Here is a 41,538-nt window from a genome sequence, read left to right as displayed (position 1 = left end):
CTGACCGAAATGGACGGCTTCGAGGGCAACACGGGCATTATCATCATTGCGGCAACGAACCGTCCCGATGTCCTGGACTCCGCGCTTCTGCGCCCCGGTCGCTTCGATCGCCAAGTGTCAGTCGATCTGCCGAGCTACAAGGGACGTTTAGGCATTCTGGAAGTCCATGCTCGCAACAAAAAGCTTGACGCAGATGTGTCGCTGGAAACGATCGCCCGCCGTACGCCCGGATTTTCAGGGGCAGAGCTGGCAAATATGCTCAACGAAGCGGCAATTCTGACGGCACGACGACGCAAAGATGCGATCACACTGCTGGAAGTTGACGACGCGATCGATCGCGTAACCACTGGAATGACGCTGACTCCCCTGCTCGACAGCAAGAAGAAGCGGCTCATTGCCTACCACGAAGCAGGACACGCACTGCTGATGACTTTGCTGAAGAACTCTGACCCGCTTAACAAGGTGACGATCATTCCGCGATCGGGGGGCATCGGCGGTTTTGCCCAGCAGACCTTTAACGAGGAAATGATTGACAGCGGCTTATACACTCGTTCCTGGCTGCTCGATCGCATTACGATCGCTCTGGGAGGACGGGCAGCTGAGCAGGAAGTCTTTGGCGATGCTGAAATCACGGTGGGCGCAAGCAATGACATTCAGGTTGTGGCAAATCTGGCGCGAGAAATGGTAACGCGCTACGGAATGTCTGACCTGGGACCCTTTGCTCTGGAAAGCCACAATCAGGAAGTCTTTCTGGGACGCGATCTGATGTCGCGATCGGAATACTCCGATGAAGTAGCAACCCGTGTGGATCATCAGGTGCGAGATATTGCAACGCGCTGTTATGCCGAAGCTTGCCGCATTCTGCGCGACCATCGCGAATTGCTCGATCGCATTGTGGATATGCTGCTAGAGCAAGAAACGATCGACGGGGAACAGTTCCGTAAGCTAGTTGCCCAGTACGTTGAGCTTCCTGAAAAGCAGCTTACTACGGCAACCACAAGCTAATCGCAACTCAAACTGCCCTGTAGCCGCCTCATTCTGGGGAACCTGCGTCCAATCCATGCTCATGCTCGAAATTCCCTAGCCCTGGGGATTTAGGGGCAAGGTAGGAGATAAACACTCCTCAAATCCCCTTTTGGGATCGCTGTGCAACCGCCAGCCTAGTTTGGAACACTACCAGCAAAATTATGAACACTAGGGATGAAATTGCTTATTTCAAGAGCAGCGTCATCCCTCTTTTGTTAGACTCTTTTCCCGTAAAACGCCGATCGGAGTCAATTTATCGATCGCTCCTTGAAGCTTTTGTAACTCTTATTTCTTCTTGTATCTGGAACTGGGAGGACCAGGAAAAATCAGGGTAACTTAGTGAAATCTAAAGCAAACCTTAAGAGGTTGACATGAGTCCAACGATGATGCGTCAGTTTTGGGCTTTCGTAGATGAGATTCGATCGACAATTCCTCTAGCCCTGGACGATCTGAGTTTAGTGCAGTGGTTGCTGCGCCAGGTGTGGTCTGAACAGCTGCTCGATCGCCAACAGCAAGACATTCTGAGCAACTATATTCATCTGCGAATTGCCCTGATTCGCGACATGGCGCAGGAATCGCAGTTTTTCTCTCACGTCTATTAACTCCTTTAATAATTCGCTAGAACCTATAGAACATCGGAGAATCCAACTTACGATAGACAACCTGTACACTAAGATACAAAACTGAAGCGCAAACCAGGAGAATGTAAAAAAGTGAGAAGAATCCAGGCGAGATTGATCCCATTCTGATTTGGATCTGAAACCCTGGATAAATGACTTCTCATTCCTCTGGCAAGGTTTAGGTAAATCGGGCAGTACTGGCTTATTGGTGCTGCTTTTGTTGAATCTCGCTTCTGTTTAGGGTCAGAGTGAATAGTTAGAGCTGTTCTTGTTTTCGATTCTCTAATGAATAAAGTGGGTGAAATAAATATGAGGAAGTGGGGTTCCCTTTTCCTGGCTGCAACCCTGACGGTTGCAACGCTGAGTGCCTGTGGATCGGGCGCAAGCAACACAGCGACGACGAACACTGGAGCAGGAGGTGGAGCTGCTGCTCCGGCAGCGAATACAGGCAGCCGTCTCGATACGATCAAGTCTCGTGGATCGCTTATTTGCGGCGTAGAAGGTACAATTCCTGGCTTCAGCTTTGTAGATTCCAGCGGTAACTACTCTGGACTGGATGTTGACATTTGTAAAGCAGTGGCAGCCGCCGTTCTTGGTGATCCGACCAAGGTAGAGTATCGCAACCTCGATTCTTCGGCTCGTTTCCCGGCACTGCAAAACGGCGAAGTCGATATGCTATCCCGAAACACGACCTGGACGAGTAGCCGGGATTCGACGGGTGGAAACGGTCTGGAATTTGCGCCGACTGTTTTCTATGACGGTCAGGGCTTGATGGTGAAAGAAGATTCCGGAATTCGAGCATTTAGGGATTTGAACGGTAAATCAGTTTGCGTTGAAACCGGAACGACGACTGAGCTAAACCTTGCTTCACGGGCAAGAGAAGCAGGGGTCACGATTAATGAAGTGAAGTTCCAGGACTCCAACGCCAACTTCGCGGCTTATCAGGAAGGACGCTGTGAAGCGGTGACCACTGACAGATCGCAGCTTGCAGCAAAACGGAGTGCCTTCCCGACGCCCGATGATCACGTTCTGCTGCCGGATGTGCTGTCAAAAGAGCCGCTAGCTCCTGTGACCGTTAACAACGACTCGCGCTGGTCTGACACCGTGAAATGGGTTGTCTACGGACTGTTCCAGGCAGAAGAGTTTGGCATCACGCAGGCAAATGTGCAGCAAAAGGTGCAAGACCAAAACCCTGATATCCAAAACTTCTTGGGTGCACAGGGCGAGCTGGGAACTCAGTTGGGTCTGTCGAATGACTTCATGGTGAAAGCGGTTCAGGCAGTCGGCAACTACGGCGAGGTGTTTGAGCGCAATGTAGGCACAAACTCTCAGCTCAAGATCGATCGCGGTCAAAATCGCCTCTGGACGAAGGGCGGTCTGATGTATTCGCCGCCATTCCGCTAGACTCTATCTGTCTGTGATAAAGACTTTCCACCTTGGAGAGTCTTTATCGCTTCAACGGGTCGCTTTTCATTCTCTCCGTGATTCTGCCGCCTTGATACCTTTCCCGCTATGACTTCTTCGACTGATCCTTCTTCTGAAAAAATTCCCATTTGGCGTGATGATCGCTTTGTCAGAATTGCAGTTCAAGCGATCGTGCTGCTGGCTGTCGTGACGGTCGGCGCGATCCTGATGGGCAATATGAGCCGTAACCTTCAGCAGCTTGGACGACAGTTTGACTTCAACTTTCTGCGAAATCAGTCTGGCTTCAATATCGGTGAAGGAATTCTTTCCTATAAGCCTACAGACACTTATTTCTGGGCACTTGTCGTTGGCTTTACTAATACGCTGCGGCTGATCTTGGTCGGGTTTGTTGCCGCAACGGTGTTAGGCATTCTTGCCGGAGTTGCCAGCTTTTCTAATAACTGGCTGGTCAAAAAAATTAGTCAGTTCTACGTCGAAATCGTTCGCAACACGCCGCTGCTGCTTCAGCTCTTTTTCTGGTACTTCGCCGTCTTTTTTGGAATGTCGCAGGGTGCGAACGTTACTCGTCTGCCTGGATCGGTGCTGGTGAGCAAGAAAGGAATTGTGATTCCGTGGCCCGCCAACCAACCGATCGCCTGGCTATCGCTGACTGCGTTGATTGGGCTAGCGATCGCGGCTTCGATCGTCTGGCGGCAGCGTATTAAAGTGATGGAAGAACAGGGCGCATCCGGCAAACCGCAGCGCTATATGCTTATCGGCATGGCTGTGGCGGCACTGGTTATCTTCCTGTTTGGCTTGGGCTGGCAGTTTCCACAGGTGGCTAATAACGATACTCAAGGCGGACTGCGAATGTCGCTGGAGTATGGCTCGATGCTAGCAGGTCTTGCCTTTTATACTGGGGCATTTATTGCAGAAATTGTCCGGGCAGGGATTCAGTCCGTTTCTAAGGGGCAGTGGGAAGCAGCAAGAGCCTTAGGGCTGCATTCTGGGTTAGCGATGCGGCTGGTCGTGTTTCCACAGGCGTTGCGCGTGATTATTCCCTCGCTAAACAGCCAGTACATTAACCTGGCAAAGAACTCTAGTTTGGCACTGGCGATCGGCTATCCCGATATTTTTGCCACCGCGCAAACCACGCTAAACCAAACTGGACGGGCAGTGGAAGTCGTTTTGCTGATCATGCTGACCTACCTGATCGCCGATCTGCTGATTTCTCTGTTTATGAACCAGCTCAATCGCCTAGTGCAAATTACAGAACGATAAAAACGTTTCTAGCCCTTCTTTTTAACCATTTCTCCGATTTCAGCTGCGCCTCTTATGACCACTCTGCATACTGCTCCGACTAGTGCCCCCGCGCAACCCGCATCCACACCGATCGCCTGGCTTCGCAAAAATTTGTTCAATAGCTGGTTTAACTCGCTGCTGACGATCGCGATTGTCTTTGTTCTGGGCAGAACGCTGTTTGGCTTTATCTGGTGGGCAACGACCACGGCGAAGTGGCAAGTCATTCCCGCAAACCTGCCGCTCTTCTTTGTGGGACGATTCCCGGCGAATCAGTACTGGCGGCTGGCTCTAATGCTGGCAATGATTGGTGGACTCGGCGGATTAACCTGGGGTGTGGTTGCCCGAAATCAGCCCAAGCTCCTGTCGCGGAACGTACTGATTGGGTTTGGTATTTTTGCCCTGGTGCTGCTGCTGCTGCCGACGCCGTTTGCCTATCGCTTAATTTTGCTGGCGATCGAGGCCCTGGTGCTGGGGACGATCGGGGCAGGTCAACAAATCGGCAGACGAGTTCCGGGCATTGCTAAATGGTTGCCCCTGGCATGGATTCTCTCGTTCTTTATCGCGCTCTGGCTGATGCGCGGCGGCTTCGGGCTACCCCTGGTGCAGACCACTGCCTGGGGCGGCTGGATGTTGACAGTGTTTATGTCAGTCGTGAGCATTGCCCTGTCGTTTCCGTTTGGGTTGCTGCTAGCATTGGGGCGGCAGAGTTCTTTACCCGTGATTCGTTGGCTTTGCACAATTTATATTGAAGTCATTCGCGGCATTCCCCTGATCTCGATTTTGTTTATCGGTCTGGTGATGGTTCCGCTGTTTCTGCCTGCTGGAAGCCGGCCAGATCTGGTACTGCGAGCAATTCTGGGTCTGACGCTGTTTGCGGCTGCCTACCAAGCCGAAACCATCCGGGGTGGACTCCAGGCAATTCCCAAAGGACAATCTGAGGCAGCCAGCGCACTGGGGCTAAACACACCGCTGACGCTGGGACTGATCGTGTTGCCCCAGGCACTCAAGATTTCGATTCCGGCAATCGTGGGACTGTTTATCAGCCTGCTGCAAGATACAACCCTGGTAGCGATCGTGGGACTTTCAGACCTGCTGGGGATTAGTCGATCGATTCTGGCAAACCCCCTGTTTATTGGCAGATACGCCGAAGTTTATTTATTTATCGGTGTGTTGTACTGGGCAGTGTGTTACACCATGGCCTGGGCAGCTCGACGGCTTGAAACCAGCTTGAATAGTGAGCACTAACGCAGATTCAATAATCCCAAATGACAATTCCAAACATCTCTAAAAAAATCTCATCTTTTAATGCCTGATAGGGAGAATAACCGATGACTCAACTCCAGCCCGAAGCCACCCTGAATGGTGGAACCTCAACCGAACCAATGATTGTCGCTCAACAGGTCGAAAAGTGGTACGACAACAACTTTCATGTGCTGCGCGGCGTTGACCTCACCGTCCGCAAAGGCGAAGTGGTGGTGGTCATGGGTCCGTCTGGCTCTGGGAAATCCACGTTTATTCGGACGTTTAACGCGCTGGAAACCTATCAAAAGGGCAGCATTACGATCGACGGCATTCACCTCAGCCATGACCTAAAAAATATCGAAGCAATTCGCCGCGAAGTCGGCATGGTGTTTCAGCAGTTCAACCTGTTTCCTCACCTGACTGTGCTGCAAAACGTCACCCTGGCTCCGATCTGGGTGCGCCGCTGGACGAGAGCTAGAGCCGAAGAAGTCGCAATGCAGCTTCTTGAACGGGTCGGCATCCTGAATCAGGCGCAAAAGTTTCCAGGTCAGCTTTCCGGCGGTCAGCAGCAGCGGGTGGCGATCGCCCGTGCCCTGGCAATGCAGCCCAAAATCATGCTGTTCGACGAACCCACCTCTGCCCTCGACCCGGAAATGGTGCGCGAAGTGCTAGACGTAATGCGAACCCTGGCAAGAAGCGGCATGACGATGGTGTGCGTTACTCACGAAGTCGGATTTGCCCGTGAAGTTGCCGATCGCGTCGTGCTAATGGATAGCGGTCTATTAGTGGAAGAAGCGGAGCCAAACGAGTTTTTTAACAATCCTAAAGAGGATCGCACGAAGAAGTTTCTATCGCAGATTCTTTAAGAGAAGGTTTGAGCCAGTCTTCGAGATCCCGCATCGCTCCCTCAATTCCCCACCCGTGAAGGACTTTGAATTTGAGCCAGTCCTCAAGATCCTGCATTGCCCCCTAAATTCCCCACTAGTGGGGGACTTTGAAACAGAGATCAGTCCTACTCGGTAATTCGGCCGCTTAGGGGCGAACTCGCACTGGCAAAAGCCTTGACCGGAATTCGTCCTGCCAGATACGCCATCCGTCCTGCTTCTGCGCCGAATCGCATTGCCTGTGCCATCAGGGGCGGATTTTCAGCCTGGGCGATCGCCGTATTGATCAGCAGTGCATCAGCTCCCATTTCCATTGCCTGCGCGGCTTCGCTGGGCGTACCGATTCCGGCATCCACGACGACGGGAATTTTGGCGTTCTCGATAATGATCTGAATATTTGCCGTGTTGCGAATGCCTTGTCCTGAGCCAATTGGGGAACCCAGGGGCATCACCGTCGCACAGCCAATTTCCTCCAGGCGTTTTGCTAAAAGCGGGTCGGCGTTGATGTAGGGCAGCACGGCAAATCCTTCTTTGACCAACTGTTCGGCGGCTTCGAGTGTACCGATCGGGTCAGGCAAAAGATATTTCGAGTCGGGAATCACTTCTAATTTGACAAAGTGATTGTCTTCCTGACCCAGCAGCTTTGCCATTTCGCGTCCAAGCCGCGCCACCCGAATCGCATCTTCTGCGGTTTGACAGCCTGCGGTGTTCGGCAGCATCCAGATTTTTTGCCAGTCGATCGCCTCAGCCAAACCCTCATGTCCGGGGGCGTTGTTTTGTACACGCCGAACTGCCACAGTGACAATTTCGCAGCCGCTAGAGACGATGCTGCCCTGCATTTCGGCAACATTTCGATACTTTCCAGTTCCAGTCATCAGGCGCGATCGAAACTCCCGTCCGGCAATAATCAGAGGCTCATCGGCAAAAGGGGCAGGAGCTGGGGAAGCGGGGATCTGAGGGGTCGAAAATTGCAGCATAGGAGGTTGGGTTGAGACGGGTGCGAGGGGGGATGGGGATTGGGTGGGACAGAGGAAACGTTGCCAGGAGAATTCGTTGAGCAATGGGTCGATCGTGCCATTCCAGACGCGATCGGCAATCAACCGGGCGGTAATAGGCGTGAGCAAAATACCGTTGCGGAAGTGTCCCGTTGCCAGGGTGAGATTATCACAGAGGCTATCACCGAGAATAGGCATTTCATCAGGCGTTGCAGGACGGAAGCCCCACCAGCATTCCTGAATCGGGAAGTCTTTCAGTGCCGGGTAAAGCTGGATTGCAGCATTCAGAAGGGTTTGTAGTCCTGCGGGGGTGTTGCCGGGCGTGAAGCCGATCGTCTCACTGGTTGCCCCGATCACAATCCGTCGATCTTGACGCGGCACGATATAAACGTTTTCGCCGTACAGTACCCGCTGAAGCGGTAGGGGTGAAATTTCTGACGGCACGCGAATCGCCAGCATTTGTCCTTTACAAGGCTGCACCGGAATTGGAATAATCGACTGCGACCAGGCTCCGGTTGCCAAGATGTAATGCCCCGCCGATCGATCGCCCCCAGTCGATCGCAACTTGACGACCTGCCCCTGCTGCTGCACAATTTCTGTGACCGTCACGCCTTCCTGGATTTCAACGCCGATCATTTCTGCCACCGATCGTAGCGTTTGCGCCAGGGCACGATTATCAACCTGTCCTTCTTCGGGATACCACCAGCCACCGATCACTTGTTCGCTTAATTCAGGCTGTACCAGATGAATTGCAGGGCGATCGAGCCAGTAAGCAGGCAGGGAATCCAGAACTGGAGGGTTTTGCGAATCAGCCACTTCAGTCACGGGGGCAAGAATGCCGCAAGCCCAGTAGCCTGTGGAGCGATCGGTCAGGGATTCGAGTTTGCTGATCCATTCTGGGTAGAGCCTGAGGCTTTGCAGACACAGTTCACGCATCGGCGCATCGGCAATTGCTTCGGCACTGGGAGCCAGCATTCCAGCAGCAGCATGGCTGGCAGCTTCCTGAAAATCTCGGCTTAAAACAGTGACAGAGGCTCCGCGCAGCTTTAGCTCGATCGCGATCGACAGCCCAATCACGCCGCCGCCAATAATCAAAACATCAGACGTTGAATTCATTGCAAGTAAGGACGGATCTCCAGAGTTTTTTAACCTACCACAGTCCTGTAACCGGGTTTCTGCCAAGCGGGGGAGGCGTGGTAGAAGGGTTAGAGGGAGAAGGAGTACTGTAAGGCGGCACGATCGGCGGAGGGGGAGCAACACCTCCATTCTGGTAGGGCTCTACTGTTTGCGGATAGTTTGCCGCAGAGCTGGTTCTGGGAGGACGAGTTGGGATCGGAACGGTGGGGGCAGGTCGCACGGGCGGCGGCTGATTCGACAAAAGATAAGGAAGATCCTGCCATCCGGGTTGTACAACTCCCACCGCAAAAGGATTCAAACGAAAATTTCGCAGATCTGGCAATCGATCGAAGGAAAACCCTTGCTGTTGAAACCAGGGAATTAGCCGATCGCTCATTAGCACCACCAGCACCGCCAGTAGCACCAGCGCGATCGTTCGACCCACATCCTTGAAAACATCGATCGTGTTAAAAACAAAGCCCAGCAGCACAATTCCCACCAGCGCAATCAGCAGGGTAATCGGTTCCGGCACGGTGGATACTCCCATTCTGATATTCCTATCATCGCCCAGGCAATCAGATTTGCGTTACCAAAGCCCGTTAATTGGGGGTTGGGCAGGAGGGGAAGCAGACGGAAAAACCGGAGGGGGAGGGGGATTATCAGTTCGCGGCGGACTCGGAGAAAGAGAAGGAGAAGGGGTCGGAGGGGGGAGCGGGCTGGGAGAAGGAAACAGAGTGGGAGCAGGAGTTGGAGCGGGGAACGGACTGGGGGAAGGCTGCACAAGCAGCGGATTCGCGATCGAGAGAATCTCGTTTAAACCTCGGCGTGCCTCACCAGAAGACGGACTGTCTAGATTAGGAGGCGGAGGCAGAGGGGTAAGCGTTACGGTTGGCGAGGGCAGCGGTTGGGAGTCGATCGGCGTAGGCTGAACGATAGGGCTAACGGTTGGGCTAGAGGCGGGTGGCGTTCGATCGAAAAAATTGCCTGTAAATCGATTAAATGTTTCTCCGGCGCGTCCTGAGCCAAAGAAAGCAACCAGTATCGTTGCCAGAGCAATCCAGGTTATCCACTGGGCAATGCCAATTCCCCTTCCTTGTTTTCCCGGCAGGAGCAACTGAAATAGGGCAAACAAGCCGCTCAGCAACAACAATCCTAAAAGAATATCCACATCGCTTTCCCCATGTTGCACTGCTAATTTTAGGCAGAAGCTCAAATTTTTCGACCTGAAGGTTACCAGACCACTTGATTTCCCTGTCCCCAAAATCCATCAAACTTTGTCACCTTCACATCTCCTAAAACGCAGGTTTGACAGGCAAGCCGCCGATCTTGTTCTAAGGAATGGGGCGGCAATGAGCGACGCGCAGTTTCCTTCCACTGAGGCGCAGACACTTCGCCTTCCACCTGAACCGCACAGGTTCCACAGGTTCCAATGCCTTTGCAGTTGATGATCTTAGACTGACCATTATGCAGCGCAACCCCATTTTTCAGGAGAACTTAACGTAAATTCGTCCCCCGATCGCACTCAAACGTCTTTCTCTGCGCCGTCATTCTGGGCATTCCAATCCTCCAGGTCTAAAAGTTCTACATCAAGCTTGTTCATAGTTTACGTTTCTTCATACCCTTCTTGACCCTGCCTGGTCTAGCATCGCGATCGAACCCTAATTTACTTCTCGATCTCCTCTCTCTCGATCGCCTCGCCCCCCATTCACTCTCACCCATCCACCGTCTACCCCTCATGCCCCCCCTCCACATTTACGACACCACCCTCCGAGACGGCGCCCAGCGCGAAGGACTTTCACTCTCCCTGGAAGACAAACTGCGAATTGCCCGTCAGCTCGATCGCCTGGGAATTCCTTTTATTGAAGGCGGCTGGCCCGGTGCAAATCCAAAAGATGCTCAGTTTTTCGCCCAGCTTCAGCAAGAGCCATTGAACCAGGCAGAAGTTGTCGCCTTTTGCTCAACCCGTCGCCCTGGCAAGTCCGCAGAAGCCGACCCGATGCTGCAAACGGTTCTTGCGGCTGGCACCGATTGGATCACGCTATTCGGCAAATCCTGGGATCTGCACGTCACGGAAGGACTGCAAACCAGCCTGGACGAAAACCTGGCAATGATTCGGGAAACGATCGCCTTTTTCCGCACTCAGGGACGACGGGTGATCTACGACGCAGAACACTGGTTCGACGGACACAAGCACAATCGCGACTACGCCCTTCAGACTCTCCAGGCGGCGATCGAGGGTGGTGCAGAATGGCTCGTGCTTTGTGATACGAACGGTGGAACCCTGCCCCACGAAATTTCTGCCAGCGTTCGGGAAGTGGTACAGTTTGTGCAAAATATTCGCGGAGAACAAACCCCGCCGCAGATTGGAATTCACCCGCACAACGATAGCGGCACGGCGGTGGCAAATGCGATCGTCGCAGTTCAGGAAGGGGCACGGATGGTGCAGGGCACAATGAACGGCTACGGCGAACGTTGCGGCAATGCCAACCTTTGTACATTAATTCCTAACCTGCAACTGAAGCTTGGATTTGACTGCATTCCGCCCGCTCAGCTTGCCCAGCTCACCGAATCGAGCCGCCTGATTAGCGAAGTGGTGAATCTGGCTCCCGATGATCATGCGCCGTTTGTCGGGCTGTCTGCCTTTGCCCACAAAGGTGGAATTCACGTTAGCGCAGTTGAGCGAAACCCGCTAACCTACGAACACATTCAACCTGAGCAGGTAGGCAATCAGCGGCGGATTGTCATCTCCGATCAGGCAGGCTTGAGCAATCTACTCGCAAAAGCACGATCGTTTGGGATTGAACTCAATCGCCACGATCCTCAAAGTCGCCAGATCCTTCAGCATCTCAAGACTTTAGAAAACGAAGGCTATCAGTTTGAAGCCGCCGAAGCCAGTTTTGAACTCTTGATGCGCGAAGCTCTCGGACAACGACAGCAGTTTTTCACGATCAAAGATTTCAACGTTCATTGCAATTTGCTTCGCGATCCAGAACAGTGGCGCAGCCAATCGATCGCCACCATCAAAGTCGCTGTTAACGAAGAAGACATTCTGGAAGCCGCCGAAGGCAATGGTCCCGTCTCTGCCCTCGATGCAGCCCTGCGAAAAGCCCTCACCAACTTCTACCCCGAAATCGCCTCCTTCTACCTCACCGACTACAAAGTCCGCATCCTCGACAGCCCCGCCGGAACTTCTGCCAAAACCCGAGTCCTGCTCGAAAGCAGCAATGGTTTACAACGCTGGTCAACCGTGGGTGTTTCCGGCAACATTATTGAAGCCTCTTATCAGGCAGTAGTCACCGGATTAGAGTACGGACTCATGCTGCAAAATCAGGTCAAAGCGGCGATCGCGAGTTCACGGATTGCCTAGCGTTAAACAAGCTGATCGCCCCACCCCCTCACCTCCTCATTCATCCATCCACCCCCCATCCCTTCTACGGTTATCCTCCCTGCCCCTAGCTCGGCTCGATCGATACAGTAGTAATAAGTAATACACACATCTTCATAGAGCGAGGTGCTGCGATGTCGATGCTATTCGCCCTTTCGTTTATGGGCTGTGTCAGCGCAGCTCTAGTTGTCGTCCAACATCACTTTCTGAAAGACCTCACCGACCCTGCCCCTGATCAGTCCTAGTGAGCACTGGGTCTTTGTATTCCCGGTTCTGACCTGTGGTACAGCCATTTGTTGATTCGATCGCGTTTCAATTCAGTTCAGAACCTGATGCACGTTGACACTTTAGTTTTATCACTTTATTTAGTTGCCATTTCCATTCAGGAACCACCTCAAGATGTTTGAGTATTTCACTGAGAAATCGATCGCCGTTGTCATGGCTGCCCAGGAAGAAGCGCGTCGGCTGGGTCATGCTCATGTCGGTACCGAGCAGCTTTTATTAGGCTTAATCCGCGTAGAAGGCACGGCAGCCTTTAAACTGCTGACCGAGCTAGGGATTACGCTGGAAGCCGCACGACGCGAAGTCACAAAAATTGTGGGACGCGGTTCTGGTTTCGTCCCAGTCAATATTCCCTTTACACCTAAATCAAAGCGCATTTTTGAGCTAGCTTTCGAGCAGGCACGGCAGCTTGATACGCCTTACATCGCGCCAGAGCACATTCTGCTGGCACTGATTCAGGACGGTGACAATGTTGCCAACAAAGTTCTGGAAGCAATGAACGTAGATGCCGTTTCCGCCAGAGTGCAGCTCCTTCAGGCAATGAATGAAGTCGAACCTGCTACGGCTGGGGCACGTCGTCGCTCGATGGAGGGCAGCTCCAAGGGGATAGGCAAGATGCTGAGCGAGTTTGGTCGCAATCTGACCGAGTTTGCCAAAGACGGTAAGCTTGACCCGATGGTGGGTCGATCGCCCGAATTAGAGCGTGTGATTCAAATCCTGGGTCGCCGTACTAAGAATAATCCGGTGCTGGTGGGTGAGCCTGGCGTCGGCAAGACTGCGATCGCCGAAGGTTTGGCACAGCGTATCGTAGATGGTCAGGTTCCCGACCTTCTGCTGGACAAGCAAATCATCTCGCTTGACATGGGCAGCCTCCTGGCAGGCACAAAGCTCCGGGGTGACTTTGAAGAGCGCATTACGGGGATTGTTCAGGAAGTCCGCGAGTCGCAGAATGTCATTCTTATGATTGATGAGATTCATACCCTTGTGGGTGCGGGCGGAACCGAAGGCGGTACAAATGCAGCGAATATGCTGAAGCCTGCCCTGGCAAGAGGTGAATTTCAGGTGATTGGCGCGACCACACTGGACGAATACCGCAAGCACATCGAGCGCGATGCTGCCTTGGAACGCCGCTTCCAGCCCGTGATGGTGGGTGAACCTTCTGTAGAAGAAACGATCGCCATTCTGCACGGACTGCGCGATCGCTATGAGCAGCACCACCGCCTGACGATTTCTGACGAGGCACTGGATGCGGCTGCCAAGCTCTCCGATCGCTACATCACCGATCGGTTCATGCCTGATAAGGCGATCGACTTGATTGACGAAGCCGGATCAATGGTGCGTTTTCGCAACAGCAAAGCCTCGCCCACTAAAGATCTTAAGCATGAGCTGAAGGAAGTCACTACCGCCAAACAAGCCGCTGTCACCGAGCAAGACTTCGACAAAGCCGGACAGTTGCGCGATCGCGAGCTGGAGTTAGAAAAGCAGATTCAGGCGCTCAAGAACGGAGATGTGACCGTTTCGCAGGCTGACCTACCCGTGGTGGTTGCCGAAGACATTGCTCAGGTGGTTGCTTCCTGGACAAGCATTCCGGTGAGCAAGCTGACCGAATCTGAATCGATGATGCTGCTGCACCTAGAGGACGTTCTGCATGAGCGGGTGATCGGTCAGGAAGATGCGGTGAAAGCTGTGTCGCGTGCCGTACGTCGCTCTCGGGTGGGCATCAGTGATCCCAATCGTCCGATCGCCAGTCTGCTGTTTTCGGGTCCGACGGGCGTGGGTAAAACTGAGCTTGCCAAAGCCCTCGCCGTTGCCGTGTTCGGTTCCGAAGAAGCGATGATCCGGCTCGATATGTCTGAGTTCATGGAGTCGCATACGGTTTCCAAGCTGATTGGTTCGCCTCCGGGCTATGTGGGCTACGACGAAGGCGGTCAGTTGACCGAGGCAGTTCGCCGCAAGCCGTACACCGTGATCCTGATGGACGAGATCGAGAAAGCGCATCCTGATGTCTTCAACATGCTGCTTCAGTTGCTCGAAGACGGTCGCTTGACCGATTCGCGGGGTCGCACGGTCAGCTTCAAGAATACGGTCGTGATCATGACCTCGAATATCGGCTCGAAGGCGATCGAAAAAGGTGGCAGCAGCCTTGGCTTCTCAACCGCAGAAGATACCGCAACCGCTCAGTATCACCAGATTAGATCGCGCGTGATGGACGACATGAAGGCTTACTTCCGCCCTGAAATGCTGAACCGCATTGACGAGATCATTGTCTTCCGTCAGCTCAACCGCGAAGAAGTCACTCAGATCGCCGACCTGATGATTCAAGAAGTCGCAGCTCGTCTGCAAGCGCAGAATCTTGGTCTGGAAGTCACGCCTGCCTTTAAGGAGCGTCTGGTCTCCGAGGGCTTTAACCCCGTCTATGGGGCACGCCCCTTGCGTCGAGCGATTGCCCGCTTACTCGAAGACAATCTTGCAGAAGCGATGCTGTCGGGTACTGTTCGGGACGGTGATACTGCTTTTGCCGATGTTGATGATGATGGTCAGATCCAGATTTGTCGTCAGGAAAAAGCAAGCTTTGCACCGATCGCCCCGTAGGGGCAACTGCGAAGCAATCGCGTAAGCCTGATTTGATCAAGCAAAGTTGATAGCACGAGTACATAATTCTGGGGGCTTTGCCCCCTTTTTTGTTGCTTTACACTAGCTCTCTAGTTCCCTTGGGGATCACGAGTTCCCCGGAGGCAAAGATTTTGCAGCTTTCAAGCTGATAAAAAAAGCAGGCATAAAGCCTGCAAAAGTGGAACTATTTTAATTGGGTTTAATAGGGAATCCAGGGATCAACTGGCAATCTGGCTTAGCAGTAAGGGCGAATATCTTCACCACATTCGTCTGCCAGATAGCAGAGGGCACGAAACCGCAGTCCGACTAGCTCTTCATAAAGAGGGTTGAGCTTGCAGAGGGGCGGAATGTGCAGCAGAGTTTTCCCGAACACCTTGATGTCGCGCTCAAACGGGCACTGCGGCGGGATCAGCTTAGCAATGCGGCGGGCAAAGGTGCGGTCTTGGACAGGAAGAGTATCTACCCAAAGACGGATAGGCTGGAGGGGATCACGTCTGGGAGAATGAATTGTATGAAGTGTCGATGAACTATTCATCATTTCACCTGTGGAATCATAGGAAACGATCGCGGTGGGACTAGCCAGAGTGAAGGTAAGCGATCGTTAAGTTAGCAAGTTGAAGCAGGCTTAAACAATTTAATGCGCTGGTTGAATCCAGCATAAGTGGTGAGGAAAGGGTTCAGGTGAAGGAATTGAAAACCTTAATTTGGGTTTCCTGAAGCCCCAGTAAACTTTCCAGGGTTACGTTCAGCTTCCAATTGGTCTAGAAAACGAACGGCGCAGTCCTGTAGGAATCTCCTGAAAATGATACTGTCTCAGGGCATGAGCCATATCAGCGCGAGTCATGACGCTCAAGGGATCGATTCGCTGATCCGATCGTATGTTGACGAATCCGCGATGCAGGGCCGCTGCAATCTGCTGGCGTGCCCAAGGCGGAACCTGATAGGAATCGGCATAGTTTGCCAAAATCCCAGTAGCGGTCGGGTCCGAATCCTGAACACTGCCCGATGCTTTGGCGATTACAGAAAACGCCTCAGCGCGAGAGACTCGATGATCGGGAAGAAATTTTCCTCCCGGCTGAACGGTCATGATACCGCTTTTTACAACCGTCTGAATATCTTTGTAAGCCCAGTGCGAGACCGACACATCTGCTAACGCAGGGGCAGCAGCGGTTTGTTTTGCCGGGTCAAGTTGAAAGGTGGTGACTAAGATATTTGCCAGTTCAGCGCGGCTCACTGCGGCATCTGCTTGAGCCAGGTCGCCCTTAAGCGCAGGCAGGATTTCCGCATTAATTAAGTTAGAGGTGGGAGTTTGAGAAGGCGAAACCTGAGCAACTGCTGCCAATCCAGACAGCAATAGGGTTAGTGAGAGAGCACCGACAAACCGTTCCATCGCATGAACCACTCCATAAACACACACCACTAGCAAACGACGATTCGACTGATCTGAATGTTGCGAAGGAAATGAAGTTTGCTTAATTCAGCTTTAGTCAAATTGCCATGAACAGCGCAAAGTTTCTCTGCTTCTGTTGTGACTTATTGAACTAAAAGTGAGGTAGTCGGTGTGACACTCTTTTGACTGCACCTTCAGGATTTGTAATATAAATCCCTATCTGTAGCCATAAACATCATGCCATAGGATGAGGACAATCGGGTTCACCCAATCGTATTACTTGATGGAATGAAAATGATATTTTTTAGCACAGTCGAGAAATCAACCAGGAATTACTTTCCGACGATTGTTTTAGAGCGATGAACAAATAAAAAAGACAGAGAATTTGTATCAGATTTACCGATTTGGACATTGCGGTTGAGATTATCCGCGACCCAAAATAAATAGCCCCAGCATGGTGATGCTATTCCATAGACTATGCATCAGCATTGGCGTCAGTAAACTGCGCGATCGAGAGTAAACAAAGCCCAGGATTGATCCCAGCACCGTCAGCGGTAGCACTTCCGACAGGCTTAAATGGGCGATGGCAAACAAAACACTGCTCAGGGCAATCGATCCCCAAACGGGAAAGTAGCGTGTCAGCGAGGGCAGCAGAAATCCGCGAAACAGCAGTTCCTCAAAGACCGGAGCCGCGACTGCCGCTGTAAACAGAAAAATTGCTAGGGCGACGCGATCGCCTTCTTCCAGCACAATCTGTAATAACGGATTGCTGCCTCCCTGGCCCTGCCAAAGCTGCTGATTTACCAGGGAAACTGCTAGCATCAGCGGCAATGCGACCAGATAGCCTCCAATTCCCCATAGAAACCAGTTACGTTTGCCCTTGAGCTGAAACCAGTCCTTTGGTAAAGGAAAGTACGCTCGAATCGATAAATAAAGAGTGAGCAGCGTTGCACTTGCCATCAGTAAGTAATAGCAAAGCGTATTGATCGCCTGGGCCCGTTGTCCAAAAGCAGCAAAATTAAGCGGCAGCAGATGCAGCACCCAGGGCACAAGCAGCTGACCTGAAAAGAAAAAGCCGCCGATCAAGACCTGCCAGACAGTTTCCCCAGTCCAGGGAACCTGCCATGCCAGACTGTTTGCTTCAGCAGGAGCTTGCTTTGCCCGAATGAGCCAGCGTCCAACCACAATCAGTAGCAGCACGATCCCCAAAGAGCCGCCGATCGCCGGAGCAACGCCCACAAGAGTTAGCTTCACCAGCGTTTGACGAGCCACCTGCTGTTGAGTTACTTCCAGGGCGGCCAGCGCATCGGGTCGCTGTTGTAGGGCATAGAGTCGCCGCAGTGCCCGATCGCGAAACCAACCATCCAGCGAGGCTTGAATTTGGGATTCGGCATCAGGAAGCAAACGGGGTGGCTCATTCCATAAGCCAATCAGAACGGGAGTAATTGCTCTAATCGAAGCGGTGGAATTTTTATCGGAAACCTTACCAGATGGACGCTGAGCGGTGGGCTGAAAGGAAGCAAGTCGATCTTTAAGGGATTGCCAGGATTCGATCGCCGCATCGGTGTGGTTTTGCTCTGCCTGAAGCAGCCCGATCCGCAGATCAAGCTGATCGATCAGGGTTTGCTGCTGCAGCACGGCGAGTCGAAGCTGTTTGTTTTGTTCTTCGATCGTGGCAGGCTCCGTGGGCGCAGGCGTAGTTCTCGTGTCGGGATCAGTGGGACGAGAAGACTGGACAGCTTCCTCGGGGAAAGGATTGTCCTGAGAAACGGTGAGGCGGGTCTGTAGCTGCTGAAGATTTTCGGCGGCGGAGTTTCGCACAGACTGATATTGCTCCAGCGCAGTTTTAACCGGGTCTTGACCGAGTAAGGTGTTTTTTACCCCAGCCAGATTGGCGGGATCTGACGCATTCGGTTTGAGTTCGCTGGCTCGCAGCAGCAGATCGGTCTGGTAAAGCTCCAGGCGATTGGTAATTTGGGGTTCGCTAAAGCTGGCAAACAGGGAACCACCTAAAAATAGAACCACCAGAAGCGTAATGCCGCTTAAAATTAGCCGTTTGATTTGACTCATCGATTCAGACCCGATCGCTGGACAGAAATTTACAGAATTTTTTTGAAATGATTTGACAAAATAATTCCATTGAATAATTGCATTGTAAGGGTGGCGATCGCAAAAGCCAGAGGGAGGAAGCAAGACAAATTCTTCCTGTCCCGATCACGGTAGAATTGCAAAGGACTTTTAACGTTCAGCGACTTTAGAGATTTTCAGCGCATGGGAGGATTGCCCCGGTGACTCGCGTTATTCTGGTTCGGCATGGAGAAAGCACCTATAACGTCGAGCGGCGGGTGCAGGGACACTGTGATTTGTCTGACTTAACAGAAAAAGGGCAGGCAGGAGCGCGGCAGGTCGGCGCAGTGTTGCAGGGTTTGAAGTTCGATGCGGCTTATTCCAGTCCGCTCAAACGCGCTAAGCAAACTGCGCAGCTTATCTTATCGAGCTTAAACAAGCAGGGCACGCCGATCCCTAGTCTGCGGTTGACAGACAACTTGAAGGAAATCAATTTGCTGCAATGGGAAGGACTCACCTTTGAAGAAGTCGAGCAGCAGTTTCCCGAAGGATTTTTGCTTTGGCGCGATCGCCCGAAGGATTTGAAAATGCCCATGAAAACCCCAGAAGGCACAACAGATTTCTATCCGGTCATAGCTCTTTATGAGCAAGCACGGCAGTTCTGGCAGGAAATTTTACCGCAGCATTTAGGTGAAACCATTCTGGTTGTGGCGCATAGCGGTATCAATCGCTGTTTGATCGGGGCAGCAGTCGGGCTGGACGCAGACAGCTATAAATCAATGCACCAGTCAAATTGCGGCATCAGCGTACTGAACTTCGCAGGCGGTCTAGGCGATCCAGTGCAACTTGAGTCTGTAAATTTGACGGCGCATCTGGGCGAACCGATCCCGAAGCCGCGCAAAGACACAAAAGGTGCAAGATTTTTGCTGGTGCGCCACGGCGAAACTAACTGGAATCGAGACAAGCGGTTTCAGGGACAGATCGATGTGCCGCTCAATGATCAAGGACGGGTACAGGCAGGTCAGGCAGCCGAATTTTTGCGGGATGTCGCGATCGATCGCGCCCTCAGCAGCCCGATGCTCCGCCCAAAAGAAACGGCAGAAATTATTCTGCAACATCACCCGCAAGTGACGCTAGAACTGGACGATCGCCTCTGCGAAATTAGCCACGGGCTCTGGGAAGGCAAGCTGGAAGCCGAAATCGAAGCAGAGTTTCCTGGGGAGCTAAAGCAGTGGCAGATCGCGCCCGAAACCGTGCAAATGCCTGAAGGCGAAAATCTTCAGCAGGTGTGGGATCGGGTTGTGCTTGCCTGGAAGGATCTGGTTGCCTCAACGCCAGAGTCTCAGGATGATAGACCGACAACCGTACTGGTGGTGGCTCACGATGCCGTGAATAAGGCAATTCTGGGTTATTTGATCGATCGCGGTCCTGAGACCTTCTGGACCTTTAAACAGGGCAACGGAGCCGTAACGGTGATCGACTATCCGCTCGGCAACCAGGGCAAACCGCTGATTCATGGCCTCAACATCACAAGCCATCTAGGAGGCGTTCTCGACAAGACGGCAGCCGGGGCACTGTAGCCACGGGACTGTAACCACGGGACTGGTAATCACAGGAACGAATTTATGACCGCTGAGCTAATCCGACAAGTTCGCCTGCTTGACCCTGTGACCCTGGGTGATTCCCCCTCTGGGGAACTGCGAGGCGATCGGGTTGCAGATGTCTTGATCGGGGATGGCGTGATTCAGTCGGTCGAAGCAGCGATTAATTCTTACCCGGATAATACTCAAATCCGGGATGGGTCAGGGCTAATTCTGGGCACGGGATTGGTGGACTTATACAGCCATTCGGGTGAGCCGGGATTTGAGGAACGGGAGACGATTGATTCTTTGGCAGCGGCGGCGGTTGCTGGAGGGTTTACCCGCTTAACCCTGCTCCCTGATACCCATCCTGCAGTCGATAATCCCGCGACTGTTGCCTGGTTTCAGTCTCAGTGCCAGAAATTTACCGTCCCCCAAATTCGCAACTGGGGAGCATTAACGCTGGATGCCAAAGGCGAACAAATGACGGAACTGGCAGAATTGGCAGAGTCGGGCATCGCGGGATTTGCAGACAGCAAGCCGATTCAAAACATGACTCTGCTGCGTCGCCTGCTAGAGTACAGCCAAGGTCTGAGTCAGCCAATCGCGTTATGGTGCTGCGATCGATCCTTGAGCGGCAATGGCGTGGTGCGCGAAGGCCAGGAATCCCTGCGGTTAGGACTGCCCGGAAGCCCAGACTACGCGGAGACTGCCCCTTTAGCGGCTCTGCTGGAATGCCTCGCGGCAATTGGAACTCCGGTGCATTTAATGCGAGTTTCAACCGCGCGAAGCGTTGATCTGATTCGGCAGGCAAAGGCAACCGGGCTACCGATCACAGCAAGCACCAGCTGGATGCACCTTTTGCTCAACATTGAAGCGGTGCAGAGCTACGATCCCAGCCTTCATGTCGAACCGCCCCTGGGCAATCCTGCGGATCAGGCAGCCTTAATCGAGGGCATTCGATCGGGGATCATCGATGCGATTGCGATTGATCATAGTCCGTACACTTACGAAGAAAAAACTGTCGCTTTTGCTGAATCTCCACCAGGGGCGATCGGACTGGAATTGGCTTTACCGCTGCTCTGGCAGGCGTTAGTCGTTTCTGAAAAGATCCCTGCTCTTACCCTCTGGCGGGCACTTAGCACCAATCCGGCACAGCTATTAAACCAATCTCCTGCAAGCATTCAGCCGGGTCAGCCCGCCGAGCTAATGCTGTTTGACCCCAATCATGCCTGGCAGGTGACTTCTCGCACGCTCAAATCGCGATCGACTAACACCCCCTGGCTCAATCAAACGCTTCGAGGACGGGTGTTGCAAGTCTGGGGAGGACGGTGACGCATGACGAGACGCTTGCAGCTAGAGCCGAGTAATCCTGCATTGTGTCAGATCATTGCCGATCGCATTGCCGCCAGTCCGCAGCAGCGCGTCACCTTTGCAGAGTTTATGGATCTGGCACTGTACGAACCACAGCACGGCTATTACGCTCGCTTTCAGTCAAAGATTGGCGCACAGGGAGACTTTGCCACCTCACCCCATCTCGGCGCAGACTTTGGAGAACTGCTTGCCGTTCAATTTGCCCAGATGTGGGAAAAGCTCGATCGCCCCAATCCCTTTACGCTGGTTGAGATGGGAGCCGGGCAAGGACTTCTGGCACAGGACATCGTGCGCTATCTGCATCGACATTATTTCGAGTGCTTTGCCGCGCTGCGCTATGTAATTGTCGAAAAATCACCTGCCTTTGCCGCCGAACAGCAAGCCCGTCTCCGCTCCCTAATCGACTCCTGGGGCGAAGTGGCATGGCACACCTGGGACGAGATTTCTTCAGATTCGATCGTTGGCTGCTGCTTTTCCAACGAATTAGTCGATGCTTTTCCCGTACATCGGGTGACAATTGCAAACGGTAAGCTTCAGGAAATTTACATCACCGTAAGCAGTGAACCGACACCCGATCCCGCCCTTGCCTCTGATGCCCATTTTGCTGATGCCCATTTTATAGAGACGATCGGCGAACTTTCAACCCCGCGCTTTGCCGAGTATTTTCAGCAGATCGGAGTAGATTTGACCCCCTACCCAGACGGCTACCGCACCGAAGTCAATCTGGCAGCGATCGACTGGCTGCATACCGTTGCCGATCGGCTCCATCAGGGCTATTTGCTGACGATCGACTATGGCTATCCTGCCCATCGCTACTACAGCCCAACCCGCAGTGCAGGGACGCTTCAGTGCTACTATCGCCACGCCCATCACGACAACCCCTATCGGGCGATCGGTCATCAAGATATTACCGCTCATGTCGATTTCACGGCTCTGGAGCAATACGGCACACCAGCAGGACTAGACCCGATCGGCTTCACGCAGCAGGGCTTGTTTCTGATGGCGTTGGGCTTGGGCGATCGACTTACCGCACTGTCTCAGCCCGATCCTGATCTGACGCTGCAAATTATTCTGCAACGGCGAGAAGCACTACATGGGCTCATAAATCCGATGGGGCTGGGCAATTTTGGGGTGCTGATTCAGGCAAAGGGATTGTCAGGCGACGCGCAGAGCCGATTACTAAAAGGACTGCAAATGGGCTGAGTCCCAATGTTGGGCTAGCGGGTAATTTTCGGCGATTTGTCGGGGAACCGTGTAGACTATCTGGATATTTAGGGCGCTCGTTGCAGTAGTTAATCAGAAGTTAATCAGAGAGGGGTACGCCCATTGCCGTTTGTGGAGGAGGGCTTTCGGATCACGATCGCGAACCCGGAAACATCCTTAGGGGGAACAGTACAAGCTTTGACAAGCTCTCAGCCCTGTTTCAACAATCTTCATCGAAGGCAAAACAGATTACGATTTGCTGAGCGCAGGGGAGTTACTGGTTAACAAATGGCAGCAACAAGTCCAATTCCCTTGTGGATCGTGTAATCTTTTCTTCCGTAGGCTCGGCTGAATCTGAAAGTTAGTTCGGACATCTCGAACATAAGGGACATAAGAGGATTGGACATGGCGTTCTGGGAATTTTTGCTGCAAAAGGATGGCGATCGCTCTTGGCTGCCACTGGAATCTCCTACGGTGGAAATTTTGGAGGGGCGATATCGCGTGGTCGGTCGCTCTAGCCGCATCAATACCCCGATCGAAATTCGGATTGCTCATGATGTCCTCACCGATGCTGTAACAGTCCGCCGTACCCAGAAGCGATCAGGCTGCACGAATCAGGATGGCCTGGTGGTGATTATGCCCTTTACCCAGCTTCAGCCGGGGGACTGGGAACTCTACTGCACAGGCGACCTGATGGCAGACATGATGGGCGAAGGCTGGCAGTATGGCGTGAAGCTGCAAGTCTTGCCGATCGTTGAGGAAGCGGAAGCTTGGGAACTTGACTCACAACCCGCTGCTCATCTCCCGACCCTTTCCGTTGGGTTTTCGAATGCGGCTGCCTTGTCATCACCCCCCCTTGCTATCCCATTTATCGCTGTCCCAGAAACGCCGGTCGAAACGCCAGTCGAAACGCCAATTCTCCAGCCTGCTGCATCGCTGGTTTTGGAGGATACGGAGCAGCCTGTTCTGGCTGAATCCCAGCTTAATTCTGCTGAGGGCGAAGGCTCCGAAATTCCTTCACCGGAAGTCATCCTGTCCGAAGCCCTGCCACTGCTCAGCCTGCATCTGGAACAGGAAATGTATGTCGTGCGGCGCAGCGAAGCTCTAATCCTGCGCGGCGAGATTGGTTCAGCTACCGTAGAGTCGCCAGAATTGCCGCTTCAGATACGGGTGCGGCTCTATGCGCCCCAAAATTCTCAGGTGCTGTTTGACCTGGTTTATCCGCTCAGTCCGGCTGCGCTGCCGATCCCGTTTACCTGCACGGTGCCGCTTCCCCATCACTACGAAACCTACCTGGTGCTGGGAGAAGCGATCGTCGAGCTAACTTCTGCAAGCGGCACAGAGAAAATCACCAGCCAGTCCTTCAAAGTTACAACCGACCTGCATGAGCTGCTGGAATCGTTTGCTTCGCAGTTCTCCGAAGGAGGCAACGGCAATAGCGTTACCGATTTGCCCGACGTACTACCGCCCCTGGAAGCCATTTCGCTGCCCTCAGAGCTGCCTGGTTTTGCTCAACCCACCGTGCCGCCAACAGTTCAGTTTCAGCCTGCCCAATCGATATTGCCGCCTCAACTGAGATCGATGTCTCCTGAACAGAAGGAAGCAACTAAAGAGCGACGGGCGATCGAGTTGCCAACCTTTGCTCAGGAACCTGCTGCTCAGGAAGCCATTCCTCAAGAAACCATTCCTCAAGAACCTGCCCCTCAGGAACCGCTGCAAGAATCCCAGTCAGTTCCAGCCAGCACCACAGAATCAGGGAAGTCCGCAAACACGCCTGCTCCGGTCATCGATAACCTTTCTATTACCGAGCTATTTCTAACTGAGGTATCAGGAACGGCAAATCATTCTCCTGAAATTAGCGTTGCCGAGAGAGGCATTGAGCCTGCTCAAAGGGATTCCGTCAGCAAAGCATCGCCAGATTCAACAACTGAAACCGCTCTGCCCCAAAATGCCCCTTCTGCCCGGCTGCCGCAGAATGGAACGGGCACCACATCGCCTCAGTCCAGTAAACCCATCATTGACGACACTGATCCAGCACTCGATTGGCAGCACGTTGACCTCCAGAAACCTCGCAAGTCTGCTTCAGAAGCTCCCCTCGCTCCCGAAGACATCGCCTTTCGATCGCTCAACTTGCAGCAGCGTTTTTTGTCGCGCTTACAGTCCCTTGCCAGCGACAGTCAACTTTCTGCCGCTCTCCAGACCGATCAGACAATTCCTGCTCAGCCCAATGAACCCAACGCCATTGAATCGCCAATCACCTCTGTGTTTGATCCCAAACCGTTGTCCCAGGAAAATCGCACTCAGCCGATCGGTGAAGACGCACACCTGGCGCACGATGAGTTTGTCATTGATGAAGGCTGGGAAGAAATGGAAACGATGCAGCAGTTAGCGCGAGGCGCAACTCCAAAGGAACCGCCCCTGGGGGGAACCGCAAAGCATTCGACCCCCTCAAAGTTCTGGCAAACTGCGTCCCAATCTCCCCCAACGTCCGGATTAACCCTCTCACCCGACGAGCCTTTGCCCGTTCCCGTGCTGCGTCTCCCCAGTGAAAACCTGATGAGCGGCAGTTCAACGCTGGTGCTGGTCAAGTTGCCCGACTGCCCGGCAAAGCTAGCGGTCAAGTTGTGGCTGATCGATCGCCAGAGCCGCCTCCTGCTAGACGGACCCCATTGGCTCACCGATTTTACCCCTGACGGCTTTGGACAATGGATGAACCGCATCGAGCTATTTCTGCCCCAGGGCTACCTAGAAGTACAGGTCGAAGCTATTAGCGTCGAAATCATGACCCAGCGCGAAAGCGAAAAAACAGTCGAAGCCCGATCGATCGAACCGCCCCTCTCCCAGTTCACCTACGACTCGATCGACGTTTAACCCCCCTCTTCATCTCCCTATGCCCTCACCCCTCCTCGTCTACCCATTCTCTCTAGATCACAAATTCCCGGTTGTTAAAATTTCTTAGCAGTCCGGCTTTTGCACTCAATTCACAGTACATTTGGCACAGGAATTCGTTGTGTAAACGAGGAGAGATCTTAAGCATGGCAGCTTCTTTCTTGCCTTCTATTCTGGTTCCGATCGTCGGTTGGGTGTTTCCGGCTGTGGCGATGGCATTTCTATTTATCTACATCGAGCGCGAAGATCCAAGCGGGATTTAATTTCCAATTGTGTTCTCAATTCCATTCATTCCATAGATAAAGCAGTTTCTGGAGACAAATCAACATGACAAGCGTTCCTTCAAAAGCCAATATGGAGGTCGTTAAGCCTGCGGATGATCCTCAGATTGGCAACCTGGCAACGCCGATCAATTCATCTGCGTTCACGAAGGCTTTGATTAACAATCTGCCTGCTTACCGGGCAGGTTTGTCGCCTCAGCGTCGTGGACTGGAAATCGGCATGGCACACGGCTACCTGCTGTTTGGACCGTTTGCGTTCACCAGCCAATTTCGTAATACTGGCGTTTCCGATATCGTCGGTTTGATCGAAGCCGTGGTTCTGGTTGTCATTCTGACCGTTTGCCTTTCCCTCTATGCAGGCGTAAATCCGCTAAAGCCAATTAGCACCGTTACCACACCAAAAACGCCCAGCAATCTGCAAGATTCAGAAGGCTGGAGCGAGTTTGCAGGAAGCTTCCTAGTGGGCGGGATCGGCGGCGCGGCGTTTGCCTACATTGTGTATGAGATCTTCAAGTCGGGCGTTCTGGAAACCTTCGGCAATCTGGTGCAATAAAGCTGTGCTTTAGATTGAGAAGGATTTTTACAGCAAGGGGTTTCTGCCCCTTGTTTTTGTTTTATGCCACGACAAAAATCCCTACCATTCCTCGCGCAGAATTGACATTAGCACGACGTCCTCAAACACGCCCCACTTGCGAACGCGCTGCCGCAAAACACCTTCCTGCACAAATCCCTTATTTCGCAGCATTCGCCCACAAGCTGAATTTCGTGCCATGTGATAGGCATAGAGCCGATTCAACCCCAGATCGAGAAAGCCATACTGCAAAATTGGCGGCAGCACTTCGCTCATATAGCCCTGATTCCAGGCACTTGCGACCAGCCAAAAACTCAGCTCCGCCTGAAGATGCTCTTGATCGATCTCACGAATCTCGATCGCCCCGATGAACTGCTGCTGTGCCGCCTGCTCAATTGCAAACACGACGGCTTCCCCAGCCTCAAACGCCGATTGCTGCCGACTGATATAGGCTGAGGCGGCTCCTGGTGGATAGGGATGCGGAATCGAAATCATCGTGTCACCAATGGCCCGATCGCTCAACGCTTGCTGAATTACGGCGGCATCGTTTTCTAAAAGCGGACGCAGAATCAGTCGATCGGTGGTCAGCACGGGCTGAGGTTGAAGAGAGACAGAGAGATGTTCGCCCATTATCGATCGCCACCTGCTGATTTTGCGATTTCTTGAAGCTGTAATCCGGGCGGAAATGCCCCTTCTTCTTTGATGCGATTAATCACGTCTTCGGGAAGGGCAATTTTGAGTTTTTCTGCCAGTGCCCGGACAATATCACCACGATCGATCACGCCTGCCACCGCACCTGCCGGAGAGAGTACCGTAATTCGGCGCAGGGTTTCAGTTTCCAGGCGATCGATTACTTGGATTAAAGAAGTATTTTCAGCAACAGCAGGAATCTCACTGAGCGGATCAACCAATTCCTGCACAGCTGCGCTGTCCCATGAACTGCGCTCGATCGTCTGCATTCGCTCTGGAGCTACCAGCCCGCGATAGCGTCCATCAGCGGCAGCGTAGTAAACAGTGGGTTTCATTTCGTTCAGCAGGTATTTGTCTGCAAACTCGCGCAGGGTCATCTCGGCTTCAACAACCCGAAATTCGCGTGTCATTGCCTGGGCTGCTGTGAGCTGAGCTAATGCTTCCTGCAAATCCGTCACCCGACTGTAGGTACTCGCGTTCTGCACCCCAAACCAACCAAGTAGTGCCAGCCACAGATAGCTCAGTTGCATGGTTGAGAAGAAGGAAAAGATGCCCACAATCACTGCTGTCCAGGCAAGGGTCTGCCCTGCACGAGCTGCCCAGCGAACGCCCTGTGCCCGGCTTCCGGTTGCCTTCCAGACGGCTGCTTTTAACACCTGTCCGCCATCCAGGGGCAAGCCTGGAATCATGTTAAACAGGGCTAATACAAAGTTGATTCCTGCCAAGTTGCCGATCACGGCTTCGGCAGGTTCGGGCAGGGGCAGTGCCAGGCGTAGCAGCGACAGCACAAGAAAAATGCTGAAACTCACGGCTGGACCCGCGATCGCCACCTGAAATGCCTGCCCTGGCGTTTTCGATTCCTGCTCGATCGAGGCAATGCCGCCAAACAGAAACAGCCGGATTGAGGTGACGTTGATGCCCTGCGATCGGGCAATTAAGCTATGCCCCAGCTCGTGCAGCAGCACAGAGCCAAACAGCAGCAACGCCATCGCAAATCCGGCAAACCAGGGCAGCAATCCTCCCCAACCTTCGCGCTGCCAAATCGTGCCGTACTGAAAAGAAATCAAAGCCAGAATCCAAAACCACGATTGATCAAGCAGCAAAGGAATGCCAAAAATCCGACCAACCTGCCAACCTGACCTCATGGCTGCCATCCTGCATTATGTCTACGATTCAATTTTACAAATATTTATCGTTAGACGGGGCGCAGCAACAGGCAAAACCCTGGCGTGAAAACCGTGCTCCAAACTCTGTTATAAAACGCCAGCGTTCGACTATAAAACACCAGCGTTCGACAAACCCAGGATCATCCCTGCCCCCAAAATATGACCAAAACTCGCGGTGGCAAGCAGCTCGGGCAACCCAAACCCAGTAAACATGGCAGGCATTTCACCGGGCAGCTTGGGTCCAACGCCGCGATATTGAATCGCGTAATAGCCGATCGCAATTGCAAACAAATTGCAGCCAATCATCACGATCGCCACGCTCGGCGACCACTGCACAGCGCGAGGTGCAACCTCGGCAAGAAGCATCTGATAAACCACAGTCTTTTCTCCTAGCTTTGGATAAGCGTTTGTCGAATCAGCGTTGAAACAATGTTGAATCAAGACAGACTATAAAGAGTGTCTGACAACGAACTAGCTTTTGTTTGAAGAGTTAACAATTTGATAATTTGCTTTTACAATTCTCTGTCTAAATTTCGCCGCAAAGGATCCTTTCGGGTGAAGTCAGAAGTTTTGCGATCGATATGATGGTTTGTATCGTGTTTTACTGACGTGCTTCATAACGATTTGCTTCAGCACGAACCCCCATCGATGCTAGAGAGTTTCAACAATGGTAAATACTTCAACGAATGCTTCAACAGGTAGATGGACAACCCCTTCCATTTCGCCTCAGCAGATTATTCAACAAATTCTTTATTCTGGTCGAATTACCACCACTGAGCGCCAGTGGCTTCTGCAAGCCGGAATTTCTGAACTGCGATTTTCTGAGACGGAACTGGCGCAGCTTCGGCTGATTCACGATCGGCTGCGGATGGGATTGATTAAAGTGATTGACATCTAAATCAGCAGCAGATCTACCACCAGTAGCAAAAAAGATTGAGCTGTGATCGGTCATCAGGCATTTGTAAGTCATTCAGCATAGATGACCAACGATCAGTGGCTAAAGGATAATCTGCCACAGCAGCACGGTCAAACCGCCGCTCGCGAAATGCTGCAACAACAAATTGGCAATCGGCTGGCGGGCAATTTTTTGCGTCAGCACAACGCTCAGCAGCGCAGCAGCGAATAGCGTTACGCCCTGAAGAAAGGCAATCACTGCCGAATCTGCCACCACTATGGGCAAAGGCACGGTGATTCGATCGCCTAAACCAAACGTGGCAACCGTAACGGGCAGAATTCGTCCGGCTTCGGTCAAGCCTAGGCGGAGATAGTGCGCCAAACTGCTGCCCAGTACGAGCGGCAAATAGCCATACGCCAATTCCAGAAAAGGTCGAGGTTTGAGCGATCGATCCCCCCAGCGCATGAAGCGATCGGCACACAAAACCACGATCGCTGGAAATAGCAGTGCTGCGACAGAAACAATGGTGTGAATGCCGAAGTTGCTGAGATTGAGGGGAAGATGAAAGCGATCGGCGATTTCAGGTAAACGATGCAAAAATACTGCACCAAACAAAAGCAGCAGCAGCGCAACTTCTGAGTAGCTCGGCTGATGGGTTGTCCATAGTTCGATGCCCGGCGGACGTAGATTTAGCTCGACCGATCGGTGGGGGCAGGCTTTGAGACAGGTCATACACAGCACGCAGTCTCTGTTGTCTTCAAGCTGCGCCGGATGCGAATAAACTGGACAGCCCCCTGTTTCCAGCCCTTCTCCCTCCGCAGGACCGCCTTTATAGCAGTGATACGTGTTACAGGTCGCTGCACAAATTCCTTGCTGCGCCCGCAGCTCAATTATTGCCAGTTTGCCAAATAGACCGTTCATGCCGCCGATCGGACAAAGGTAGCGACACCAGAAACGACGCTCAAACAGCAGCGAAAAAATCACCGCTCCGGCAGTAATGAGCAGCAGCAGACAGCTTGAGAGATAGGCAGTATTTTCTAAGTTCCACAGTTCCTCCCACAGCAGAATCAGGGCAAACAGCCCAAATAAAAACCAGCCGCCCCATCGCTCCGCAGGCTGTCTTGCCCAAGGCAGCAGTTTACGCGGAAACAGCTTCAGAGAAACCTTTTGCGCCAGTTCACCGTAAATCATAAACGGACAAACCGCACACCAAACCCGTCCCACAAATGGAAACAGAATCAGCATCAGGGGCCACCACCACGCCCAAAACAGATTCAGCACAAAATTTTGGTCGCGGCTTTGCGGACCCAGCCAGCCGATCGCCACAGCTGCCGCAAATGCCCAGAGTGTGAATCCGTAGTTAATGCGATCGGGCCACCACTCGCTTCTCAAAAACTGCCGCAGGCGCGGATAGGTGTTGAGCAAATTTAGCCGAAACCGTTTGCTCTTGCTGCTCACTGCCCAGAATACTTCTTCGGTTAAAACGAGCGCACCGTTCGACTGCACGATCGCCCTGGTCACTAAATTTTCTAGTTCAGTCAGGTTTCCGGGAAAGTCATATCCTTGCAGACGACGCAGAGCTTCGGGCGCGACCTCAGGTTGAGACAGTCCCCGTGCTCGACAGGAGAGGCTGATGTAGTATTTCACCTGCGCTTCGATATCGGCTTTACGAACCCGCAGTGGGGGCACTTTGATCGAATGCTTGATGCATCTTTGGCGATCGCTCCGCGCTGCGGCACTCCGCGTAGCGGCAAGCCGATCGAGTTCAGGCATTGCTTTCTCAGAGGTCATGATGATTCGCGCCTCTGATTTTTGCAGCGCAGGTTCCGGTTCCCCCTCACGAGGCATTGGCGTATATTCCCCGGAGGCAAGCAGGCGAATTAGCTTGGGCTTTAAGTGCGCGGGAAAATCCTGAATATTGTTCAGCATCAAAGTTCCCCGCCCCAGCCATGCCAGCAGTCCGGGTTTACCGCCTGCTCGCCCAAATAGATCTGTGCCGCTGACCTGAAGCGCATCGCAGTTTATTTTGATCAGCGGTTGCTTGCGATCGGCAGAGCCAAAGTGAATCAGCGCAGCAATATTATCTTTGCCCAGTCCGGGTTCGCCAAAAATCAGCGCGGGAGCACGATCAATCGTTGCCTTCTTAATATCCTGCCGCAGCCGCATAGCATACCGACTAGAGCCAATAATGCCCCGCCTCACTCTAGGAACAAGATAGGGACGCAGGGCAGTCTGTCGCTCTTGCTCAAACGCAAGCTGGGAAGTGACCTGAGCCAGTTCGGCGGCAAGCTGGCGCGTAAAAGTTAACTGAATCTCTGGATAGTCCTGCACGAGCTGCAAAAAATCCGATCGCGGGATTTGCCAAAGCTCACAGTCGTCGAGCGTGACAATGGTTTGCGTTACAGGCTGGTCGAGCAATAGCTCTTTCAGATGCAGAATCGACCCCGGCAGCAAACTGCTTGCCCGCGCCACACTATTAGAACTGGTGTGATAAGCCTCCAAATGTCCCGACTTAAGCAGATACAGCGCGGCGGGTGGCGTGTCCTCCAGCACCAGTCTCCGATTTGCCTGCACAAATTCCACCCGAAGCTGTGAGGCGATCGTGGTCAGGACTGCATCTGACAAAGCAGTCAGCGGAGTCTCCTGCCGCAACCACTGCACCCGCTGCGAAACCGTTTCGGGTGTGGGGGAGTCAGCCGCAGTTTTTAGTTCCGGGCGATCAAATTCCATATCCCTTGTCTCCCAACGATCGCTGATTAAAACCCTCTTCCCAGAATAATCAGTAAATTAAAAAATCCTGAATCTATCGCAGTTCCTCTTTCCCCGTCACCCTATTCTCGCAGGTTCAGCCAACGATGCAAAGCAGTTTCTCCTAATGTTAAACAGAATTAATTTCTGCCTCGGATCTGTTTATTCATCTTATTCATCTGCTGGTTGATTTATTTATTCATCTAAACTATTTTTGCATCTGTCAATGCCTTTATTTCGCATCACATTTCCCGTCCTAACCCAGTTGCGCTTAATGTGCGCTTTTCTATTATTATTTAATAGGGTGTAACAACCCAAATTTCAAGAGTAAATTACCAAAACCACTCGAAAAGAAACATTTTTCAAAATTGAACCCAGCTTGAACTGAAACAAGAAATCATAGGTTTGATTGCCCGCTATTCATCTAATTAAAAGCGGATTGAAAGCAATTCTTTGTGTTTAACAGTCAAGCTATCAATCAAGACGATAACCCTTTATTGCTGCACAGACATGAAGTTGGTCGCAGCAAGTTCGCGCCAGAGCATCTTGCATTTAACGCTAACGGACAGGGATTAGCTCAGTGCATTTCACTACTCTTTCGCGACTCTACAAGCTAAGAACAGATGGAAAATCTCGCCCAAAAGAATTTTGCCCAAAGTAACCTATCAACCGATTGGTGACCCACAGCACTCGCCCGATCGAAGCAAGCCTTGCTCGGTCACGATCGATCGCCCACACCAGAATTACTCCTGAAGTCAGGGAAGATACGGACAGAAGTTTCGTTAGAATTACGGGCTTCACCAGGAATTCACGCAAGTAAGAATCCCGATTAATCTTCAGTAAATCCGCCTAAAGCACACCTTGCATCGAGTAGGTTAGATGACAGGCTGTATTGAGACCAGCTTTGCTTCAGCAAATGCAGGAATTCCGTCAATTTCAAGTCAGCACTGGGAGAGTTTTTAATAAATCTTTCTCCAGTTTGGCGGTGTTAATTAAACCTGCATAGGGACCACGTCCTCTGGTGCAATGTCTACCACCAATGTTGTTTTGGCGTTAAGTATTGACTCCTATGGCTACGCAACCAATTAAACTTACAGATGCCGCTTTTAATCAGGCAGGTTTTGCACCATTTCGATCGGCAACTCCCGTTAGTTCTAGTCAGGGAATTTCTGTCACGTTTGACCTCTATGCTTATGGCGGCACAGGCGGCGATGGAATTGGCTTTTTCCTGGTAGATGGCAGTCAGACCACGATTATTCCGGGCGGAAATGGTGGCTCTCTGGGCTACGCACCCCGCGAAGATGCGGGAATTCCTGGATTGGTGGGGGGCTACCTGGGAATTGGGTTTGACTCGTTTGGCAACTTCTCCAACCCAACCGAAGGACGAGTCGAAGGTCCGGGCGCAATCCCTGATTCGATCGCCGTTCGGGGCAGCCAGGGAAATAATTACAGATATCTCACCGGACAACAACTGGTTGAAAGCCTCGATACTCCCTCGCCCAATCGAGAAGAAGCTCGCCGTAAGGCACAGGTTGAGCTAACCGCCGAGGGAATTCTCACGGTCAGAATTGACCTTAACCGAGATGACGATTTTAATGATGCCGGAGAAATTCCCATCAATAGCTTCAATGTTGCTGCTGTCAATGGGCGCGTTCCAGACCAGATTCGCTTTGGCTTCGCGGCTTCCACTGGCGCATTTTACAACATCCACGAGGTTGGCAACTTCCAGGTGACAACCCTGGCAGGTGTACCGATCGGGGGTGCTTTCTCTAATGACCTAACGTTCGTAGGCAGTAGCGGCGATGATGTTACTACAGGGGGCGGCGGAAACGATTCGCTGACAGGTGGCGACGGAAACGATTCGCTGACAGGCGGCGGCGGAAACGACACGATTACAGGCGGCACGGGAACTGACACAATCACGGGCGGCGACGGAGACGATACACTGACAGGCGGCACGGGAACTGACACAATCACGGGCGGCGTAGGCGGCGATCGGTTTCTGTTTACCGGAGCAACCAAGGCAGAAGCCCTCCGCTCCTCGGTGCTGCGTTCACGCGATGTTATTACTGACTTTAACCAGGCTCAAGGCGATCGGTTTGAGCTGGACTTTGACAATAATCGGCAAACGGCATCGCTGCCTAAGGGTGTGTTCAATGCTGGACGATTCAAGGGCAACCTGCAACGAGCAATCCAATCTGCTTATGCGGACAAAGATCAGCGAAAGCGCGGCAATCAGGGACTCAAGGCAGATGAGGCAGTATTCTTCCGGGTGGGCAGCCGCACGTATCTATCTGTGAATGATGGCAAAGCTCCTTTCTCAGCCCAAAATGATCTGGTCGCCGAAGTCACTGGAATTAGCTTTAGAACAGGAGACAATCGCTTGGGCAAACTGGCAGCCACGAACTATTTCATTTAATAGGTTTTTTGAAACGAACAGGGTTTTTGAAACGCATCAAAAGTGCCGTGCCCCCTCAATTCCTCCCCCATAGGGAACCTTGAGACTCTAAGGAAAGCGAAGTTTCTGCCGAAGTTGAGGAGTCAGGGGGCAGACAACTCTTCTGGTTCTTCAAATTCCCCGATTGGGTGGTCTCATTCAAGCAGCAAACTGCGAAAGCATGTTGCCTCAATGGCAGTCTCAGGGCTGCCTTTTTTAATTCTGTTTTTTGATTCGTTTTTGATTCGCGCTTTAGCCCCATTCCCGTTCAAGCAGAAATGCTTTGCATCAGTTCGCTTACATTTAACTGACGAGGATACAGCAACCAGCTTCGCTGCCAAGGGTGAGTCAGGGTTCGTACTAGGGGCGATCGTTCACTAATTTCTTGCAGTCCGGAGTCGGTGAGTAGATTAATTCCCTTTTGGTAAAGGGTGTAGCCCCGGCTCACCGTTTTGCAGATGCCTGCGTAATAATCGGGCACAAAGCCTAAGTGTTCTAGTTTCGAGTGGGCTTCCTCGAGCAGAGCTTTTTGCGTGGATTCATCAAACTGAGAAATATCCCAGGCTTTCAACAAATCGCGATCGACAAAGCGGCGGCACAAATCAGCCAAAAGCGGATCAGGCAGGTGCTGCCACTGTTGCAGGTGATAAAAAAACACGCCATCATCAGCGGCAAGATATTGCTCAAGCGTAATTTGGTTACAGTCCTGGCTTAACCAGGCAGTCATATTCGGGTCTGCCCACAGTTCATCTTGCGACAAGAGCTGCTTTGCCCGTCGGAAGGCTCCCGATAAAATCCAAGTGGCTGCCAGATTTTTAGAATGGTTATACACCTGAGCATACATAAAATAGCGCACCAGCAAATAATGCTCGATCGCTGCCATGCCCTTTTGAGCCACGACCATCTGCTGCGTCACCGGATCAAATCGCAGAGCCAACAAAATTCGATCGAGATCCAGAATGCCGTAGGACGCTCCGCTAAAATAGCTGTCGCGCATCAGGTAATCAATGCGATCGCAGTCAAGCTGACTCGTGACCAACTGCCACACTAGAGGAACGGGATGCTGTTTGCGGTGAACCTGATGAATCTGCGGCAGTAAATCGGGGTCAAAGCGATCGAGACATTCGCGAATTGGCTCCGACTCTGTAATGATCCGCTTTGTCCAGGACTCGTGATCGCTGCCAAAAATTTCCTCACAGGTATGGCTAAAGGGACCGTGCCCAATGTCATGCAGCAACGCAGCACACAACACCACAGCCCGGTAAGGCTGAAGCTGAGGATAGTCTTTCGACACGCGATCGAACACCCGACGCGCAACTTCAACAACTCCCAGGGAATGGGTAAACCGGGAAGTTTCTGCGCCGTGAAAGGTGAGGCTTGCCGGACCCAACTGGCGAATCCGCCGCAATCGCTGAAAAGCAGGTGTATCAATCAAATGGATCAGCAGCGCCTCAGATGGATCGCGTCCGTTGAGCACGATCGCCCCATGCAGCGGATCATGATAGATCCGTTCGCGATTACGCGGCTCCTGCCAAGACTGCATGATGAGTTAACAGATCAACAGCGGCTTGATACTGGCGATCGGCAGCGGTGGCAATCTGATCGCGATCGATCGGGTCGAGCGGCACAACAATATCGGGGATAATGCCCTGTTTATTAATGTCATGGTGATTTGGCGTTTCGTATTTGGCGATCGTCACTGCTAAGCCTGACCCATCGGACAAGCTAAAGAGCGACTGAATCAATCCTTTGCCAAAGGTGCGTTCTCCCACAAGCTGGGCGCGTCCGTTATCTTGCAATGCGCCTGCCAAAATCTCGCTCGCGCTGGCAGTTCCCTGATTTACCAGCACCACAAGCGGATCATCGGTCAGAGCAGATCCATCGTCGGTAAAGCTGTCCTGAATGCCGTTTCGGTTCACGGTGTAAACCACGGTTCCGCCATCTAGCCAGAGCTTGGCAATATCAATGCCAGACTGAAGCAGTCCGCCCGGATTGCTGCGAAGATCGAGAACATAGGCATTCGCGCCTTGCTGTTCCAGATTGCGAATGGCGTGAGCAAGTTCAGAACTAGCGTTCGCGTTAAACTGGCTCAGCCGAATATAGCCCACCTGGGTCTCCTCAGACTCTGCCTTAAGCGCAGCATAAACCGGATTGAGCGTGATTCGATCGCGCACCAGCAGCACATCTTTTGCCTGCGCCTCTTCCTGTCCGTCCTGAGCAATGGTAAGCGTGACGCGACTGCCGGCCGGACCCCGCATCCGTTCCGCTGCTTCATCCAGGCTCAGCTTCACCGTGGGATAGCCGTTGATTTTAATGATTCGATCGCGAGGCTTAATTCCTGCCTGCGCTGCTGGAGAACCTTCGATCGGGGCAATGACGCGCAGTTCCCCGGTCGAATTTTCCTGGGCGATCTGGAGTCCCACGCCCGTCAGCTCACCGGAGGTATTGGTTTGCAGGCTGCGGTACTGATCTGGCTTTAGCAAGCGGGTAAAGGGGTCGTCCAGCGACCCCAGCATTTTTTGAATAGCAGTATAAGTCTGCTCCCGATTCTGGAGCGGCTGCTGAAGCACTTTCTGCCGCACCTGCCACCAGTTCTGATGGTTAAAAGAATCATCGACATAGGCGCGATCGACCAGTCGCCAAACTTCGCTGACTAATCGCTGTTCTTCGGTAAAGGCATAGGCTGAGGGCATTCCACCCAGCACGGTTGCCAGCATGAAGGCAAATCCGATCGTGAATCCAATAACTAATCCAGCACACGCGATCTGTTTTCTCATGGGACAGATTTTAAACTGCGGACAAGGCGATCGACTACGACAGACAAGGGAATGACAAAAACTGAGAGAAGATATGAATTTTTGTAACGCTATCTAGCTTCACGATTTTCTAACGAGTGGGATGAACCAACGTTCCCGAAACCCTCTCTAATCGGGAAAGTCCTATGTTTTACATAGAACAATTATCGTATCAGAATTGCCTCGAAACCCGGATCTGTCAATGTTTTCGCCATGCAATATGCCTTCTAGCTATGTTACATTTATTGACGGTGGATAATATTCTTCGGAACTCTGGTTTCATGTTTACAAAGCAGGTAACTGACTCTAAAGTCTATCAGTGGTTTCAGGAGCGTCTGGAGATTCAAGCCCTTGCGGACGATATCAGCAGCAAGTATGTCCCGCCCCACGTCAATATCTTCTATTGCCTGGGTGGCATTACGCTGACCTGCTTCCTGATCCAATTTGCGACTGGTTTCGCAATGACCTTTTACTACAGGCCAACCGTTGCAGAAGCATTTACCTCGGTGCAGTATTTGATGACCGATGTGAACTTTGGTTGGCTAATTCGCTCCATTCACCGCTGGTCTGCCAGCATGATGGTGCTGATGATGATCCTGCACGTCTTCCGCGTTTATCTGACGGGCGGCTTTAAGAAACCCCGTGAGCTGACCTGGGTAACAGGCGTAATTCTGGCAGTGATCACCGTGTCTTTTGGCGTGACGGGCTATTCGCTTCCCTGGGACCAGGTAGGCTATTGGGCAGTTAAGATCGTGTCGGGTATTCCTGAAGCGATTCCGGTTGTCGGTACGACCATGGTGGAGCTGCTGCGCGGTAGCTCGAGCGTGGGTCAAGCCACCCTGACTCGTTTTTATAGCCTGCATACTTTTGTGCTGCCCTGGGCGATCGCAGTGTTTATGCTGCTGCACTTCCTGATGATTCGTAAGCAGGGAATTTCCGGTCCTTTATAAATTCTGAATTTAGGTCTAATTCGGTCTGATTCAGCTCCTGACAGGTATCGACTTGGGCTAAAGCCTAGCGAAAATCCTGTTATTCTTTGACCAAAACGTTTCTGAAAGATCCTCAAGGAGAGCATTCAGCATGGCAACTCTGAAAAAGCCGGATCTTGCCGATCCCGTACTTCGTGAGAAACTGAAGAAGGGCATGGGTCACAACTATTATGGTGAACCCGCTTGGCCCAACGACTTGCTTTACGTCTTTCCCGTTGTAATTCTGGGTACGCTTGCCTGCTGCACCGCACTAGCAGTGCTTGACCCGGCAATGGTAGGCGAACCGGCAAACCCCTTCGCTACGCCGCTCGAAATTCTGCCGGAGTGGTATCTGTACCCCGCATTCCAAATTCTGCGAATTCTGCCGAACAAGCTGCTTGGAATTGCGCTGCAAACAGCAATTCCGCTCGGCCTGATGCTGGTTCCGTTTATCGAGAGCGTTAACAAGTTTCAAAACCCCTTCCGTCGCCCCGTAGCAACCACCGTATTCCTCTTCGGTACGCTGGTCACACTGTGGCTTGGGATTGGCGCAACCTTCCCGATCGACAAATCCCTGACGCTGGGTTTGTTCTAGGTTTTTCCTTACAAACTAAATCATTCAAACGCCTGTGTTCTGGTCTGAGCGGTTTTACCCCGTTTTAACAAGAGCGCAGGTGTTTTGTATTAATTCGGAAAATGGATTAGGCAAATATCAAACTGCCACAAGGCGTGAGTTTCACAGGTAATCTGTCGATACTAAAGGCGAACAAAAAGCCTAAGTCGATCGCTTCTATGCGCCTCTCCCTCAAGCCACAAGCTTCTGACACCCGAAATCGGACTGCTGCACCGTATCTATTTGTCTTTCTGGAAGTGTTCTCACAGGAGGGGGGCATTCAGTCTTACGTTCAGGACATTTTGCAGAGCTATTCTGCCCAGACAGATTTGCCGCCTGCTCAAGTGCTGCTGCTGCGCGATCGTCCTACAGACTTACCCTTATCTCTGCCTCAGCTCTCGTTTCAGAGCTTTTACGACGAGTCTTCTCCGCGCGGACGGCTACGCTTCACGTTCGCCCTGCTCAAATCCTTGATTCAGCACAAACCCCAGCGGGTATTTTGCGGACATATCAAGCTTGCGCCGCTGGTAAAGCTGCTCTGTCAACCGCTAGGCATTCCCTACACAGTGCTGACTTACGGCAAAGAAGTTTGGAAACCCCTTGCTTCCAGGGAAAGAACTGCCCTTCAGCAAGCCGATCGGCTCTGGACGATTAGCCGCTATAGCCGCGATCGAGCCTGTGCTGCAAATGGCATTGATCCAGCGAAAGTGCAAATTTTGCCCTGTGCTGTGGATGACGAGCGATTTACACCCGGTGAGGCTGCCTCCACGCTGATCGAACGCTACCAGCTTGCAAACTCCACGGTCATCATGACGGTGGCGCGGCTTTGGTCGGGGGATATTTACAAAGGGGTGGATGTAACGCTGCGGGCACTGCCCACGATCGTACAAGCGATTCCCAACGTGAAATATCTGGTGATTGGGCGGGGGGACGATCAGCCGCGACTGGCACAGTTGGCGATCGATTTGGGGGTAAGCGATCGGGTGATTTTTGCCGGGTTTGTGCCGACAGCGGATCTAGTAGAGCATTACCGTTTAGCCGATGCCTATGTGATGCCTTCTCAGGAAGGGTTTGGCATTGTGTATCTGGAAGCGATGGCTTGTGGTGTGCCTGTAGTTTCAGGGGATGCGGATGGATCGGCTGACCCGTTGCAGGATGGAAAGCTGGGCTGGCGAGTGCCTCACCGAGATTCCAATGCAGTTGCAGATGCCTGTATTGCGCTGCTCCAGGGGAGTGGTTCCGCTGGGGAAACGGGTTTACATCGTCGCTGTGATGGAATGTGGCTACGTCAGCAAACTCTGGAGCAGTTCGGTCGCCGTGCCTTCGCTCGCCAGCTTTATGCGCTCGTACAGGAAGGTTAGATTCCCCCATCGCAATTCTGCGATCGCAACCAGGATGTTTTATTTTGGAAGAAGTTACCCCGGCTGAAAGATGCTGCCGCTTACTGAAACTGGCAAACTGGGGTGGGTTAAGCTGGGCAAGGGCAGGAGGTTAAGGTGAATCAAAACGGCATGAAAAGCCTGCAATTTAATTTTTCAGGATTTAGCTTCTGGCTAACCCTCCTGGCACTGATCTGGCTACTGGGTTCGATCGGGCTGGGATGGGTGGTCAAGTCTGTTATTGTTTTGGCTGGTTTAGTTGTCGTTACGCCCTTACTGGCGTTCATCGGATTTCGCTGGTGGATCAAGCGAAACCTTGTCGTCGATTGCTGTCCGGTATGTGATTACGAATCTGCCGCAATTAACGGCACTCAGCTCCGTTGTCCAAGCTGTAGCGAACCGCTTCAGGTTGAAAAACGGCATTTTCATCGGCTTACCCTGCCTGGAACGGTGGATGTGACGGCGATCGAAGTGCCTGTAAAGCAAATCGAAGACAATTAGCTCGAACTTTCTACCGATGGAACAAACACCTTTAACGCCTGTGGCACGACGCGAAAATGAGCGGGAGCCTGGGTTGTGATTTCCCCATCGGTATTAATCGGTAAACGTCGGCGGGTCTGCACTTTCACCTCGCGGCAGGAGAAACCATCGACAAACGACCAGCTTGTTTGATCGCCCGATCGCATAGCTGGCAAAATCGCAAAAAGCTGCCACCAATGTTTCAGGTTCAGACTGTAGACATCAAGCTGCTGATCGTCGATTGTTGCAGTGCTGGCAACGGTCATTCCGCCACCATAGTATCGTCCGTTGCCAACGGCAATCTGAATGGTTTTAACTCGTCGATGTTCTCCGGTATCCAGCACCAGTTCAGCCCAGAAGGGACGCGAATGCCTTAGAGCTTGGATTGCGGCGATCGGATAAGCGAAAACGCCCCATTTTTGCTTGGTGTCTTTGTTGAGTTTGCGCGTAATCTGCACACTCAAGCCAATGCTGGCAACGTTGAAGAAATATTTGCCGTTGACCCAACCCACATCGATCTGCTCGATCTTTCGTTCAGTAATTATCTGGCAGGCTTCGGCGAGCGTGGTGGGAATGTTGAGAGTCCGGGCCAGATCGTTTGCAGTTCCAAGCGGCAGAATTCCGAGGGGGAGCTGCGTCTCGACTAGACCGGGGATTGCAGCATTAAGCGTCCCGTCGCCGCCGCCAATAATCACACAGTCCACGCTGTCCTGATGCTGTCGAATCAGGTTGGCAATCATGCCCGGATTTTTGGGCGTCGCCTCAATCCATTCCAGCCCGCTCTCGCGCAGATAATCGATCGCCTCCTCTAGCTTGTCTTTTCCGTGGCGCGATTGACGGTTGACCAGCAGCAGTGCTTTCACAAGCCCACCTCACAAGCGACAGTAGACCATCACTATCGGATAAATGGGGTGAGTCTAGAATCCTTCAACTGAGAGATTAATTTCAGGCTGCGCTTTTTGCGATCGGGATTAGAACACCTTCCTCATACCGATTCAATTTTTATATGCTACAGATGGGAGGAGGAGAATTGAGGGCTAACGAGTATGGTTGGCGTTTGCAAAATCAACATTCAAGAGAGCAAAGACGACTTGAGATTACTTC

At 52.4% G+C, this 41,538-nt stretch carries 34 protein-coding genes and 1 pseudogene; 20 read left to right on the top strand and 15 right to left on the bottom strand.

Annotated features, from left to right (window positions below; genetic code table 11):
- The 6 genes from NDI45_RS25170 to NDI45_RS25145 form a co-directional block, all read left to right on the top strand.
- Window positions 1–1,005, top strand: a 1,005-nt coding sequence (locus NDI45_RS25170) for an AAA family ATPase (protein WP_348249305.1), incomplete at its 5' end; no start/stop codon positions are given.
- A gap of 392 nt (window positions 1,006–1,397) precedes the next feature.
- Complete coding sequence (locus NDI45_RS25165) at window positions 1,398–1,628, top strand: hypothetical protein (RefSeq protein ID WP_190793173.1); 231 nt, start codon at window positions 1,398–1,400, stop codon at window positions 1,626–1,628.
- Window positions 1,629–1,955: 327 nt separating this feature from the next.
- Window positions 1,956–3,050: an amino acid ABC transporter substrate-binding protein gene (locus NDI45_RS25160; RefSeq protein ID WP_190793174.1), complete on the top strand. Its 1,095-nt coding sequence runs from the start codon at window positions 1,956–1,958 to the stop codon at window positions 3,048–3,050.
- Window positions 3,051–3,158: 108 nt separating this feature from the next.
- The gene (locus NDI45_RS25155; protein ID WP_190793175.1) at window positions 3,159–4,331 is read left to right on the top strand and encodes an ABC transporter permease subunit; all 1,173 of its coding nucleotides are present in this window, start codon (window positions 3,159–3,161) and stop codon (window positions 4,329–4,331) included.
- Window positions 4,332–4,385: 54 nt separating this feature from the next.
- A complete protein-coding gene (locus NDI45_RS25150; protein WP_190793176.1) occupies window positions 4,386–5,597 on the top strand; it encodes an amino acid ABC transporter permease in 1,212 nt (403 codons plus the stop codon).
- 83 nt (window positions 5,598–5,680) lie between these two features.
- Complete coding sequence (locus tag NDI45_RS25145) at window positions 5,681–6,460, top strand: amino acid ABC transporter ATP-binding protein (RefSeq protein WP_277879219.1); 780 nt, start codon at window positions 5,681–5,683, stop codon at window positions 6,458–6,460.
- Window positions 6,461–6,606: 146 nt separating this feature from the next.
- On the opposite strand, the gene thiO is transcribed toward NDI45_RS25145, so the two are convergent.
- The 4 genes and pseudogenes from thiO to NDI45_RS25125 all read right to left on the bottom strand — a co-directional run bounded on the left by thiO (window position 6,607) and on the right by NDI45_RS25125 (window position 10,146).
- Window positions 6,607–8,589, bottom strand: a complete 1,983-nt coding sequence (thiO, locus tag NDI45_RS25140) for a glycine oxidase ThiO (protein WP_348249304.1) — start codon at window positions 8,587–8,589, stop codon at window positions 6,607–6,609.
- A 34-nt stretch (window positions 8,590–8,623) separates the two neighbouring features.
- Window positions 8,624–9,136 (bottom strand): PEP-CTERM sorting domain-containing protein, encoded by a 513-nt coding sequence (locus tag NDI45_RS25135; RefSeq protein WP_190793178.1) that lies wholly within the window; start codon window positions 9,134–9,136, stop codon window positions 8,624–8,626.
- Window positions 9,137–9,175: 39 nt separating this feature from the next.
- Window positions 9,176–9,757, bottom strand: coding sequence for a hypothetical protein (locus NDI45_RS25130; protein ID WP_206755095.1), 582 nt, complete (start codon window positions 9,755–9,757; stop codon window positions 9,176–9,178).
- Window positions 9,758–9,819: 62 nt separating this feature from the next.
- A pseudogene (locus tag NDI45_RS25125) lies at window positions 9,820–10,146 on the bottom strand (2Fe-2S iron-sulfur cluster-binding protein).
- 178 nt (window positions 10,147–10,324) lie between these two features.
- Here NDI45_RS25125 and cimA point away from each other — a divergent pair.
- The gene (gene cimA / locus NDI45_RS25120) at window positions 10,325–11,956 is read left to right on the top strand and encodes a citramalate synthase (RefSeq protein ID WP_348249307.1); all 1,632 of its coding nucleotides are present in this window, start codon (window positions 10,325–10,327) and stop codon (window positions 11,954–11,956) included.
- Window positions 11,957–12,373: 417 nt separating this feature from the next.
- Window positions 12,374–14,848 (top strand): ATP-dependent Clp protease ATP-binding subunit, encoded by a 2,475-nt coding sequence (locus tag NDI45_RS25115; RefSeq protein ID WP_190789762.1) that lies wholly within the window; start codon window positions 12,374–12,376, stop codon window positions 14,846–14,848.
- Between the two features lie 256 nt (window positions 14,849–15,104).
- On the opposite strand, the gene NDI45_RS25110 is transcribed toward NDI45_RS25115, so the two are convergent.
- The 3 genes from NDI45_RS25110 to NDI45_RS25100 form a co-directional block, all read right to left on the bottom strand.
- Window positions 15,105–15,404: a Mo-dependent nitrogenase C-terminal domain-containing protein gene (locus tag NDI45_RS25110; protein WP_199296295.1), complete on the bottom strand. Its 300-nt coding sequence runs from the start codon at window positions 15,402–15,404 to the stop codon at window positions 15,105–15,107.
- 210 nt (window positions 15,405–15,614) lie between these two features.
- Window positions 15,615–16,259 carry an S-layer homology domain-containing protein gene (locus tag NDI45_RS25105; RefSeq protein WP_190789764.1) on the bottom strand — a complete coding sequence of 215 codons (645 nt, stop codon included), beginning with the start codon at window positions 16,257–16,259 and terminating at the stop codon, window positions 15,615–15,617.
- 423 nt (window positions 16,260–16,682) lie between these two features.
- The gene (locus NDI45_RS25100) at window positions 16,683–18,329 is read right to left on the bottom strand and encodes a type II CAAX endopeptidase family protein (protein WP_348249303.1); all 1,647 of its coding nucleotides are present in this window, start codon (window positions 18,327–18,329) and stop codon (window positions 16,683–16,685) included.
- Between the two features lie 218 nt (window positions 18,330–18,547).
- On the opposite strand from NDI45_RS25100, the gene NDI45_RS25095 reads away from it, so the two are divergent.
- From NDI45_RS25095 to NDI45_RS25070, 6 genes are all read left to right on the top strand, one after another.
- Window positions 18,548–19,906: a histidine phosphatase family protein gene (locus NDI45_RS25095; RefSeq protein ID WP_348249302.1), complete on the top strand. Its 1,359-nt coding sequence runs from the start codon at window positions 18,548–18,550 to the stop codon at window positions 19,904–19,906.
- 45 nt (window positions 19,907–19,951) lie between these two features.
- Window positions 19,952–21,241 carry a dihydroorotase gene (locus tag NDI45_RS25090; RefSeq protein WP_190789767.1) on the top strand — a complete coding sequence of 430 codons (1,290 nt, stop codon included), beginning with the start codon at window positions 19,952–19,954 and terminating at the stop codon, window positions 21,239–21,241.
- Between the two features lie 3 nt (window positions 21,242–21,244).
- Window positions 21,245–22,483, top strand: coding sequence for a class I SAM-dependent methyltransferase (locus NDI45_RS25085; protein WP_348249301.1), 1,239 nt, complete (start codon window positions 21,245–21,247; stop codon window positions 22,481–22,483).
- 405 nt (window positions 22,484–22,888) lie between these two features.
- Entirely contained in the window at window positions 22,889–25,354 is a 2,466-nt protein-coding gene (locus tag NDI45_RS25080) for a hypothetical protein (protein ID WP_348249300.1), read from the top strand.
- Window positions 25,355–25,518: 164 nt separating this feature from the next.
- Complete coding sequence (psaI, locus tag NDI45_RS25075) at window positions 25,519–25,635, top strand: photosystem I reaction center subunit VIII (RefSeq protein WP_088891588.1); 117 nt, start codon at window positions 25,519–25,521, stop codon at window positions 25,633–25,635.
- Window positions 25,636–25,699: 64 nt separating this feature from the next.
- Window positions 25,700–26,206, top strand: coding sequence for a photosystem I reaction center subunit XI (locus NDI45_RS25070; RefSeq protein WP_242067582.1), 507 nt, complete (start codon window positions 25,700–25,702; stop codon window positions 26,204–26,206).
- An 81-nt stretch (window positions 26,207–26,287) separates the two neighbouring features.
- Here the strand turns inward: NDI45_RS25070 and NDI45_RS25065 are convergent, their stop codons facing one another.
- The 3 genes from NDI45_RS25065 to psaK form a co-directional block, all read right to left on the bottom strand.
- Window positions 26,288–26,854, bottom strand: a complete 567-nt coding sequence (locus tag NDI45_RS25065; protein ID WP_348249299.1) for a GNAT family protein — start codon at window positions 26,852–26,854, stop codon at window positions 26,288–26,290.
- Window positions 26,854–28,059: a site-2 protease family protein gene (locus tag NDI45_RS25060; protein WP_348249298.1), complete on the bottom strand. Its 1,206-nt coding sequence runs from the start codon at window positions 28,057–28,059 to the stop codon at window positions 26,854–26,856. Before NDI45_RS25060 ends, NDI45_RS25065 begins: the two co-directional genes overlap by 1 nt.
- A gap of 129 nt (window positions 28,060–28,188) precedes the next feature.
- Window positions 28,189–28,446 carry a photosystem I reaction center subunit PsaK gene (psaK, locus tag NDI45_RS25055; protein ID WP_190794475.1) on the bottom strand — a complete coding sequence of 86 codons (258 nt, stop codon included), beginning with the start codon at window positions 28,444–28,446 and terminating at the stop codon, window positions 28,189–28,191.
- 301 nt (window positions 28,447–28,747) lie between these two features.
- Here psaK and NDI45_RS25050 point away from each other — a divergent pair, with 301 nt between their 5' ends.
- Window positions 28,748–28,978, top strand: coding sequence for a hypothetical protein (locus tag NDI45_RS25050; RefSeq protein WP_190794472.1), 231 nt, complete (start codon window positions 28,748–28,750; stop codon window positions 28,976–28,978).
- Window positions 28,979–29,077: 99 nt separating this feature from the next.
- On the opposite strand, the gene NDI45_RS25045 is transcribed toward NDI45_RS25050, so the two are convergent.
- Window positions 29,078–31,705 (bottom strand): sigma 54-interacting transcriptional regulator, encoded by a 2,628-nt coding sequence (locus NDI45_RS25045; protein ID WP_348249297.1) that lies wholly within the window; start codon window positions 31,703–31,705, stop codon window positions 29,078–29,080.
- Window positions 31,706–32,329: 624 nt separating this feature from the next.
- Complete coding sequence (locus tag NDI45_RS25040) at window positions 32,330–32,524, bottom strand: hypothetical protein (protein ID WP_348249296.1); 195 nt, start codon at window positions 32,522–32,524, stop codon at window positions 32,330–32,332.
- A gap of 268 nt (window positions 32,525–32,792) precedes the next feature.
- Here NDI45_RS25040 and NDI45_RS25035 point away from each other — a divergent pair, with 268 nt between their 5' ends.
- A complete protein-coding gene (locus NDI45_RS25035; RefSeq protein ID WP_348249295.1) occupies window positions 32,793–34,142 on the top strand; it encodes a bluetail domain-containing putative surface protein in 1,350 nt (449 codons plus the stop codon).
- A gap of 286 nt (window positions 34,143–34,428) precedes the next feature.
- Here the strand turns inward: NDI45_RS25035 and NDI45_RS25030 are convergent, their stop codons facing one another.
- Both NDI45_RS25030 and ctpA read right to left on the bottom strand, forming a co-directional pair.
- Window positions 34,429–35,703 (bottom strand): HD domain-containing protein, encoded by a 1,275-nt coding sequence (locus tag NDI45_RS25030; RefSeq protein ID WP_190791281.1) that lies wholly within the window; start codon window positions 35,701–35,703, stop codon window positions 34,429–34,431.
- Window positions 35,678–36,877 (bottom strand): carboxyl-terminal processing protease CtpA, encoded by a 1,200-nt coding sequence (gene ctpA, locus NDI45_RS25025; protein ID WP_348249306.1) that lies wholly within the window; start codon window positions 36,875–36,877, stop codon window positions 35,678–35,680. The genes NDI45_RS25030 and ctpA overlap by 26 nt, the downstream gene beginning before the upstream one ends.
- A 359-nt stretch (window positions 36,878–37,236) precedes the next feature.
- Between ctpA and petB the strand changes: the two genes are divergently transcribed.
- The 4 genes from petB (at window position 37,237) to NDI45_RS25005 (ending at window position 40,416) form a co-directional block, all read left to right on the top strand.
- The gene (gene petB, locus NDI45_RS25020) at window positions 37,237–37,905 is read left to right on the top strand and encodes a cytochrome b6 (RefSeq protein ID WP_190789949.1); all 669 of its coding nucleotides are present in this window, start codon (window positions 37,237–37,239) and stop codon (window positions 37,903–37,905) included.
- Window positions 37,906–38,035: 130 nt separating this feature from the next.
- Window positions 38,036–38,518, top strand: coding sequence for a cytochrome b6-f complex subunit IV (gene petD, locus NDI45_RS25015; protein ID WP_190789948.1), 483 nt, complete (start codon window positions 38,036–38,038; stop codon window positions 38,516–38,518).
- A gap of 197 nt (window positions 38,519–38,715) precedes the next feature.
- Window positions 38,716–39,897: a glycosyltransferase family 4 protein gene (locus tag NDI45_RS25010; protein ID WP_190789947.1), complete on the top strand. Its 1,182-nt coding sequence runs from the start codon at window positions 38,716–38,718 to the stop codon at window positions 39,895–39,897.
- Window positions 39,898–40,047: 150 nt separating this feature from the next.
- Window positions 40,048–40,416, top strand: coding sequence for a hypothetical protein (locus NDI45_RS25005; protein ID WP_190789946.1), 369 nt, complete (start codon window positions 40,048–40,050; stop codon window positions 40,414–40,416).
- Here the strand turns inward: NDI45_RS25005 and NDI45_RS25000 are convergent.
- A complete protein-coding gene (locus NDI45_RS25000; protein ID WP_190789945.1) occupies window positions 40,413–41,297 on the bottom strand; it encodes a lipid kinase in 885 nt (294 codons plus the stop codon). The genes NDI45_RS25005 and NDI45_RS25000 overlap by 4 nt on opposite strands.
- Window positions 41,298–41,538 lie beyond the last annotated feature (241 nt).

This window comes from Leptolyngbya sp. GB1-A1, from assembly GCF_039962475.1.
Classification (GTDB): Bacteria; Cyanobacteriota; Cyanobacteriia; order Elainellales; family Elainellaceae; genus Leptolyngbya_A.
This window is presented reverse-complemented; position numbering and strand designations above follow the sequence as displayed.

Excerpts from the sequence above, each read along its gene's own strand:
- NDI45_RS25165 (WP_190793173.1), top strand. The coding sequence starts at position 1,398 with ATGAGTCCAACGATGATGCGTCAGTTTTGGGCTTTCGTAGATGAGATT.
- NDI45_RS25160 (WP_190793174.1), top strand. The coding sequence starts at position 1,956 with ATGAGGAAGTGGGGTTCCCTTTTCCTGGCTGCAACCCTGACGGTTGCA.
- NDI45_RS25155 (WP_190793175.1), top strand. The coding sequence starts at position 3,159 with ATGACTTCTTCGACTGATCCTTCTTCTGAAAAAATTCCCATTTGGCGT.
- NDI45_RS25150 (WP_190793176.1), top strand. The coding sequence starts at position 4,386 with ATGACCACTCTGCATACTGCTCCGACTAGTGCCCCCGCGCAACCCGCA.
- NDI45_RS25145 (WP_277879219.1), top strand. The coding sequence starts at position 5,681 with ATGACTCAACTCCAGCCCGAAGCCACCCTGAATGGTGGAACCTCAACC.
- thiO (WP_348249304.1), bottom strand. The coding sequence starts at position 8,589 with ATGAATTCAACGTCTGATGTTTTGATTATTGGCGGCGGCGTGATTGGG.
- NDI45_RS25135 (WP_190793178.1), bottom strand. The coding sequence starts at position 9,136 with ATGGGAGTATCCACCGTGCCGGAACCGATTACCCTGCTGATTGCGCTG.
- cimA (WP_348249307.1), top strand. The coding sequence starts at position 10,325 with ATGCCCCCCCTCCACATTTACGACACCACCCTCCGAGACGGCGCCCAG.
- NDI45_RS25115 (WP_190789762.1), top strand. The coding sequence starts at position 12,374 with ATGTTTGAGTATTTCACTGAGAAATCGATCGCCGTTGTCATGGCTGCC.
- NDI45_RS25110 (WP_199296295.1), bottom strand. The coding sequence starts at position 15,404 with ATGAATAGTTCATCGACACTTCATACAATTCATTCTCCCAGACGTGAT.
- NDI45_RS25105 (WP_190789764.1), bottom strand. The coding sequence starts at position 16,259 with ATGGAACGGTTTGTCGGTGCTCTCTCACTAACCCTATTGCTGTCTGGA.
- NDI45_RS25100 (WP_348249303.1), bottom strand. The coding sequence starts at position 18,329 with ATGAGTCAAATCAAACGGCTAATTTTAAGCGGCATTACGCTTCTGGTG.
- NDI45_RS25090 (WP_190789767.1), top strand. The coding sequence starts at position 19,952 with ATGACCGCTGAGCTAATCCGACAAGTTCGCCTGCTTGACCCTGTGACC.
- NDI45_RS25085 (WP_348249301.1), top strand. The coding sequence starts at position 21,245 with ATGACGAGACGCTTGCAGCTAGAGCCGAGTAATCCTGCATTGTGTCAG.
- NDI45_RS25080 (WP_348249300.1), top strand. The coding sequence starts at position 22,889 with ATGGCGTTCTGGGAATTTTTGCTGCAAAAGGATGGCGATCGCTCTTGG.
- psaI (WP_088891588.1), top strand. The coding sequence starts at position 25,519 with ATGGCAGCTTCTTTCTTGCCTTCTATTCTGGTTCCGATCGTCGGTTGG.
- NDI45_RS25070 (WP_242067582.1), top strand. The coding sequence starts at position 25,700 with ATGACAAGCGTTCCTTCAAAAGCCAATATGGAGGTCGTTAAGCCTGCG.
- NDI45_RS25065 (WP_348249299.1), bottom strand. The coding sequence starts at position 26,854 with ATGGGCGAACATCTCTCTGTCTCTCTTCAACCTCAGCCCGTGCTGACC.
- NDI45_RS25060 (WP_348249298.1), bottom strand. The coding sequence starts at position 28,059 with ATGAGGTCAGGTTGGCAGGTTGGTCGGATTTTTGGCATTCCTTTGCTG.
- psaK (WP_190794475.1), bottom strand. The coding sequence starts at position 28,446 with ATGCTTCTTGCCGAGGTTGCACCTCGCGCTGTGCAGTGGTCGCCGAGC.
- NDI45_RS25050 (WP_190794472.1), top strand. The coding sequence starts at position 28,748 with ATGGTAAATACTTCAACGAATGCTTCAACAGGTAGATGGACAACCCCT.
- NDI45_RS25045 (WP_348249297.1), bottom strand. The coding sequence starts at position 31,705 with ATGGAATTTGATCGCCCGGAACTAAAAACTGCGGCTGACTCCCCCACA.
- NDI45_RS25035 (WP_348249295.1), top strand. The coding sequence starts at position 32,793 with ATGGCTACGCAACCAATTAAACTTACAGATGCCGCTTTTAATCAGGCA.
- NDI45_RS25030 (WP_190791281.1), bottom strand. The coding sequence starts at position 35,703 with ATGCAGTCTTGGCAGGAGCCGCGTAATCGCGAACGGATCTATCATGAT.
- ctpA (WP_348249306.1), bottom strand. The coding sequence starts at position 36,877 with ATGCTGGCAACCGTGCTGGGTGGAATGCCCTCAGCCTATGCCTTTACC.
- petB (WP_190789949.1), top strand. The coding sequence starts at position 37,237 with ATGTTTACAAAGCAGGTAACTGACTCTAAAGTCTATCAGTGGTTTCAG.
- petD (WP_190789948.1), top strand. The coding sequence starts at position 38,036 with ATGGCAACTCTGAAAAAGCCGGATCTTGCCGATCCCGTACTTCGTGAG.
- NDI45_RS25010 (WP_190789947.1), top strand. The coding sequence starts at position 38,716 with ATGCGCCTCTCCCTCAAGCCACAAGCTTCTGACACCCGAAATCGGACT.
- NDI45_RS25005 (WP_190789946.1), top strand. The coding sequence starts at position 40,048 with ATGAAAAGCCTGCAATTTAATTTTTCAGGATTTAGCTTCTGGCTAACC.